The sequence below is a fragment of the Streptomyces sp. NPDC088732 genome (assembly GCF_044751205.1).
GTDB lineage: Bacteria > Actinomycetota > Actinomycetes > Streptomycetales > Streptomycetaceae > Actinacidiphila.
In genome coordinates this window covers 167,870-223,732 of record NZ_JBIVLI010000004.1, presented here as the reverse complement: position 1 = coordinate 223,732, position 55,863 = coordinate 167,870, and the positions used below count along the sequence as shown (strand labels likewise).

General features: G+C 71.9%; 55 protein-coding genes (2 of these 55 only partly in view). 23 read left to right on the top strand and 32 right to left on the bottom strand.

Translation table 11 applies throughout. The annotated features are described in order from the left end of the window. A protein-coding gene (locus ACIP9H_RS08940) for a biotin--[acetyl-CoA-carboxylase] ligase (RefSeq protein WP_360901917.1) crosses the window boundary here: on the bottom strand, positions 1-543 show its 5' portion. The gene continues 300 nt to the left of window position 1, outside the view; the window shows 543 of its 843 coding nt (coding positions 1-543); it begins with the start codon at positions 541-543; its stop codon lies beyond the left edge, outside the window. A 142-nt stretch (positions 544-685) separates the two neighbouring features. Here ACIP9H_RS08940 and ACIP9H_RS08935 point away from each other — a divergent pair, with 142 nt between their 5' ends. The 4 genes from ACIP9H_RS08935 (at position 686) to ACIP9H_RS08920 (ending at position 3,344) form a co-directional block, all read left to right on the top strand. Beyond that, complete coding sequence (locus ACIP9H_RS08935) at positions 686-2,275, top strand: acyl-CoA carboxylase subunit beta (RefSeq protein ID WP_401580920.1); 1,590 nt, start codon at positions 686-688, stop codon at positions 2,273-2,275. 17 nt (positions 2,276-2,292) lie between these two features. After that, positions 2,293-2,496 carry an acyl-CoA carboxylase subunit epsilon gene (locus tag ACIP9H_RS08930; protein WP_360902925.1) on the top strand — a complete coding sequence of 68 codons (204 nt, stop codon included), beginning with the start codon at positions 2,293-2,295 and terminating at the stop codon, positions 2,494-2,496. An 85-nt stretch (positions 2,497-2,581) separates the two neighbouring features. Then, positions 2,582-2,713 (top strand): morphogenic membrane protein MmpB, encoded by a 132-nt coding sequence (gene mmpB / locus ACIP9H_RS08925; RefSeq protein ID WP_401580922.1) that lies wholly within the window; start codon positions 2,582-2,584, stop codon positions 2,711-2,713. 13 nt (positions 2,714-2,726) lie between these two features. Next, a complete protein-coding gene (locus ACIP9H_RS08920) occupies positions 2,727-3,344 on the top strand; it encodes a Maf family protein (protein ID WP_401580923.1) in 618 nt (205 codons plus the stop codon). Positions 3,345-3,894: 550 nt separating this feature from the next. Here the strand turns inward: ACIP9H_RS08920 and ACIP9H_RS08915 are convergent. Further along, entirely contained in the window at positions 3,895-4,362 is a 468-nt protein-coding gene (locus ACIP9H_RS08915) for a hypothetical protein (protein ID WP_401580925.1), read from the bottom strand. 375 nt (positions 4,363-4,737) lie between these two features. Here ACIP9H_RS08915 and ACIP9H_RS08910 point away from each other — a divergent pair, with 375 nt between their 5' ends. Continuing rightward, on the top strand, positions 4,738-6,510 hold the full coding sequence (locus tag ACIP9H_RS08910) for an acetyl/propionyl/methylcrotonyl-CoA carboxylase subunit alpha (protein WP_401580926.1): 1,773 nt from the start codon (positions 4,738-4,740) through the stop codon (positions 6,508-6,510). Between the two features lie 81 nt (positions 6,511-6,591). On the opposite strand, the gene ACIP9H_RS08905 is transcribed toward ACIP9H_RS08910, so the two are convergent. Continuing rightward, positions 6,592-7,590 carry a DeoR/GlpR family DNA-binding transcription regulator gene (locus ACIP9H_RS08905; protein WP_401581165.1) on the bottom strand — a complete coding sequence of 333 codons (999 nt, stop codon included), beginning with the start codon at positions 7,588-7,590 and terminating at the stop codon, positions 6,592-6,594. Positions 7,591-7,745: 155 nt separating this feature from the next. Then, positions 7,746-9,194, bottom strand: coding sequence for an NAD(P)H-quinone dehydrogenase (locus ACIP9H_RS08900; protein ID WP_401580928.1), 1,449 nt, complete (start codon positions 9,192-9,194; stop codon positions 7,746-7,748). A gap of 93 nt (positions 9,195-9,287) precedes the next feature. On the opposite strand from ACIP9H_RS08900, the gene ACIP9H_RS08895 reads away from it, so the two are divergent. The 3 genes from ACIP9H_RS08895 (at position 9,288) to ACIP9H_RS08885 (ending at position 12,718) form a co-directional block, all read left to right on the top strand. Beyond that, entirely contained in the window at positions 9,288-9,725 is a 438-nt protein-coding gene (locus ACIP9H_RS08895; protein ID WP_360901941.1) for a gamma-glutamylcyclotransferase, read from the top strand. 187 nt (positions 9,726-9,912) lie between these two features. Further along, on the top strand, positions 9,913-10,746 hold the full coding sequence (locus ACIP9H_RS08890) for a purine-nucleoside phosphorylase (protein WP_401580930.1): 834 nt from the start codon (positions 9,913-9,915) through the stop codon (positions 10,744-10,746). 262 nt (positions 10,747-11,008) lie between these two features. Beyond that, positions 11,009-12,718: a phospho-sugar mutase gene (locus ACIP9H_RS08885; protein WP_401580931.1), complete on the top strand. Its 1,710-nt coding sequence runs from the start codon at positions 11,009-11,011 to the stop codon at positions 12,716-12,718. A gap of 39 nt (positions 12,719-12,757) precedes the next feature. Here ACIP9H_RS08885 and ACIP9H_RS08880 read toward each other — a convergent pair whose 3' ends face one another. The 3 genes from ACIP9H_RS08880 to ACIP9H_RS08870 all read right to left on the bottom strand — a co-directional run bounded on the left by ACIP9H_RS08880 (position 12,758) and on the right by ACIP9H_RS08870 (position 14,503). After that, positions 12,758-12,973, bottom strand: coding sequence for a hypothetical protein (locus ACIP9H_RS08880; RefSeq protein ID WP_401580933.1), 216 nt, complete (start codon positions 12,971-12,973; stop codon positions 12,758-12,760). A 139-nt stretch (positions 12,974-13,112) separates the two neighbouring features. After that, positions 13,113-13,592 (bottom strand): hypothetical protein, encoded by a 480-nt coding sequence (locus ACIP9H_RS08875; protein WP_401580935.1) that lies wholly within the window; start codon positions 13,590-13,592, stop codon positions 13,113-13,115. 71 nt (positions 13,593-13,663) lie between these two features. Next, a complete protein-coding gene (locus ACIP9H_RS08870; RefSeq protein WP_401580936.1) occupies positions 13,664-14,503 on the bottom strand; it encodes a helix-turn-helix transcriptional regulator in 840 nt (279 codons plus the stop codon). Positions 14,504-14,699: 196 nt separating this feature from the next. Between ACIP9H_RS08870 and ACIP9H_RS08865 the strand changes: the two genes are divergently transcribed. Beyond that, positions 14,700-15,641, top strand: a complete 942-nt coding sequence (locus ACIP9H_RS08865) for an SDR family oxidoreductase (RefSeq protein WP_401580938.1) — start codon at positions 14,700-14,702, stop codon at positions 15,639-15,641. Between the two features lie 160 nt (positions 15,642-15,801). Here the strand turns inward: ACIP9H_RS08865 and ACIP9H_RS08860 are convergent, their stop codons facing one another. The 10 genes from ACIP9H_RS08860 to ACIP9H_RS08815 all read right to left on the bottom strand — a co-directional run bounded on the left by ACIP9H_RS08860 (position 15,802) and on the right by ACIP9H_RS08815 (position 28,481). Then, positions 15,802-16,599, bottom strand: coding sequence for a hypothetical protein (locus tag ACIP9H_RS08860; RefSeq protein ID WP_401958380.1), 798 nt, complete (start codon positions 16,597-16,599; stop codon positions 15,802-15,804). Positions 16,600-16,627: 28 nt separating this feature from the next. After that, positions 16,628-17,485 carry a phosphate ABC transporter ATP-binding protein PstB gene (gene pstB, locus ACIP9H_RS08855; RefSeq protein ID WP_401580942.1) on the bottom strand — a complete coding sequence of 286 codons (858 nt, stop codon included), beginning with the start codon at positions 17,483-17,485 and terminating at the stop codon, positions 16,628-16,630. A 29-nt stretch (positions 17,486-17,514) separates the two neighbouring features. After that, entirely contained in the window at positions 17,515-18,438 is a 924-nt protein-coding gene (locus tag ACIP9H_RS08850) for a sortase (RefSeq protein WP_401958377.1), read from the bottom strand. An 87-nt stretch (positions 18,439-18,525) separates the two neighbouring features. Then, positions 18,526-20,034 (bottom strand): Ig-like domain-containing protein, encoded by a 1,509-nt coding sequence (locus ACIP9H_RS08845; RefSeq protein WP_401958375.1) that lies wholly within the window; start codon positions 20,032-20,034, stop codon positions 18,526-18,528. Between the two features lie 110 nt (positions 20,035-20,144). After that, complete coding sequence (locus ACIP9H_RS08840; protein ID WP_401580947.1) at positions 20,145-21,233, bottom strand: hypothetical protein; 1,089 nt, start codon at positions 21,231-21,233, stop codon at positions 20,145-20,147. Positions 21,234-21,401: 168 nt separating this feature from the next. After that, positions 21,402-23,840, bottom strand: a complete 2,439-nt coding sequence (locus ACIP9H_RS08835) for a hypothetical protein (RefSeq protein ID WP_401958372.1) — start codon at positions 23,838-23,840, stop codon at positions 21,402-21,404. A 41-nt stretch (positions 23,841-23,881) separates the two neighbouring features. Then, entirely contained in the window at positions 23,882-25,669 is a 1,788-nt protein-coding gene (pstS, locus tag ACIP9H_RS08830) for a phosphate ABC transporter substrate-binding protein PstS (protein ID WP_401958369.1), read from the bottom strand. Beyond that, positions 25,666-26,961 carry a phosphate ABC transporter permease PstA gene (gene pstA / locus ACIP9H_RS08825; protein WP_401580950.1) on the bottom strand — a complete coding sequence of 432 codons (1,296 nt, stop codon included), beginning with the start codon at positions 26,959-26,961 and terminating at the stop codon, positions 25,666-25,668. The genes pstS and pstA overlap by 4 nt, the downstream gene beginning before the upstream one ends. A gap of 13 nt (positions 26,962-26,974) precedes the next feature. Further along, the gene (pstC, locus tag ACIP9H_RS08820; RefSeq protein ID WP_401580951.1) at positions 26,975-27,904 is read right to left on the bottom strand and encodes a phosphate ABC transporter permease subunit PstC; all 930 of its coding nucleotides are present in this window, start codon (positions 27,902-27,904) and stop codon (positions 26,975-26,977) included. Between the two features lie 190 nt (positions 27,905-28,094). Further along, complete coding sequence (locus ACIP9H_RS08815; RefSeq protein ID WP_401580953.1) at positions 28,095-28,481, bottom strand: hypothetical protein; 387 nt, start codon at positions 28,479-28,481, stop codon at positions 28,095-28,097. A 489-nt stretch (positions 28,482-28,970) separates the two neighbouring features. Here ACIP9H_RS08815 and ACIP9H_RS08810 point away from each other — a divergent pair, with 489 nt between their 5' ends. Further along, positions 28,971-29,735: a DUF5707 domain-containing protein gene (locus ACIP9H_RS08810; RefSeq protein WP_401580954.1), complete on the top strand. Its 765-nt coding sequence runs from the start codon at positions 28,971-28,973 to the stop codon at positions 29,733-29,735. A 673-nt stretch (positions 29,736-30,408) separates the two neighbouring features. Here the strand turns inward: ACIP9H_RS08810 and ACIP9H_RS08805 are convergent. The 3 genes from ACIP9H_RS08805 to ACIP9H_RS08795 all read right to left on the bottom strand — a co-directional run bounded on the left by ACIP9H_RS08805 (position 30,409) and on the right by ACIP9H_RS08795 (position 32,733). After that, positions 30,409-31,071 (bottom strand): PH domain-containing protein, encoded by a 663-nt coding sequence (locus ACIP9H_RS08805; protein ID WP_401580956.1) that lies wholly within the window; start codon positions 31,069-31,071, stop codon positions 30,409-30,411. A 67-nt stretch (positions 31,072-31,138) separates the two neighbouring features. Then, positions 31,139-32,170, bottom strand: a complete 1,032-nt coding sequence (locus ACIP9H_RS08800) for a hypothetical protein (protein WP_401958363.1) — start codon at positions 32,168-32,170, stop codon at positions 31,139-31,141. Next, complete coding sequence (locus tag ACIP9H_RS08795; RefSeq protein WP_401580960.1) at positions 32,167-32,733, bottom strand: SigE family RNA polymerase sigma factor; 567 nt, start codon at positions 32,731-32,733, stop codon at positions 32,167-32,169. Before ACIP9H_RS08795 ends, ACIP9H_RS08800 begins: the two co-directional genes overlap by 4 nt. A gap of 131 nt (positions 32,734-32,864) precedes the next feature. Between ACIP9H_RS08795 and deoC the strand changes: the two genes are divergently transcribed. From deoC to ACIP9H_RS08780, 3 genes are read left to right on the top strand one after another with little or no spacing between them, the layout of a single operon-like run. Beyond that, a complete protein-coding gene (deoC, locus tag ACIP9H_RS08790; protein ID WP_401958359.1) occupies positions 32,865-33,860 on the top strand; it encodes a deoxyribose-phosphate aldolase in 996 nt (331 codons plus the stop codon). A gap of 8 nt (positions 33,861-33,868) precedes the next feature. Then, on the top strand, positions 33,869-35,356 hold the full coding sequence (locus tag ACIP9H_RS08785) for an aldehyde dehydrogenase family protein (RefSeq protein ID WP_401580962.1): 1,488 nt from the start codon (positions 33,869-33,871) through the stop codon (positions 35,354-35,356). Next, complete coding sequence (locus ACIP9H_RS08780; protein ID WP_401580964.1) at positions 35,349-36,290, top strand: aldehyde dehydrogenase family protein; 942 nt, start codon at positions 35,349-35,351, stop codon at positions 36,288-36,290. Before ACIP9H_RS08785 ends, ACIP9H_RS08780 begins: the two co-directional genes overlap by 8 nt. A 58-nt stretch (positions 36,291-36,348) precedes the next feature. Here the strand turns inward: ACIP9H_RS08780 and ACIP9H_RS08775 are convergent, their stop codons facing one another. Beyond that, on the bottom strand, positions 36,349-36,654 hold the full coding sequence (locus ACIP9H_RS08775) for a hypothetical protein (protein ID WP_401958356.1): 306 nt from the start codon (positions 36,652-36,654) through the stop codon (positions 36,349-36,351). A gap of 333 nt (positions 36,655-36,987) precedes the next feature. After that, complete coding sequence (locus tag ACIP9H_RS08770; protein WP_401580968.1) at positions 36,988-37,341, bottom strand: hypothetical protein; 354 nt, start codon at positions 37,339-37,341, stop codon at positions 36,988-36,990. A gap of 188 nt (positions 37,342-37,529) precedes the next feature. On the opposite strand from ACIP9H_RS08770, the gene ACIP9H_RS08765 reads away from it, so the two are divergent. Next, complete coding sequence (locus ACIP9H_RS08765; protein ID WP_401580970.1) at positions 37,530-38,150, top strand: uridine kinase; 621 nt, start codon at positions 37,530-37,532, stop codon at positions 38,148-38,150. Between the two features lie 138 nt (positions 38,151-38,288). Here ACIP9H_RS08765 and ACIP9H_RS08760 read toward each other — a convergent pair whose 3' ends face one another. Beyond that, positions 38,289-39,131, bottom strand: a complete 843-nt coding sequence (locus ACIP9H_RS08760) for a SigE family RNA polymerase sigma factor (protein ID WP_401580971.1) — start codon at positions 39,129-39,131, stop codon at positions 38,289-38,291. A gap of 187 nt (positions 39,132-39,318) precedes the next feature. Here ACIP9H_RS08760 and ACIP9H_RS08755 point away from each other — a divergent pair, with 187 nt between their 5' ends. From ACIP9H_RS08755 to ACIP9H_RS08735, 5 genes are all read left to right on the top strand, one after another. Further along, on the top strand, positions 39,319-39,996 hold the full coding sequence (locus ACIP9H_RS08755) for a response regulator transcription factor (RefSeq protein ID WP_319658662.1): 678 nt from the start codon (positions 39,319-39,321) through the stop codon (positions 39,994-39,996). Beyond that, on the top strand, positions 39,993-41,546 hold the full coding sequence (locus tag ACIP9H_RS08750) for an ATP-binding protein (protein ID WP_401580973.1): 1,554 nt from the start codon (positions 39,993-39,995) through the stop codon (positions 41,544-41,546). The genes ACIP9H_RS08755 and ACIP9H_RS08750 overlap by 4 nt, the downstream gene beginning before the upstream one ends. Further along, positions 41,543-42,250: a hypothetical protein gene (locus ACIP9H_RS08745; RefSeq protein WP_401958352.1), complete on the top strand. Its 708-nt coding sequence runs from the start codon at positions 41,543-41,545 to the stop codon at positions 42,248-42,250. The genes ACIP9H_RS08750 and ACIP9H_RS08745 overlap by 4 nt, the downstream gene beginning before the upstream one ends. A gap of 53 nt (positions 42,251-42,303) precedes the next feature. Then, positions 42,304-42,795: a VanZ family protein gene (locus ACIP9H_RS08740; protein WP_401958349.1), complete on the top strand. Its 492-nt coding sequence runs from the start codon at positions 42,304-42,306 to the stop codon at positions 42,793-42,795. Positions 42,796-42,880: 85 nt separating this feature from the next. Further along, the gene (locus ACIP9H_RS08735; RefSeq protein WP_360902029.1) at positions 42,881-43,081 is read left to right on the top strand and encodes a PspC domain-containing protein; all 201 of its coding nucleotides are present in this window, start codon (positions 42,881-42,883) and stop codon (positions 43,079-43,081) included. Positions 43,082-43,149: 68 nt separating this feature from the next. Here ACIP9H_RS08735 and ACIP9H_RS08730 read toward each other — a convergent pair whose 3' ends face one another. Then, positions 43,150-43,494: an ATP-binding protein gene (locus ACIP9H_RS08730; protein ID WP_401580978.1), complete on the bottom strand. Its 345-nt coding sequence runs from the start codon at positions 43,492-43,494 to the stop codon at positions 43,150-43,152. Positions 43,495-43,899: 405 nt separating this feature from the next. On the opposite strand from ACIP9H_RS08730, the gene ACIP9H_RS08725 reads away from it, so the two are divergent. Further along, positions 43,900-45,015, top strand: a complete 1,116-nt coding sequence (locus ACIP9H_RS08725; RefSeq protein WP_401580980.1) for an adenosine deaminase — start codon at positions 43,900-43,902, stop codon at positions 45,013-45,015. Between the two features lie 49 nt (positions 45,016-45,064). Here ACIP9H_RS08725 and ACIP9H_RS08720 read toward each other — a convergent pair whose 3' ends face one another. Further along, positions 45,065-45,616, bottom strand: coding sequence for an excalibur calcium-binding domain-containing protein (locus ACIP9H_RS08720; RefSeq protein ID WP_401580982.1), 552 nt, complete (start codon positions 45,614-45,616; stop codon positions 45,065-45,067). A 389-nt stretch (positions 45,617-46,005) separates the two neighbouring features. Here ACIP9H_RS08720 and ACIP9H_RS08715 point away from each other — a divergent pair, with 389 nt between their 5' ends. After that, entirely contained in the window at positions 46,006-46,785 is a 780-nt protein-coding gene (locus ACIP9H_RS08715; RefSeq protein WP_401580984.1) for a dienelactone hydrolase family protein, read from the top strand. 121 nt (positions 46,786-46,906) lie between these two features. Next, positions 46,907-47,107, top strand: a complete 201-nt coding sequence (locus tag ACIP9H_RS08710) for a DUF5999 family protein (protein WP_360902044.1) — start codon at positions 46,907-46,909, stop codon at positions 47,105-47,107. On the opposite strand, the gene ACIP9H_RS08705 is transcribed toward ACIP9H_RS08710, so the two are convergent. After that, the gene (locus ACIP9H_RS08705) at positions 47,094-48,074 is read right to left on the bottom strand and encodes a LysR family transcriptional regulator (RefSeq protein WP_401580985.1); all 981 of its coding nucleotides are present in this window, start codon (positions 48,072-48,074) and stop codon (positions 47,094-47,096) included. The genes ACIP9H_RS08710 and ACIP9H_RS08705 overlap by 14 nt on opposite strands. Positions 48,075-48,138: 64 nt before the next feature. On the opposite strand from ACIP9H_RS08705, the gene ACIP9H_RS08700 reads away from it, so the two are divergent. Then, positions 48,139-49,422, top strand: coding sequence for an MFS transporter (locus ACIP9H_RS08700; protein WP_401580987.1), 1,284 nt, complete (start codon positions 48,139-48,141; stop codon positions 49,420-49,422). Between the two features lie 94 nt (positions 49,423-49,516). On the opposite strand, the gene ACIP9H_RS08695 is transcribed toward ACIP9H_RS08700, so the two are convergent. The 6 genes from ACIP9H_RS08695 to ACIP9H_RS08670 all read right to left on the bottom strand — a co-directional run. Beyond that, positions 49,517-50,794, bottom strand: coding sequence for a thymidine phosphorylase (locus ACIP9H_RS08695; RefSeq protein ID WP_401580989.1), 1,278 nt, complete (start codon positions 50,792-50,794; stop codon positions 49,517-49,519). Positions 50,795-50,809: 15 nt separating this feature from the next. Continuing rightward, the gene (locus ACIP9H_RS08690; RefSeq protein ID WP_401580991.1) at positions 50,810-51,232 is read right to left on the bottom strand and encodes a cytidine deaminase; all 423 of its coding nucleotides are present in this window, start codon (positions 51,230-51,232) and stop codon (positions 50,810-50,812) included. Beyond that, the gene (locus tag ACIP9H_RS08685) at positions 51,229-52,518 is read right to left on the bottom strand and encodes an ABC transporter permease (protein ID WP_401580993.1); all 1,290 of its coding nucleotides are present in this window, start codon (positions 52,516-52,518) and stop codon (positions 51,229-51,231) included. The genes ACIP9H_RS08690 and ACIP9H_RS08685 overlap by 4 nt, the downstream gene beginning before the upstream one ends. After that, positions 52,515-53,630 carry an ABC transporter permease gene (locus tag ACIP9H_RS08680; RefSeq protein WP_401580995.1) on the bottom strand — a complete coding sequence of 372 codons (1,116 nt, stop codon included), beginning with the start codon at positions 53,628-53,630 and terminating at the stop codon, positions 52,515-52,517. The genes ACIP9H_RS08685 and ACIP9H_RS08680 overlap by 4 nt, the downstream gene beginning before the upstream one ends. Continuing rightward, positions 53,627-55,210: an ABC transporter ATP-binding protein gene (locus ACIP9H_RS08675; protein WP_401581171.1), complete on the bottom strand. Its 1,584-nt coding sequence runs from the start codon at positions 55,208-55,210 to the stop codon at positions 53,627-53,629. Before ACIP9H_RS08675 ends, ACIP9H_RS08680 begins: the two co-directional genes overlap by 4 nt. A gap of 224 nt (positions 55,211-55,434) precedes the next feature. Next, on the bottom strand, positions 55,435-55,863 hold the 3' portion of the coding sequence (locus tag ACIP9H_RS08670; protein ID WP_401580996.1) for a BMP family protein. 624 nt of this gene lie beyond the right edge of the window; the window shows 429 of its 1,053 coding nt (coding positions 625-1,053); the start codon falls outside the window, past its right edge; it ends in the stop codon at positions 55,435-55,437.

The following is a 55,863-nucleotide window of genomic DNA, read 5'->3' as shown; positions in this document are numbered from 1 at the left end:
GGCGAGCGCCAGCGACCCGGCGGTGGGCACCGGCAGCTCGTCCTCGCGCAGGGTGACATTGAGCCCGATGCCGAGGACGACGGCGTCGTCGCCCACCCGCTCGGCGAGGATGCCGCCGGTCTTGCGCTCCTCGCCCCCGACGGTCACCAGGACGTCGTTGGGCCACTTCAGGCCCGTGTCGACGCCCGCCGTGCGCGCGACGGCGGTCGCCGTGGCGACCCCGGCGAGCAGCGGCAGCCAGCCCCAGCGGTGGGCGGGGGCGGCGGACGGCCGCAGCAGGACGGAGAAGAACAGTCCGGAGCGGGCCGGCGCCTGCCACTGGCGGTCCAGCCGGCCGCGGCCCGCCGTCTGCTCCTCGGCGACCAGCACCGCGCCCTCGGGCGCGCCCTCGCGGGCGCGGGCGCCCAGGTCGCTGTTGGTGGAGCCGGTGGCCTCGACGAGGTCGAGGGAGGTCCACCGGCTGTCCGGGGTGACGATCGCCTTGCGCAGGGCCGTCACGTTCAGCGGCGGGCGGTCGAGGTCGGACCAGCGGTTCGATGTCATGTGCCCCAGCCTAGGAGCAGGGGTGTGGCCAACGCCGCACTGACCGGGCAGCATCCACGCGGTTACGCTACGGAAACAGAATTACTCGCCAGTCACGTCACACCCTCAGACCGACCCGACGGGAACAGGAGAGCCGCCTCCCATGGCTGAGCCGGAGTACGACATCCACACGACCGCGGGGAAACTCGCGGACCTGCGCCGCCGCACCGAGGAGGCGACCCACGCAGGCTCGGCGCGCGCGGTGGAGAAGCAGCATGCGAAGGGCAAGCTGACGGCCCGTGAGCGCATCGAACTGCTGCTGGACGACAACTCGTTCGTGGAGCTCGACGAACTCGCGCGGCACCGCTCGACCAACTTCGGCCTGGAGAAGAACCGCCCGTACGGGGACGGCGTCGTCACCGGCTACGGCACCGTCGACGGGCGCCCGGTCGCGGTGTTCTCGCAGGACTTCACGGTGTTCGGCGGGGCGCTCGGCGAGGTCTTCGGCGAGAAGATCGTGAAGGTCATGGACTGGGCGCTGAAGACCGGCTGCCCGGTCATCGGCATCAACGACTCCGGCGGCGCCCGTATCCAGGAGGGCGTGACCTCGCTCGGCCTGTACGGCGAGATCTTCCGCCGCAACACCCACGCCTCCGGTGTGATCCCGCAGATCTCGCTGATCATGGGCCCGTGCGCGGGCGGCGCGGTGTACTCCCCCGCCATTACCGACTTCGTGGTGATGGTCGACCAGACCTCGCACATGTTCATCACGGGCCCCGACGTCATCAAGACCGTCACCGGCGAGGACGTCGGCTTCGAGGAGCTCGGCGGCGCCCGCTCGCACAACTCGGTCTCGGGCAACGCGCACCACATGGCGGGCGACGAGAAGGACGCGATCGAGTACGTCAAGGCGCTGCTGTCGTACCTGCCGTCCAACAACCTCCAGGAGGCCCCGGCCTACCCGCAGGAGGCGGACCTGGAGGTCGGCGCCGAGGACCTGGAGCTCGACGCGCTGATCCCGGACTCGGCGAACCAGCCGTACGACATGCACCAGGTCATCGAGCACGTCCTGGACGACGGCGAGTTCCTGGAGACCCAGGCGATGTTCGCCCCGAACATCGTCACCGGCTTCGGCCGCATCGAGGGCAGCCCGGTCGGCGTCGTCGCCAACCAGCCGATGCAGTTCGCCGGCTGCCTGGACATCAACGCCGGCGAGAAGGCGGCGCGCTTCGTCCGCACCTGCGACAGCTTCAACGTCCCGGTCATCACCTTCGTCGACGTCCCCGGCTTCCTGCCGGGCACCGACCAGGAGTGGAACGGCATCATCCGGCGCGGCGCCAAGCTGATCTACGCGTACGCCGAGGCCACCGTGCCGCTGATCACCGTCATCACCCGCAAGGCGTTCGGCGGCGCCTACGACGTCATGGGCTCCAAGCACCTGGGCGCCGACCTCAACCTAGCCTGGCCGACCGCCCAGATCGCCGTCATGGGCGCCCAGGGCGCGGTCAACATCCTGCACCGCCGCACGCTCGCCGAGGCCGGTACGCCGGAGGAGGCGGAGTCGCTGCGCGCGGAACTGATGCGGGAGTACGAGGACACGCTGCTGAACCCGTACGTCGCGGCCGAACGCGGCTACGTCGACGCGGTGATCATGCCCTCGGAGACCCGCGTGCACCTGGTGAAGGGGCTGCGGACGCTGCGCAACAAGCGCGAGAGCCTGCCGCCGAAGAAGCACGGCAACATCCCGCTGTAAGGAGTGTGCCCACGATGATGATCAAGGTCGAACGGGGCAACCCGACCCCGGAGGAACTGGCGGCCGTCGTCGCCCTGGTCCAGGCGCGGGCCGCAGCCGCGCCCGGCGCCGCCGACGGCCCGCGATCCGCCGACGAGTGGGCCGACCCCGCGCGCAACGTGCCGTCCAGGGCGCTCCGCCCGGCTCCCGCCGCCTGGCGCGCCACCTACTGGCCGCACTGAGCCGGGCACCGCGTCCGCGCGTGCCGTCCGCGGCTGAGTATCCGTACTCAGGCGCGGGCGGCCGCACGCGGCGCACCCTGGACGGATGCTGTGGTCCGAACCGTCCGACGAACCCCCCGAGGAGATGCGGCAGGCCCAGGCGATGATGCGCCGGGCGATGCTCGTGATCGCCGTCGCCGTCCCCGTCATCACGGCCCTGGTGGCCTGGCGCTGCTGACTACGATGACGGCATGACCGACAGCCGCAGCGCCCGCACCCGACCGCTCGTCCTCGCCTCGGCCTCCCCGGCCCGGCTCGGACTGCTCAAGGACGCCGGACTCGACCCGCGGGTCGTCGTCAGCGGCGTCGACGAGGAGGCGGTCACCGCCGGCAGCCCCGCCGAACTCGCCCTGGTGCTGGCCGAGGCCAAGGCCGCCGCGGTCGCCGCGGGACTCTCCGGCGACGAGGTCGTCATCGGCTGCGACTCCGTCCTCGACCTGGACGGCCAGGCCCTCGGCAAGCCCTCCGACGCGGAGGACGCCACCGCGCGCTGGAAGGCCATGCGCGGCCGCTCCGGCGTGCTCCGCACCGGACACTGCGTCATCGACCTGTCCCAGGGCGGCCGCCGGGTCTCGGCCACCGGCTCCACCACGGTCCGCTTCGGCACCCCGGACGACGACGAGATCGCCGCCTACGTCGCCTCCGGCGAGCCGCTCAAGGTGGCGGGGGCGTTCACCCTCGACGGGCGCTCGGCACCGTTCGTCGACGGCATCGACGGCGACTCCGGCAATGTCATCGGGCTGTCGCTGCCGCTGCTGCGCCGGCTCTTCGCGGAGCTCGGTCTGCGCATCACCGACTTCTGGGTCTGAGACCCGGCCTCAACGGCCCTCAGATCGCGACCGGTGCCACGGGAGGCGGCGGCGGGGCGCCCCGTCCGGCTTCCCGGCGACCGGGACCGCCGGGGTGTCGCCATCGGCGTGCAGCACCAGGCTGAGCACCTCCAGCCCTCGGGCAGCCCGGTCAGCGCATCCCCGACTTCTGGGTCCGAGCACCAAGGTCAGCTGCCGCCGGCGGCCCTCAGACCGCGGCCAGGACCGTGGGGGCGGCGCCATCGGCGACCGGCAGACCGGCGCCGGCGCCACGGGAGACGCCGGCGGGGCACCCCGTCCGGCTTCCCGGCGGCCGGGACCGCCGGGGCGACGCCATCGGCGTGCAGCACCAGGCTGAGCACCACCAGCCCTCGGGCAGCCCGCTCCGCGCACTGAGCCCAAAGGTCAGCTGCCGCCAGAGGCCCTCAGACCGCGGCCCGTGCCACGGAAGGCCGCGGGGAGGCGCCCGGTCCGGCTTCCCGGCGACCGGGGCGACGCCATCGGCGTGCAGGACCGGGCGAGCCCTGAGGTCGGCTGCCGCCGGCGGCCGTCAGACCGCGGCCGGCGCCACGGGAGGCGACGGGGGCGTGCCCCCGTCCGGCTTCCCGGCGACCGGGACCGCCGGGGTGTCGCCATCGGCGTACAGCACCAGGCTGAGCACCACCAGCCCCATGATCACCACCATCCCCACGAACGCCGCCCAGCCCACCGGCGCGGCCAGGCCGGCGGCGAGCACGCCGTGGGTGACGGCGCAGACGATCAGCAGGACGCGGCCCAGGCGCCGGGGGGCGCGGTCCCGGAGCGCGGCACGGGCGAGGACGACCGCGCAGCCGATGAGGAAGAGCGCCATCACCACGCCGGCCGCCCACGCCCCGGCCGCCATGGCACGGGGCGCCAGGCCGCCGAGCGACATCTGCTGGTGCTCCACGGCGATGCCCATCACCCAGTTGACGACGGCGAAGCCGAACGCCTCCAGGACGAGCACTACGGCCGCTGTCGCGGCGACACTCCTGCGCACTGCGCGCCCCCTGTCCCCGACCGGATTACCGCCGGTATCACGTAGGGCGCACGCTACTAACGGGTAGGTGTCGCGGCAAGGGTTTCGTCACCGCCACCCGTATGGGGCGCCGCTCCGGCAAAGTTTTCCCCGGGCCTTCGTGGAGTTCCCACAAAACCAACACCCCGTCGGCCACGGTGGAGACAGGTGACCCGGCCCACACCCCAGGGCCTCAAGCACCGGGATGAAGAGGGATTTACCGTGGAAAGCCACGGCATACCAGCCCCCCGCGGGGACCCGTGTCACCCTCCGTGTGGGCAAGCTCACCCCCAGGGGCGCCTCGGCACGAAGTGTCGCCAGTACCTAAACTCTGCTTGTTTCAAGGAGGGAGCCATCGTGCGCAAGGTCCTCATCGCCAACCGCGGTGAAATCGCAGTCCGCGTCGCCCGTGCCTGCCGGGATGCCGGGATCGCCAGTGTGGCCGTCTACGCGGAGCCGGACCGGGACGCGCTGCATGTGCGCGTGGCCGATGAGGCGTACGCGCTGGGCGGTGACACTCCGGCCACCAGTTACCTGGACATCTCCAAGGTGCTGGCGGCCGCAGCCGAAGCCGGGGCGGACGCCGTCCACCCGGGGTACGGCTTCCTGTCGGAGAACGCCGACTTCGCGCAGGCCGTGCTCGACGCCGGCCTGACCTGGATCGGCCCGCCGCCGCAGGCCATCCGCGACCTGGGTGACAAGGTCGCCGCCCGGCACATCGCGCAGCGCGCCGGTGCGCCGCTGGTGGCCGGCACTCCCGACCCGGTCTCCGGGTCGGAGGAGGTCGTGGCGTTCGCGCGCGAGAACGGCCTGCCGATCGCCATCAAGGCCGCCTTCGGCGGCGGCGGACGCGGCCTGAAGGTCGCCCGCACGCTGGAGGAGGTCCCGGAGCTCTACGACTCCGCGGTGCGCGAGGCCGTCGCCGCCTTCGGGCGCGGCGAGTGCTTCGTCGAGCGCTACCTGGACAAGCCCCGGCACGTGGAGACCCAGTGCCTGGCCGACCAGCACGGCAACGTGGTCGTGGTCTCCACCCGTGACTGCTCGCTCCAGCGCCGCCACCAGAAGCTCGTGGAGGAGGCGCCCGCGCCCTTCCTGACCCCGGAGCAGAACGAGCAGCTCTACCGCGCCTCCAAGGCCATCCTCAAGGAGGCCGGCTACGTCGGCGCGGGCACCTGCGAGTTCCTGGTCGGCACCGACGGCACGATCTCCTTCCTGGAGGTCAACACCCGCCTCCAGGTCGAGCACCCGGTCACCGAGGAGGTCACCGGCATCGACCTGGTCCGCGAGATGTTCCGGATCGCCGACGGCGAGGAGCTCGGCTACGACGACCCGCCGATGCGCGGTCACTCCTTCGAGTTCCGCATCAACGGCGAGGACCCGGGCCGCAACTTCCTGCCGGCCCCCGGCACGGTCACCCGGTTCGACACCCCGTCCGGCCCGGGTGTGCGCCTGGACGCCGGCGTGGAGGCCGGCAGTGTCATCGGCCCCGCCTGGGACTCACTGCTGGCCAAGCTGATCGTCACCGGTGCCACCCGGCAGCAGGCGCTGCAGCGCGCCGCGCGTGCCCTGGCCGAGTTCCAGGTCGAGGGCATGGCCACCGCCATCCCGTTCCACCGCGCGGTGGTCGCCGACCCGGCGTTCGCACCCGAGGTGCACGGCGGGAAGGGCCCGTTCACGGTCCACACCCGGTGGATCGAGACCGAGTTCGCCAACGAGATCCCGCCCTTCACCGCCGTCGGCGACGGTGAGGAGTCCGACGAGTCGGGCCGCGAGACCGTGGTGGTCGAGGTCGGCGGCAAGCGCCTGGAGGTCTCCCTCCCGGCCTCGCTGGGCATGACCCTGGCCCGTACGGCGGCCGCCGGCGGCGCGCGTCCCAAGCGGCGCACCGCGAAGAAGGCGGGCTCCGCCGCCTCCGGCGACAGCCTGGCCTCGCCGATGCAGGGCACCATCGTGAAGGTGGCCGTGGAGGAGGGCCAGGAGGTCAAGGAGGGCGACCTGGTCGTCGTCCTGGAGGCGATGAAGATGGAGCAGCCGCTCAACGCGCACCGCTCCGGCACCATCAAGGGCCTGACCGCCGAGGTCGGCTCCTCCGTCTCCTCCGGCGCGCTGATCTGCGAGATCAAGGACTGATCCACGTCTGCGGCGGCACAGCGCCGCACGCACGGCACCGCACGCGGGCCCCGGCCGAGGATCGGCCGGGGCCCGCGGTGGTCAGCGGCGGCGCGGTGCCAGGTCCGCGATCCGGGCGGCCTGCTGCTCCCCGGCCAGTTGGGCGGTGCGCAGCGGCGACATGCTGCCCGCCACGCCTCCGGCCGACTGCCCGGCGGCCCGGGCGCGCGGCTCCCCGGGCGGGGCCGCGCTGCCGGCGGAGTAGCCCGGCTGCGGGTGCTGGTGGCGGCGGGGACCCGGCACGGGCGGCATCTCCCGCCGCTGCCGCCCGTGGGGCATCCCGCCGTCCACACCGTCGGTCGACGCCACCGCGACCTGCACACCGCGGTCGGCCAGCGCCTGGAGTTCGGTCGCCGCGCGGTCGTCGCCCGCGGGCGGCGCGTCGGTGACCAGATGGGTGATCAGGTCCGTGGGCACGGTCTGGAACATGGTGTCGGTGCCCAGCTTGGTGTGGTCGGCCAGCACCACGACTTCCGCGGCCGCCTGGACCAGTGCCCGGTCGACGCTCGCGGAGAGCATGTTCGAGGTGGACAGGCCGCGTTCGGCGGTGAGGCCGGCCCCGGACAGGAACGCCCGGGAGACCCGCAGCCCCTGCAGGGACTGCTCGGCGCCGCTGCCGACCAGCGCGTAGTTGGACCCGCGGAGCGTGCCGCCGGTCATGACGACCTCGACCCGGTTGGCATGCGCCAACGCCTGCGCCACGAGCAGGGAGTTGGTCACGACGGTCAGCCCCGGCACCCGGGCGAGCCGGCGTGCCAGCTCCTGGGTGGTGGTACCGGCACCGACGACAATGGCCTCGCCCTCCTCGACGAGACCGGCCGCGAGATCGGCGATCGCCGTCTTCTCCGCGGTCGATAGATGGGATTTCTGCGGGAAGCCGGACTCCCTGGTGAAGCCCCCCGGCAGCACCGCACCGCCGTGCCGGCGGTCGAGCAGTCCTTCTGCCTCCAGCGCCCGCACGTCACGCCGTACGGTCACTTCCGAGGTCTGGACGACGCGGGCGAGCTCACGGAGGGAAACGGCTCCGTTGGCGCGCACCATTTCGAGGATCAGTTGGCGACGTTCTGCTGCGAACACGAAACTGACAGTAACGCCAATGACCGTCTGCTATCAGCAGTTTGCACCGATTAACAGAAGTTGTTCGTGAAGTCGGACGTCGCGTGCTATACGGAAAGCTGCGGCCCCGCGCCCCGCGGTTACAGCTCCCCGGCGGCCTTCCGGGTGGCCAACTGGCGTGCGGCCTCCGCGATCGAGCCCGACAGCGACGGATAGACCGTGAAGGTGTTCGCCATCTGCTCGACGGTCAGATTGTTGTCGACCGCGATCGAGATGGGGTGGATCAGCTCGCTCGCGCGCAGCGACACGACCACGCCGCCGACCACGATCCCGGTGCCCGGACGGCAGAAGAGCTTCACGAAGCCGTCCCGGATGCCCTGCATCTTCGCCCGCGGGTTGCGCAGCAGCGGCAGCTTCAGGACGCGGGCGTCGATGATGCCGGCGTCGACGTCGGACTGCGTGTAGCCGACCGTCGCGATCTCGGGGTCGGTGAAGACGTTCGAGGAGACCGCCTTGAGGTTGAGCGGGCCGACCGTCTCGCCGAGGAAGTGGTACATCGCGATCCGGCCCTGCATGGCGGCGACCGACGCGAGCGCGAAGATGCCCGTGACGTCACCGGCCGCGTACACGCCCGGGGCGGAGGTGCGGGAGACCTTGTCGGTCCAGATGTGGCCGGACTCCTTCAGCTTGACCCCGGCGCCCTCCAGGCCCATGTCGGAGCTGTTGGGTATGGCGCCGACCGCCATGAGGCAGTGGCTGCCGGTGATGACCCGGCCGTCGGAGAGCGTGACCTCGACGCGGTCGCCCACCCGCTTGGCGGACTCGGCGCGGGAGCGGGCCATGACGTTCATGCCGCGGCGGCGGAAGACGTCCTCCAGGACGGCGGCGGCGTCCGGGTCCTCGCCGGGCAGGACGCGGTCGCGGGAGGAGACGAGCGTCACCTTGGAGCCGAGCGCCTGGTACGCGCCGGCGAACTCGGCGCCGGTCACGCCGGAGCCGACCACGATGAGCTCCTCGGGGAGCTCGTCCAGGTCGTACACCTGCGTCCAGTTGAGGATGCGCTCGCCGTCCGGCAGCGCGTCGGGGAGCTCGCGGGGGCGACCGCCGGTGGCGATCAGCACGGCGTCGGCGGTGAGGGTCTCGGTCGTGCCGTCGGCGGCCGCCACGACGACCTTGCGGGAGCCGTCGATGGCCTGCATGCCCTCGAGCCGCCCTCGGCCGCGCATGACCCGGGCGCCGGCGCGGGTGACGGAGGCGGCGATGTCGTGCGACTGGGCGAGCGCGAGGCGCTTCACCCGCCGGTTGACCTTGCCGAGGTCGACGCCGACGACGCGGGCCGCCTGCTCGACGTGCGGCGTGTCGTCCGCCACGATGATGCCCAGTTCCTCGTACGAGGAGTCGAAGGTGGTCATCACCTCGGCCGTCGCGATCAGGGTCTTCGACGGCACGCAGTCGGTGAGCACCGACGCCCCGCCCAGGCCGTCGCAGTCGACGACGGTCACCTCCGCGCCCAGCTGGCTGGCCACGAGGGCCGCTTCGTATCCGCCGGGTCCGCCACCAATGATCACGATCCGAGTCACGTACCCCATTGTCCCGCACGCGCCAAGTGATCACCTACGGGGCCCCGCGGCCCGGCCGTCGTGGGCGGGTGGGCGGGGTCCCTCTGTCGTACTCTCGTCACCATGTCGCTCTACGCCGCGTACGCCGGCAACCTCGACGCGCGGCTGATGACCCGCCGCGCCCCGCACTCGCCGCTGCGCGGAACCGGCTGGCTCGACGGCTGGCGCCTGACCTTCGGCGGCGAGCAGATGGGCTGGGAGGGGGCGATCGCCACTCTGGTGGAGGACCCGCTGCACCAGGTCTTCGTCGGGCTGTACGACATCGCCCCGGTCGACGACGAGTCGCTGGACCGCTGGGAGGGCGTCCCGCTCGGCATCTACCGCCGCCACCAGGTCCGGGCGCACACCCTCGACGGCGACGTGACGGCGTGGATCTACGTCCTCAACGACTACGAGGGCGGCCTCCCCTCCGCCCGCTACCTGGGCGAGATGGCCGACGCGGCCGAGTCCGCGGGCGCCCCGCACGACTACGTCATGGAACTGCGCAAGCGCCCCTGCTGACCGCGGGGCACGCCCCGGACCGGGCGGCGGGCGGAGATGAACACTGGGTGATGCGCGGGGAAAGCGCTCACCACCGGACTCCCCGGACGGCACAATGGGACCGTCAATCGTCGGATCCTCCGAAGTTTCGCAGACCGTGACCTGAGACGTCTACGCGCGTAGGAGATAACCGGCTACCCTCATCGGCGTGAACTCTTCCGCACATCCCAACGCAGCCCGCACTCCGCAGGGCGACCCGTACGCCGCCGCCACGGAGGCCGCCGCTCGCCTGCGCGAGCTCACCGGCGACGAGACCCACGACGTCGCCCTGGTGATGGGCTCCGGCTGGGTGCCGGCCGCCGACCGGCTCGGAGAGGCCGAGTACGAGTTCGCGATCACCGAGCTGCCGGGCTTCCCGCCGCCCGCCGTCGCCGGGCACTCCGGCAAGGTGCGCTCGGTGCGGATGGGCGACCGGCGCGCGCTGGTGTTCCTGGGCCGCAACCACTACTACGAGGGCCACGGCGTGGCCACCGTGGTGCACGGTGTGCGCACCGCCGTCGCCGCCGGCTGCAAGACCGTCGTGCTCACCAACGGCTGCGGCGGGCTGCGCCCCGACTACCGGCCCGGCCAGGCCGTGCTGATCAGCGACCACATCAACATGACGGCCACCTCGCCGATCGTGGGCGCCAACTTCGTGGACCTCACCGACCTGTACTCGCCGCGGCTGCGCGCGCTGTGCAAGGAGGTCGACCCCTCCCTGGAGGAGGGCGTCTACGTCCAGCTCCCCGGCCCGCACTACGAGACGCCCGCCGAGATCAACATGGTCCGCACCATCGGCGGCGACCTGGTCGGCATGTCCACCACGCTGGAGGCCATCGCGGCCCGCGAGGCGGGGGCCGAGGTGCTCGGCATCTCCCTGGTCACCAACCTGGCCGCGGGCATGACCGGCGAACCCCTCAACCACGAGGAGGTCCTGGAGGCCGGCCGCGACTCCGCCGCCCGCATGGGCGCCCTCCTCGCCCAGGTGCTGGAGCGGATCTGACCGTCCGGCGGGACCCCGACCGGCACAGGGCGGAACCCGGGCACCGCCGCCCCGCCCGCCCGTGCGCGCCGTGGGCGCCCGGTTCACCTGGTTAGGGAACCGGCGGGCGCGGGGAGGTTACCCCGGTAACTCACTGGTCCCCCGGCACGCGCCGCCCCCACCCGGCCCCCGGCCCCCGGTCGGCCCCGGCACGCCGGTCCCGGGACCGGCCGCCGCGGCGGCGGAGGCGGCACCGACGACCGAGACATCGCAGGAGCATGACGTGGCAAGCGCAAGCAACAGCGCAGAGCAGCTGATCCGGCAGGCCCGTACCTGGCTGGCCGAGGACCCCGACCCGGACACCCGGGACGAACTGGAGGTGCTGCTCGCCTCCGCCGAGGCCGGTGACCGGGCCGCGGCGGACGACCTGGCGGACCGGTTCGCGGGCACCTTGCAGTTCGGCACCGCCGGTCTGCGCGGCGAGATCGGCGCGGGTCCGATGCGGATGAACCGCTCGGTCGTCATCCGCGCGGCCGCGGGCCTGGCCGCGTACCTCAAGGCGCACGGCCAGGGCGACGGACTGGTCGTCGTCGGCTACGACGCCCGCCACAAGTCGTACGACTTCGCGCGCGACACGGCCGCCGTCATGGTCGGCGCCGGGCTGCGCGCCGCCTTGCTGTCCCGGCCGCTGCCCACGCCCGTGCTCGCCTTCGCCGTACGCCATCTCGGCGCGGCCGCGGGCGTCATGGTGACCGCGAGCCACAACCCGCCCCAGGACAACGGCTACAAGGTCTACCTCGGCGACGGCTCGCAGATCGTGCCGCCCGCCGACTCCGGCATCGCCGCCGAGATCGCCGCGATCGGCCCGCTCGCGGACGTGCCGCCGGCCGGTGACGGCTGGCAGGTCTACGGCGACGAGGTCGTCGAGGCCTATCTGGAGCGCGTCGCCTCGGTGGTGGACCGGCACTCCCCGCGGGACCTGTCCGTGGTCTACACCCCCCTGCACGGCGTCGGCCGCTCCACGCTGACCGCCGCCTTCGCGCGGGCCGGTTTCGCCGCCCCCCACGTCGTCGCGGAACAGGCCGAGCCCGACCCGGACTTCCCGACGGTCGCCTTCCCCAACCCCGAGGAGCCGGGGGCGATGGACCTGGCCTTCGCCGCCGCCCGCGCGCTCGCGCCGGGCGTCGACACCGACATCGTCATCGCCAACGACCCCGACGCGGACCGCTGCGCCGTCGCCGTCCCGGACCGCGGCACGGAGGCCGGCTGGCGGATGCTGCGCGGCGACGAGGTGGGCGCCCTGCTCGCCACGCATCTGGTGCACCAGCGCGCCACCGGGACCTTCGCGGCGAGCATCGTCTCCTCCTCGCTGCTGTCCCGCATCGCCGCCCGGGCGGGCCTGGACTACGCCGACACCCTGACCGGCTTCAAGTGGATCTCCCGCGTGGAGGGCCTGCGTTACGGCTACGAGGAGGCCCTCGGCTACTGCGTGGACCCCGGGGGCGTCCGTGACAAGGACGGCATCAGCGCGGCCCTGGCCGTCGCCGAACTCGCCGCCGAGCTCAAGGCCAAGGGCCGCACCCTCTCCGACCTCCTGGACGACATCGCCCTGGAGTACGGCCTGCACGCCACCGACCAGCTCTCGGTGCGGGTCGCCGACCTCGGCCTCATCGGCGAGGCCATGACGCGGCTGCGGGAGCGGCCGCCGACCTCGCTGGCGGGGCTGGCCGTGACGACCGCCGAGGACCTCACCCGGGGCACCGAGGACCTGCCCCCGACGGACGGCCTGCGCTACCACCTGGCCGGCGCCGGTCCCGTCGAGGCGGCCCGGGTCATCGTCCGCCCGAGCGGCACGGAACCCAAGCTCAAGTGCTACCTGGAGGTCGTCCTCCCGGTCCCCGGCGGCGCCGAGACCCTCGCGGCCACCCGCACGCGGGCGGCGGAGGTCCTGGCCGCGCTCAAGTCCGACCTCGCGGCGGCCGCGGGCATCTGACCCACCCGTCCGCTGACGGAGCGACACGGCCGCGCTCCGTCAGCGGCGCTCGGTGGCCCGCGGGTGTCCCGCACCCGCGAAGGTGATCCAGCACGTGTCGTGCGCCGTGTCCACCAGGTACCAGACGCGACCGCCGCCGGTGACTTCGATCTGCCATTGCTCGCAGGTCCGCCCTCTGTGGGTGCCGTGCGCCAGGCTGCCCTTGAGCCGATGGTGCCGGGATGTCTCCACGACCGGGCGGGGGTTCGTGCGCATCGTCAGCCACGCACGGTACGTGTTTCCAGGGGCCTGCCCGGCAAGGTTCTCCCATCCCTTGGCCGAGGCCGCGTCCGCGAAGCGGACCTCCCACTGACCCTCCGGCGCCGGAGGCGCCGTTCGGTCGCCCGGCCGGCCGTCACACCGTGTCCCGCGGATCGGGTACCGCGCCGTAGTCCTCGTCGTGGTCCCTGGTGAGCGCGGCCAGCAGTTCGGGATCGGAGTGGGCCTCGGCCGTGTGCTGCCAGGCGACGAGCACCTGGGCGACGGATGCACTGTTCCCCAGGGCATCCGCGGCACGCATGGTGTCGACCAGTTCGACGGCGAAGGCGTGGACATCGGGCTCGGGCAGGAAGCGCACCCAGGGAAACGCGTCAGGAAGCAGGTCGAGCAGGAGTTCCATGCTGCCGGGCTCCCGCCGCGCGATCGCGGCGAGCATGCGTGTGGCGGCGGACACCACGGTCTGGTCCTGCTCCGCCCGGGCCGCGGTGGTGAGGACCAGGTCCTCTCCATCCCTGCGGTGCAAGAGCAACCGGGGCGATTCCTTCAGCCGGGCGAGAGTCTGCTTGTTCTTGTTCACCAGCTCGGAGAAATTCACGGCGCCGGTCTCGGTAGGCATGTTTTTGAAAGTACTTCGAAAGTGACGATGCCGCCATCCCCCGAACGGGCGACGCACGCCGTCCCGGCGCGTCAGCGGAGCGGCTGGGCCCCTATAACGGAGAGCAGACGCAACTTCTCGTGGCTCTCGGTGCCGGGGATGGCCGTGTAGACGAGCAGTGAGTGGGCCTGTTCGGGATCGACCAGGCGCTGGCACGTGAGATCGAGGGGGCCGACCTCGGGGTGCACGAAGCGTTTCACCTCGTGGGCGCGTACGCCGATCTCGTGTTTGTCCCACGCCCGGCGGAACTCCTCGCTGCTGCCCAGGAGCAGGTCGGCCAGTTGCGCCGCGCGCGAGCCGGGCCCGCGGAGGGTGACGACCTCGCGCAGTCCCGAGGCGTACATGCGCGTGAGGAAGGCGTGTTCCTCCGGCGCGTAGCGCTGGCGTGCCGAGGGATCGGTGAACCACCGGAACCCGGAGCTGCGGGCCGGTCCGGTGTAGCGGGTCATGTCCCCGGACAGCGCGACGCTCATCGGGGTCTGCCGCAAGGTCTCGCCGAGCTCCGTGGCGATCTCCGCGGGGGTGTCGCTGAGGCGGTCGAGGATGCGCAGCAGGCCCGGGCTGATGTGCTCGCTGATCCCGCTGGGGTCCGGCGGCCGCTGTCCCGCGAGGCGGAAGAGGTGGTCGCGCTCGGCGAGCGAGAGATGCAGCCCCAGGGCCATCGAGGCGAGCATCTGGCTCGACGGCTGGGGCCCGCGCTCGCGTTCGAGACGGGAGTAGTAGTCGGTCGACATGTGGCAGAGCGCCGCGACCTCCTCCCGCCGCAGACCGCTCGTACGGCGCCGGGAGCCGCGTGGAAGGCCGACGTCCTCGGGTTGCAGCGACTCCCGGCGCTTGCGGAGGAACGCGGCCAGCCCGACGCGATCGATCATGGTCTCCCTCTCCCCGGTCCTGTGCCGTCCTTTCTACCGGCCGCGTCCGGCTGGAGCCACGGACCGGCGATCCCCCTCTCCCGCAGAAACGGAAGGGTGCATTCCCTTTTTCCGTATCCATGGATGGGCAGTCCCTGGAACGAGGTCGCGGTGTCCCCGAGTGTTGTTCCGGAAACAACGACCCAAGGAGTGCATCGTGGCTCGTCGCGAGATCGACATCACCATTCCGGACCTTTCCGGAAAGCGCGCCCTCGTCACCGGCGCCAGCGACGGAATGGGCCGGGAAATAGCCGCGCGGCTCGCCGCCGCGGGAGCGGAGGTCCTCATGCCGGTCCGCAATCCCGCCAAGGGCGAGAAAGCGATCCGGGAGATCCGGCACAGCGTTCCCGGGGCGAAGGTCTCCCTGCGCGTCCTCGACCTGGCCTCGCTCGATTCCGTCGCGGCCCTCGGCGACACCCTCCGGCAAGAGGGCCGGCCCCTCCACATCCTCGTCAACAACGCCGGCGTGATGGTCCCCCCGGCCCGGCAGGCCACGGCCGAGGGCCACGAGCTGCAGTTCGGCACCAACCACCTGGGCCACTTCGCGCTCGTGGGCCACCTCCTCCCGCTGCTGCGGGCCGGCCGCGCCCGCGTCACCTCGCAGGTCAGCATCGCCGCGCGCAGCGGCTCCATCAACTGGGACGACCTCAACTGGGAGCGCGGGTACGACAAGCAGCGCGCCTACGTCCAGTCCAAGATCGCCTTCGGGCTCTTCGGCATCGAACTGCAACGCCGCAGCGAGGCGAACGGCTGGGGCATCACCAGCAACCTCTCCCACCCCGGTGTCGCCCCCACGAGCCTGCTCGCCGCCCGCCCGGAACTGGGCCGCCCCAAGGACACACCCGCGGTCCGCCTCATCCGGGCGCTCTCGGCGAGCGGCATCCTCGTCGGCACCGTCGCCACGGCGAAACTGCCCGCATTGATGGCGGCGACCGATCCGGCCGCGAAGGCCGGCGCACTCTACGGGCCCAGCGGCCCCGGCAACCTGGGCGGGCCGCCCGCCGAGCAGCGGATGTACTCCCCGCTGAGCGGCGCGACCGACGCCGAACGCCAGCGGCTGTGGGACGTCTCCGAGCGGCTCACAGGGACCACCGTCTGATCCCCGCGCCCACGCGCATCACTTTCCCGTGAAATGGCGGACCCTGCGAAAGTCCGGATTCCACTTGGACGTCCTGTCTTCGAAATCCAGCGACAAGGAGTTCAGAGGTGAACGTCGTATCTCGCGCGGTCCTGGGACTGGGCGTACAGACGGAGCCGGCTCATTCGCGCCTGAGGTAGCTGAAGCCCGTATTCGGGCCGACGCAGGACTGGAGGGTCAGGTCGCCCCAGTAGAGGCCGTGGGAGGGGGTGCCGCGGCCGGGCTCGGTGTGGTGGGCGTAGACGCGGTACGTGAAGGTGCCGCGCGGGGTCGTGGCGGTGACGGCCGTGCCGATCGGCAGGGTGGCGAACCGCTGGAAGCCGCAGTAGTCGTGGCCCACGACGACGGCGGTGCGCAGGGCGTATCCGTCCTCGCTGCCGAGTTCGGGACCGTCCCACTGGACGGCGTCACGGCAGGCGTCCACGGTCTCCTGGTCGCCGCGGACGACCTGGGCCGACCAGTCGCCGATGTGGAGGGCGGTGACCGCGTCCGGTACCGGCGAGGAGGGCACCGGGGAGGCGGCCCGTGACGACGGCGGCGGCGAGGACGCCGGGGCGGTGGGCGTGGCCCGCGGGGTCGGCGGCGCGGACGGGGAGGGGGGCGCCGTGCGCGACAGATCCGGGAGTCCGGGCCGCGGCGACGCGGTGGTCGCGCCCGCGGACGGCGGGACCGGCGGGTGGGTCCGCGGCGGTGCCGACGGGGGGCGCCGGGGGGCCGCGGCGCGCGACGCCGTGCTGGTGACGGCCGGCGTGACCGGGGCAGCGGACGCCGACGGCGTCCGCGATCGGGTGGGGCTCGCGACGGGGACCGGCTCCGGCCCCGCGAGCGGTTCACCGGCCGGGGCCGGGGCGCCGCAGCCCGCGAGGGCCGCGCACGCCACCAGGCCCGCAACGGTCGCGGCCGCCCGGATGCCTCTCATCGCGCACCTCCGTTCGGACACCGATCGACTACCCGAAACGGCCGTTGACGTAATCCGTGGTGCGCTGGTCCTGCGGGTTGTTGAACATCGCGTCCGTGGCGCCGTGTTCGACGATGACACCCGGGGTGCCCTGCTCGGCGAGGAAGAACGCGCACTGGTCGGAGACGCGCGCGGCCTGCTGCATGTTGTGGGTGACGATGACGATGGTGACCTCGTGGGAGAGCTCGTGGATCGTCTCCTCGATGCGCCGGGTGGAGGTCGGGTCCAGGGCGGAGCACGGCTCGTCCATCAGCAGCACCCGGGGCCGCACCGCCAGCGAGCGGGCGATGCACAGGCGCTGCTGCTGGCCGCCGGAGAGGGCGCCGCCGGGCTGCCGGAGGCGATCCCGGACCTCCTTCCACAGGCCGGCCTTGGTCAGGCACTCCTCGACCAGGGCGTCCTTGTCCTGGCGGGCGGCCTTGATGCCGCCCATCTTGAGGCCGGCGACCACGTTGTCGTAGATCGACATCGCCGGGAAGGGGTTCGGCTTCTGGAAGACCATGCCGATCTGGCGGCGGGCCTGGGTGATGCGGCGCCCGCGGTCGTAGATGTCGTCGCCGTCGAGCAGCACCCGGCCGGCCAGCGACGCGGAGCCGACCAGCTCGTGCATGCGGTTGAGGATCCGCAGGAAGGTGGACTTGCCGCAACCGGAGGGGCCGATGAGCGCGGTGACCTGGTGGGCGGGCATGGTGAGCGACACCTCGTCCAGGACCTTGTGGTCGCCGAACCACGCGGAGATCGCGTCGGCCTCCAGGGTGGCCGGGCTGCCGCTCGCCACGGCGGCCGGGGCGGCGACCGGGGGGATGCGCAGGGTTTCGCCGACAAGCGTGTCGGTGGGATCGGACATGACGTGGCTCCCAGTGGTTCAGGGGTCGGTCAGAGCAGGTTGGGCAGCAGACGGGCGGCGGCGCCCGAGACGGCGAGGCCGAGCGCGACCAGGACGGGTACACCGGCGATCCAGGTCTGCCAGCGTCCCCACACGCGATGGGCCCAGGTGGTGAGCAGCGCCGCGCCGAGCAGCGCCAGCGACCACAGGAAGACCGGGAGCCAGACCGAGTTCTCGCGGCCCAGGGCCTGCTCGGAGCCCTCGATCCAGCCGGCGGCCTGCGGACGCGGCGGGTTGGGCTGGACATCGCTCACCAGGTCGGCGTCGACGCGCAGGACGCCGGAGGGGGTGTAGGCGGGGCCCTCGGCGGTGATGAGGGTGAGCCGGCCCCGGCCCTGTTCGAGGACGGACGGCAGCGGGTCGCCCGCGCGGCGGAGGCCGGTCACCTCGTAGCGGGCCGTGCCCTGCCCGGTGGTCAGCTCGATCGCGGTGCCGGGGGCCAGCCGGTGCAGATCGTTGAACGGGCCGCCGTACCCCCACTGGCGGCCCATGATCACGCTGGTGCCCGCCTGCCCCGGCAGCGGGGTGTCACGGCGGTGCCCGGGACCCGCCATCAGCACGCCGGAGGTGGTGCCCTCCTCTACGACCTCGTCCAGACCGAGTTCCGGGATGCGCAGCAACGCGACGGGGGCGCCGGGTTCGAGCGGCTTGCCGTCGAAGGTCCGCTGGCCCACCGGGGCGGTGCCCAGGGCAAGTTGCCGGCGCAGCTCGTCGTACGCCGTCCGCTGGTCGCGGGCGTGCTGGAGATTGCCCACGAGGGTGAGGTCGGCGGCGAAGCCGAGCAGCAGCGCGGCGAGGACGCACAGGGCCGCCCCGGCGAACGCGAGGCCGGGGCGGGTGAGCGGTGGCCCGGCATCCGGCGGGCGCGCGGGCGCGGGCGCCACGACGGGCGGGGGCGGGGACAGCGTGGTCACGGGGTGCGCTCCCTGTGGAGTGGTGTGGGTGGAGAAACGGAAGCGCGGGCGGCGGGGTGGGGCCCGCCGCCCGTGCTCCGCGGGCCGTTACGAGCGGGGCGGGCCGAAGGTCAGCAGCTTCCTGCGGCCGCCGAGCCGTACGAAGGCGAAGCCGGCCGCGGCCAGGACGACGGCGCCCACGCCGGAGAACAGCGCGATCTGGCTTCCGGTGGAGGCGAGGCCGCCCTGAGGCGAGTTCCCGCCGGAGCCGCCGGAGCCGGAGCCGCCGCTGCTGCCGGTGCCTCCGGTGTCACCGCTGCCGCCGGAGTCACCCGCGGTGTCGCCGCCGCTGGTCCCGGACGTCGTGCCGGACGTGTCCGTCGCGGAGTCCGTGGGCGACGGGGAGTCGGTGGGGTCGTCGGTCGGATCGTCGGTGGGCGTCGTGGAGTCGGTGGGGCTCGGGGACCCGGACGGCGGCTCGGGGACCTTGAACGCCATCGTCGGGAACGTCGGGTCGCAGTTCGGGGTCCACACCCAGTTGTAGTTGGGGCTGGCGACCGCGTCCTCGGGAACCGTGAGCGCCTCCCAGGTCACCACGCCGCCGGCGTCCGCCGTCCTGTCGGGGAACGTGGCATCCGTGGGACCGGCGCCCAGATTCATGGTCAGTCCGTACGAGTCGCCGGCTGCGCATCCCCGGAGGATCAGCTTGACCGTCTGGCCGCGCTGGAGCTCCGAGCCCGGGGCGATCCGCTGACCGGCGTTGTCGAGCATCTCGGCCCGCGGCAACTGCACCGTCACGGTCCGGGCCTCGGACTCGGACGCCCCGAACTCGGCGGGGTTGTCCGGGGTGAACCGGGCGATGATCGAGTGGCCTCCGTCGGACAGCGTCGACGTCTTGAACTCGGCCTTCCCGGCGGCGACCTGGACCGGCGTCTGGTTCAGCGGTGTCCCACCGTCCAGGAAAGTCACCGTGCCGACTGCCTCCGCCGGCGTGACCGTTGCCGTGAGCGTCACCTCCTGGCCCGGCTCGGGCTGGCTGGGGCTGTACTCCGGCAACGCGACAGTGACGGCCGTGGCACCCTCTCCGACCACCCAGTCGTCGCCGGTGACGGTGATTTGCTGGGTCCAGTACGGAGAGTCCGGGTGGGTGCCCGAGAAATCGTCCATGCATTGCAGACGCAGCTCGTAGGTGCCGTCACCGCTGAAGATCTGCGACAGGTCGTGGACCGCCAGATCGGGGTTGTCCGCCGCGGCCAGCGAAATCGTCTTCGCCGAGTCGTAGGGCCGGTCCGCGTCGTTGTAGATGCCGTCTATCGCGCGGACCTCTGTGCCGTCCTTGACCACATTGAGAAAAAGGCCCCAGTTGAAGGGGAAGGTGATCACGCCACCGTTTCCGTCGTCGATGACGAAGTCGGGGCACGCGGCAGGTATGCCGATGGTGCTGCCGAGCGGCTCCGGATCGCTCAACTTGCCGCTGGGCGCCATGGTGAAAGTCCCGATGGACGCCGCCCGGGCGGGCTGGGACTGGGATGCGACCAGGGTCACGAGGCCCAGGGCGAGCAGGGCGCAGGCGGCCGCGATCGATGCCGCTCTTCGGAAGGGATGGAGCACTGTCATGGCGATTGCCCCCCGGGGGACGGTTGGTGGACGGATAGGGCGACAGCACGTGGGGCCGGGCACCTGGAGGGTGCCCGGCCGTCACGCGGGGATCAGAGGACGATCACGGGTCAGCTCTTGCCCGTGAGGGTGGTCGCACCGCAGTTGGGGATGGCGGCGAAGCCGTAGGTCGTGATGGTGGTGGTGTCCTGGCAGACATCCGCCGTGTCGCCCGGGACGCTCGACTTCACCACGAACGCCTCGTCGATCGCGGCCTCGTTGAGCCGGGAGGTCTGGACGACGTTGTAGACGTCACGGGTGAAGACGAAGCTCGGGTTGAGCGCGAGCGCGCTGCCGGAGCCGGTGGTGGGTGCCACACCCCCGATGTTGCGCAGACGCGACTCGCCGCGGCGGTTCGGGACGCCCGGGAGGCTCTTGCCCTGGGCGATCCACTGGGCGACGGAGTACGGCATGATCTGGTTGAGGTTGGTGATCGCCGTACCGTCGTGCTCCTGGATGGTGTCGACCAGGCCGCAGCTCGCCTTGGCCGCGGTGATCTGCGCCTCGGAGACACTGATGGACGACAGCCAGTACGACCGGGTGCCGGAGCCGGCCTGCGGCAGCAGCGGCTGCACCGTGTGCACGGCGCCCGCGGCATCCGTGTACTTGCAGGTGGTGTAGATGTCGTGCAGCTGCGTCGTCGTCAGAGACGGGTTGCTCGAGGTGCCGGGCGCCTGGGACCCGATGGTGCTGCCCAGGTCGGTGGCGTACGTGACCGCGTCCTTGGCGAACGGGATCCAGGTGAGGTCCGCGCTGCTGGTGTCGTTCGGCTGACGCGAGGAGCGGGCGAAGTCGAGGCAGACGCTCCCCCCGTTCGCGATGTCGGCGTTGAGCAGCTTGATGCCGTTCGAGGAGCCGTTCGCCTCCGCGCGGGTGAACGTGCATCCGGGGGTCGTCGCCGGGTTCTTGGTGGTGAACGGGTCGGCGGCGCCCGACTGGGCGACGGCGTCCCACGACGTGACGTAGTTCGCGCCGCCGGCGTTCACGACGACGCTGCCGTTGGCCAGACCGTTCATGACGTACTGCGTGGTGTCCGAACCGACACCCGCCAGCTGACGGATCGGGGCGTCCGCGGACGCGGGGGCGGCCAGGATGCCGACGCCGAGCGCCGCGGCGCCGAGGATCGCGGCGCCGACCTTGGCGCGAGACTTGACGTTCACTTCAGAACTCCTTGTTTCGGGATTTCGAAGACTGGACGTTCAAGCTGAATCCGGATTTCCGTGCTGCCGACCCGTCGGCCGGCCACCGCATACGCTTCCAAGTTTTTAATGCGGTGGCCACCAATTCCCATGGAGGAAAAGGTTACGGGCAAGCCTCCTAGGTGTCTCCTAGGGGGTCCGCCGTTGCGCAAAACGAAGAAACACCGGGCCTGTCAGAGCCGCCGCCCCACCGAGAACAAGAACGGCGAGAAGGACCCAGCGGATCACTCCGAGGGCTTCGCCGGGGGTAATACCGGATTTCGCGACATTCTGCTGCGGCACGGCGGAAGGAGGCGCGGATCCGGGCGCGGCGGCCGATGAATTCGACGGCACCGCGCCGGGGCCGCCGCCGGCGCCACCGGTGTCGCCCCCCGTTCCGCCCGAGGACGCTCCGCCGGCGCCCGTGCCGGAGGACGTTCCGCCTGTTCCGGCCCCGGATGCGGGACCGCCGGAGCCACCGCCGGAGTCACCGCCCCCGGGATCGCCCGGTGCCGGCCCACCGGTCGAAGGGCCGTCCGCGGGCGCTCCTCGTTCCAGGGCGTCGGCGGCAGCCTCGGCCTGCTGGCGGAGCTTCGTCGGCAACGGCGCGTAGCCGGGCGGAAGTTCGCCTGCCGACCGGCCCGGCGTCTGGCCCGGCCCCGCGGCGAACCTGATGAAATTCGCGTACGCCTTGCGGGCCTGCGCGTCCTGGTTCACCGAAGCGGCGGCGTAGGTCACCGCGGTCAACGGGTACGCCTGGCCCTTGGCCCGTGCCGGATCGGGCTTGAGCACGGCGGAGTTGTCCGGCCACGGTCGCATGGCATCGACGCCTGCCTGCAGCGTGCCGGCCGAGGGCCTGACGAAGTTTCCGTCCGCATTGCGCAGGGCCGCTGTCGGCAGTCCGTAACGCTCCGCGGACGCGGCATCGACGATCGCCATCACGGCATGGTGGCCCGGGAAGATCTCGTCGGCCTTGAGACCCCTGGCGTTGGTGGTGGAGCCCACATCCTGCTGGATGGTTCGGCCGTTGTGGCCCCGGCGGGTACGCAGGGCGCCGTCGTGCAGATCGGCCACGTACGGGGCGAGGTCGATGATTCCGTAGTCGGGCGGGTCCGGCGGGAGTCCGGCCAGGGCCGGGGCGCGCGTCTCGTCCACCTTGGGGAAGTTGTTCAGGGCCGTGTCCAGGCCCAGGTCCTTGAAATAGGGGTTCAATTTCATTCCCCAGGGGTCTTTCTTTCCGGCAAGGAAGTCCCGGGCGTCCTTGTCCGCCTGGAGCCAGTTCCAGATCATGCGCGCGGTGTCAGAATTCCCCTGCGGAACAATGAGGCTCATGGGCGTAATCTGACCAGGGAATTCCGGGTTCAGTTCCTTGAATTCCGGGTCCTGGGTCCAGTAATCAGGATTGCCTTTCACATGCCCCGGAACAGGGATGGCCCACGGCACGTCTCTCACATAGGAATGGGTGAGCATTTTGGCCACGAGCCGCGGTGTCAGATTCATGTCGCGCACCACGCCGGAAGGGCCTTCTATGAAGAAGGCGAACCCCAGACCGGACAACGCCACCGGAGCGTGCACGACGGATGGTCCGCCTGCCGGCTGAACCACCGGGTCGACGGTGACCCCCAGCCCGGGCGTCTGGGGCGTGGTGCTCAGTACCTCGCCCCTGGCGCTCTCCTCGTCCTCCCGGTTGAAGACGAACGTGCTCCCCGTGGACGAGCACAGCGTCGGCCCCCACGACGCGACCGCGTCGTCGGCCAGTTCGGAACCCGATACGGTTCGCTCCGCCTGGCCCACCTGGCAGAACGAGCCGATCGGCTGGAAGTCCAGGCGGAAGACGATCCGCTGGGCCCAGTTCGTCGCGGACAGCGGCGAGGTGTCGAGCTTGTTGCCCGCGCCCCTGTCACTGCCGTCCGCGTCGTAAGTGCCGCGCGGCACGACGACCAGCCAGCAGGAACGCGGAGTGACGGCAGCGCCGGGCGGCGCCGTGTTCGCACCGCAGCCGAGATGGTCGGCCTGGCTCCCGTCCTGTACTTCGAATCCCACTTCACCCGTGCCGTTGCCGAAGATCCGGCCGGCTATCTGCTCGTTGGTGTCCAACGGCCCGAAGTACGTGTAGTCCGTGGAGGACGTGGTGGGCGCCCCGTGGACGGGACGGAAGGGCACGAAGTTGTTGGTGCCGGGGTACTGCGTCTCCCCGGGATCGCCGACGCCGGACCCGGTGCTGGCGACCCGCCGGCTACTGGTCATGATGCCGGGAAGCGGAACTCCTGTGGCGCCGAATTCGCACTGCTCTCGCGCGGGCCCGGCCGGATCGTCGCCCCAGCACTGCATGATCTGCAGGAAGTTGGTGTTGAACTGGGTGTCCGACTCCGTCGGCGTCCCGCCTTCCCAGCTGACCCGCACGCTCTGGGAGCGCAGGTCCTTGGTCTGGTGGACGGTCACCTTCAGGTGGGAGAAGTCGTTGTACGTGCCCTTGGTCCCCGTCTTCGTCACCGCGGAGGACTCCGCGCCGGCGTCCGCGGCGGCGGCGGTGCCGGTGGGCGGCAGCGGGACCAGGGCCACCACGAGGGCGGCCAGCAGCGAGCCCACGGCCAGGAGGATGCGCGGCCGGGGCCGGTTCAGTGCGGTCCTCATGCCGAGCCGCCGTTCCGGCGGGCCCGGTTGGCCATCACGCGGGCGACGAGTGGTGGTCCGACGACGACACCGAGCAGCAGCACGGCCGACAGTGCCATCAGTGCGGTGCGCAGTCCGAGGGCGTCGTCCGTGCCGAGGGAGACCGGACTGGCGACGACGGAGGTGTCGCCGGTCTGTTCGGTGCTGACGAGCTGACCGGTGTCGGGGTCGAGCACGGTCCCACCGCTCGTCCCGCCCGCCGCGGTGCCGGGGTCACCGGTGGTACCGCCGCTGCCGCCCGTCGATCCCGTCGCCCCCGTGGAGCCGCTGCCTCCCGCGGAACCCGTGGAGCCGCTGCCGCCGGTCGATCCCGTGGAACCGCTGCCTCCCGTGGAACCCGTGGAACCGCTGCCGCCGGTCGATCCCGTCGCCCCCGTGGAGCCGCTGCCCCCCGTGCTGGACGTGCCGCCGGAGGTGCCGCTCGGCACGGTGGGCTGCTGGGCGCCGGCGGTGCCGTCGGCGCACTGGTCGGGGCCCTTCTTGTCGCACGCCTTCGGCTGCGGGGCGTTGAGGATCAGGGTGTTCCTGCCGCCGGAGAAGGTCGGGTTGTTGCACGTGTTGATGTCGATGGTGTTCCCCACGGCCCCGGGGATCTTCCGGGTCTGCGCCATGGCCGCCTCCACCAGGTTGCGCGGCAGCGGCGAGTAGCCGAGCCGGTCCGCCAGCTGCTGGCCCTCGCACAGGAAGTAGTTGTTGAAGGCGCTCAGCGTCCTGCCCTTGGCCTGGGTGAAGCCCATCTCCTCCTTGGTCGGGATGATCATGTAGCTGTAGCTGGACAGCGGGTAGGTCCGGTCGTCGCCGTACCGGTAGACGTTGTCCAGCTGCTGCGTCAGGTAGTTCGCGGAGCGCGGGTCGTTGTTGATCTCGGCCTTCGTCAGGGCGACGGCCACGCTGGACGCGGTCGGCTCGACGTAGTAGCCGGCCCTGTTGAGCACCTTGACCACCGGGAAGCCCGCGTTCCTGGCGTACGAGTACTCGACGTAGGTGATGGCGCCTTCGGCCTGGGGCTGCCGGGTGTAGCCGGCCACGCCGAGGGAGCCCGACTGGGAGACGAAGCCGGAGCCGGGGATGTTCGGGAAGTACGACGTCAGTCCGCAGGGCGGTGTCTTGCCGGCCCGGCGGCAGTAGTCGTTCCAGAGCCCGGAGTGCTCCTTGGACATCCAGAGGGTGAACTGCGCGGTGGTACCGGAGCCGTCGGAGCGGACGACCGGGACGATGCGCCGGGCCGGAAGGGTCAGCCTGGGATTGTCGGCCTTGATCTCCGGCGAGTTCCACATGGTGAGCTTGCCGGTGAAGATCTTGCTGAGCACATCCCCGGACAGCCGGAGGTTGGTGACCTGCCGACCGCCGATCTTCAGGTTGTACATGAACGAGGTACCGCCGGCCACGATCGGCATGTAGGCGTACTTGCGCGTGGGCGGGGGGTCCTGCTGACCCAGGTCGGTGAGGCCGTACGGAATCTCGGACACACCGAAGTCGGACGTCCCGGACGCGAACTGGCTGCGGCCGACCGTGGAGCCGACCGACGCGTAGTTCACGGTCATGCCCTGCTGGCGGACGTTGCGCCGCCACTGCTCGATGGCGTTGGCGCTCCAGGTGGAGCCGGATCCGCTGATCTTCGTGTAGGAGGCCGCGGCGGCGCCCGGCGGCCGGACCGCCAGCAGCGCGCAGACCACGGCGACGAACAGCGCCAGTGCCTGGTACGCGCGCAGGGGGCGCGTACGGCGGACGGGTGCGGGTATCACGGGGTGCTCCTCGTCGGTGCGGGACGGACTGGCGACTGGTCTGCTGTTGCGGACGGCGCGAAGCGCCGGGCGTCACGCTGCGAGGCCCTGACCGCGCGATGCTCCTGACGATGCGTCAACTTGCCCGGACCGCGGCCGCCGAAGATGCGGGCCATGACGAACAGGACGAGCACCAGCACCAGCAGCACCGCCGCGGTGCCGAATCCGCGGGCGATGTAGGTGGGCTCGGGGGACTTGACGAGTTCGAAGGCGGCGAGCGGCAGCGACACCATCGGGTCGTGGAGCGGATTGGTGTTGAGCTCCGCGGTGAAACCGGCGGTCAGCAGCACCGGTGAGGTCTCGCCCACGCCGCGCGCGGTACCCAGGATGACCGCCGTGGTCAGCCCGGACCGCGAGGTGGGCAGCACCACGTGCCAGACGGTGCGCCACCGCGAGGTGCCGAGCGCGTAGGACGCCTCGCGCAGCGTGCCGGGAGTCAGCCGGATCACCACGTCCGAGGCGCGGATGATGATCGGCAGCATCATCACGGAGATGGCGAGCGCGGCAGCGAGACCGGACTGGTCGAAGCCCAGCCCCAGGATGAACATGGCGTAGATGAACAGACCGGCGACGATGGACGGCAGCGCGGTCATCGCCTCGACGATGGTGCGGACGAACCGGCTGAAGGCACCGGGGATCTCGTTGAGGAAGACCGCGCACACCAGCCCGGCCGGGATGCAGATCACCAGCGCGATGCCGATCTGCCACAGCGTGCCGACGATCGCGTGCAGGATGCCACCGACGTCGAGCGGTTCGAGCGGACCGGCATCGGCCATCGACTGGGTGTAGAAGTTCAGGTGCGGCAGTGCCTTGCGGCCCTCGAACAGGGTGAAGACGACCACGAACGCCAGCGCGGTCAGCATCACCAGACCGAGACTCTGGACGACCGCGGCGGCCACCCGGTCCCGGACCGCGGGACCGTCCTCGTCGAAGGAGACCGTCAGCGCGTAGATGCCGATGAAAAGCGCGTAGGCGATGACGACGAAGCCCAGCGCGCCGTTGAACGGCAGCAATCGGTCGTAGAGCAGCCAGGTGACGGCGACGGACGCGGCGCCGGCGCCCACCATCGCGTACATGTCGGTGGCACGCAGGGTGGACAGGTTGCGGCGCGCCTCACCGCGCGCCGTACCGTCGCCGGTCCGGCGTCCGGGCAGGTTGGTGCCCGCGCCGGATCCTTTCTGCGGACCACCGGGGTTCGGCCCGGGACGCAGGCCCTGCCCGGTCTTCTGGCTCTGTGAAGCGGTGACGGTCATCGGACTCGGTCTCCTAGGAGTCGCTCGCCGCGCCGGAACGGCTGCGGGCGACGATCGACGACGCGGCGAAATTGACGACGAGGGTCATCAGGAAGAGCGCGAGGCCGGCGGCCATCAGCGCCGACATGCCGAACGGGGTGGCCTCGCCGTACCGCAGGGCGATCAGGGAGGAGACCGAGTTGGCGCCGTTCTGCAGGATGTGCGGCTGGATCGCGAAGACCGGCGAGATGATCATGTAGACGGCGATGGTCTCGCCCAGTGCCCGGCCCAGGCCCAGCATGGTGCCGCCGATCATGCCGCCCTTGCCGAAGGGCAGGACGACGCTGCGGATCATGCCCCAGCGGTTCGCACCGAGCGCGTACGCCCCCTCCCGCTCGCCGACCGGCGCCTGCGAGAAGACCTCCCGCATCACCGAGCAGGTGATCGGCGCCACCATCAGGGCCACGACCATGCCCGCGATGAAGGTGGAGGAGGTGTACACCGTCGCGGTGGCGAGCGGGTCGTTCGGATCCGAGCCGTCCACCTTGAAGGCCGGTATCCAGCCGAAGTAGGTGGAGATCCAGCGCGAGACGGTGACCACGTGCCCCTGGTAGTAGAAGAGGCCCCACAGGCCGTAGACCACCGACGGCACCGCGGCCATCAGGTCGACGACGCTGATGAGGGTCTGACGGATCCGCGGCGGGGCGAACTCGGAGATGTAGAGCGCGGTACCGAGAGCGAGCGGCACCGCGAACACGATGGCGACAGCGGCGATGAGCACCGTACCGACGAGCACCGCCGCGATGCCGAAGTTGTGCGCCTCCGGCTCCCACGCCTGCGTGGTGATGAAGGACCACTTCGCGACCGACAACGCCTGCCAGGCCCGGTAGGTCAGGAAGCCGCCGACAAGCAGCATGATCGCGAGGACCAGGGCGCCGCCGCCGCGCAGAATGGCCCGGAACACGCGGTCGGACAGGCCTGGGTCCGGGTACAGGCGTCTCGGCGGTCGAGGGGCCGGAGCCACTGGCTGTTCGGATGTTCGCGTCGTCACGTGCTACGACACTTCTGGGACGCGGTGGACACCCGCGCACACGAATGTGAACGAGACGCCCCCTAGGGGCAACTTCCGGCAACAGCCGTGTGTGGATTTCATTTCAGTCGGCGTCGTCCCACAACGCCGCCCGCCCCGAACCGAGTTCGGTCAGGACCGCACGGAAACGGTCGTATGCCGTCCGGCACGTCGAGTGCCGCTCATAGGCGCGCGAGGCCACGGCGACGGACCGGCCGCTGCGGTCGCGCACCCGCCAGACCCAGCCGTTGCCCTCGGCGGAATGGTGCAGTTCGCCGGGTAAGCCCTCGGCCTCCGCACACAGGTACTCGAACGCGGCACGGCACTCGCCGTAATCCCTGTACACGGTCGCGGCCACGGCGATCACCCGGCCGTTCGACGCGGTGAGCCGCCACGAGTAGGAGCCGTCCGCCTCGATGTCTATCTGGCAGCGCGTGCCCGGTACGGCCGCGCCCCCCCTAAGTGCCGCCATCCCCGCCCCTGTTGTCTGATGTCAGGAAACGTTGCATGTGCTGTTCGTGGTTGAGCGCTCATGCAGCACACGCAGGGTAATCAGACAAGAGTGCACTGTGGTCGTGCCGGTTGGCTGCACGAGCCACGCTTCGCGGCGATGTTGCCCCTCGTTCATCCGGCGGACTCACAGGAACCCCACAGCCACGGGGCCCGCGCCGCCGGCCGATCGCGGGCCGGCCGCCCCCCTCCGGGCGGCGGGCCAGGACCGCGACGGTGCGTCCGTGGCCGCCGGGTCGACTGAAATTCGGATTGTGTTTCTCCTTCGGTTTCCCGGGAAATCGACGCGAACGATATTCCGCATTGTTTCCCCTGACGGAAATCGACGACCGGCTTCTCTCTTTTGGAGAAAACGTTCCGAACTCTCCACAGGATGAGTACGCTGCACACGTCAATTCGAGTCTGCCAGGGGGAGATTGGCAGGCTGTGGCACTCACCTTGGGGAATTCGCATGCGTATTAGCTCAGTCGTCGCCGCCACGTCCGGCGTCCTGGCCCTGTCCGCTCTCGCCCTGCCGGCCGCCCAGGCGGACCAGAAGTACGGCGACACCGAGATCACCAGCGTGGTCGTCAACGACGGCCGGCCCGTCGTCGTCGGCACGACCGAGAGAGACTTCACCGTCAAGGTCACCGCGACGGACCCGTCCGGCCTGGACCAGATCAACGCGTTCCTGTACCACGGCACGTTCGAGAACCAGGATGTCACCGTGCCCTCGGCGGCGGCCTGCGAACCGACCACTGCCACCACCAGCACCTGCACCCTGACGTTCACCCTCACGCCCGGCACCGTTCCGGCCGACGGCTCGCTGGCCGGCGCCTGGAGCCTCTCCGCCTACGCGATCGCTCCCGACAGCGACGCCGTCTTCCTGGACGCCGCCGCCACCTTCAACGTGCAGCGCGACACCCGTGTGACCGCCGACGCCACCCCCGAGCCGGTGAAGTTCGGCAAGAACCTCACCGTCAAGGGCAGCGTGCAGCACGCCGACTGGGCGGCGGGCGCCTACGCCCCGGCCGCGGCCGGCCGCCCCGTCGCGCTGCAGTTCCGCCTGGCCGACTGCGACTCCTGGATCACCGTCAAGACCGTCAGGACCGCCGCCGACGGCACTGTCTCCACCACCGTCCCGGCGCTCCTCGACGGTTCCTACCGCTGGTCCTGGGCCGGCACGGCCGACACCGCGGCCGCGGTCTCCGATGCCGACTACGTCGACGTCCGCTGAGCCCTGAGCAGCCGCCGGCGCCGGGCCCCCACGGGGTCCGGCGCCGCACTCTTTCCCCCATCGGTGAATGCGGCGAGCAAGGGGGTCCTGCGGGGCAAATTCAAGATGAATCCGCCGGACCGGCAATAACTTCCGCACGGAAGCAAAGCGCGCGCCCGCCCTACGGAATTCGGTCCTGACGTGCCGTTCTTGTTTTCCGGGATCTCTTTTCGCGGGTGGATCATGCGGGAGCGGCCTATTGACGGAGAGGGCGTCCACGGGGTTGGGTCATTCGCTCTTCACGCCGTCCCCGGACGCGCGACGGCCAGGCGCGGCACTACATCTGAAATATCACCGGGCCAGGCTGGTGCCCGGTCGCCGTAATCCATGACCGCACGGACCGTCTGCCGTGTCCGGCGGACAGCGGAACGACCGGGCGTCGGGACGTCGGGACGCCGGACGACCGGACGTCGGGACGACCTGCCGTGCGGGGGCTCCACAGAGCGCCCCTCACCGGCGGCAGTCCGGCCGCACGGCTGCTCGCGACCCGGGCGGCGGGCACGATCGCCCTCCTGCCTTCCCGGGCGAAGCCGTCACGCGCCGGCCCCGGGGTCCCGGCCCCGAGCGGGACCGCCCGCGGTACTCGGGCGGCCCGACGCCACGGGTGCCACCCGGCCCCGAGCGCCACGACGGTTCACCCCAGGGCGAGCAGCACCACCAGGGCGATCGCCCCGGCCACGGCGGGGGCGATCACCTCGTACGCCCAGCGCACCGTGACCTCGCCCTGGGCGGTGTCCCGGCCCGCGTTCTTCTCGGCGAGCTCCCGCAAGTCGGCGACGACCTGGTCGGACCAGGCCCGGGTGGGGGCGGCGGCGTCCGGCGCGCCGAAGCGCCCCTTCGCCGTCGCGCCCGAAGCGTTCCCGGACGCCGCCCGGGACTGGGCCCGCACCGCGCGCTTGCGGGCGCGCATCGACACCGGGACCGCCCACAGCTGGTACTTCTTCGCCCCGGCGAACAGCTCGGTGGAGTACCCGGCACGCAGTCCCTCCACCTCCGCCCAGGGCGCGACGATGGTCCGGAAGGGATTGCGCACCCGCAGCCGGTCCTCCCCCGCGAACACCACCGGGCGCAGGCTGAAGGCGATGATCAACGGCACGACCAGCACCAGCAGTGCCAGAGCGACCCAGGGAGTGCGGCCGTCGCCCCGGACCATCGCGTCGATGCCGAGCCACAGCGCGATGGCGAGCATGACCACACCGCCGGCGATACCGGCCGACGAGCGGTAGGACCGGTCGGCGTACTTCGGCTGCCCCGGATCGGGCTGCGGGTCGGGGGCGGGGGTCTGCGAGCTCGTCATGAGATCAGATTGTGCCCGACGGGCCGCCGCTGCCTCGCGGGGCGGAGGTTGCGTTAGTGCATCGGCGTCAGCCACTCACCTTCTGCTGGTACGCGGTGTCCTGCCGCGAGTCGTAGACCAGCGTGCCCGCCGCGTTGTAACCCTTGACGCGCGGCGCCGAGGTCACGGACTCGGTGAGTATGCCGGTGGCCGTGTAGTAGCCGTGGTCGAGCGCGGCCTCCTCGGTGACGCCTCCGTAGGAGACGGTGACCCGGGCGACCTGGGGCTCGACCGTGCCGATGCTGCCCCAGCGGTAGGGGAGCCTCCATGCGTGGCCGGGGAGCACCGTCTGCTGGTAGAGCTTCGTGGCGTTGATGTCGGGTGCGACCGCGCCCCGGCCCGGGTCGTCGTCGGCCCCGGAGTTGATGCCGGAGGCCTGGCCGTCCCTGATGTCGCAGATCAGGCGCTGGGACGTCGAGTGCAGCCTGTCGACTGCGACGACGCTGAACCCGTCCCCCGGCGAGTTGTCGTCACCGGTGGCCCTCAGGGCGAGGATCACGCGGTAGTCCTCGGCCGCCCAGGAGAGGGAGTCCCCCGGGAACGCATGCTTCCGGTCGAAGCGCAGGCACTTGTCGAGCCCTTCGGCTGCCTGCCGCATCGTGATCCCGTCCACGAGCTGCCCCGGCGTGGCCGGTCCCGCGGGCCCGGACGGTGTGCGGGAGGCACGCACCGCCGGCGCGGAGGACTGCGGACGTACCGTGCCGGCGCTCTTCGCGGGCACGGTTCCGGCGGCCGGCTGCCCGGTCGCCCCGCCCCCTTCCAGCTGGAAGTGCACGGCCACCGCCGTCGACGGCACCGCCACCAGTGCCGCCAGGCCCGCTCCGGCCACGGCCAGACGCCGGCGGCGGTCGTTCCTGCCCTGCCGCACGATCGAGGCGTAGGGCGCCTCACCGGGACGGAATCCGTCCGTCTCCCGCTCCAGCAGATCGCGCAGCCTCGCCTCGAACGGGGTGTCCTCCGGCTCCCCCGCCGCCCCGCTCCCGCTGTCCGTGCCGCCCGGACGGTCCTGCCGGTCCTGCCGGTCCCGTCCGTCCGGTCCGTCCTGCTCCATGCCGCTCATCGGCCCCTCCTCCTGCCTGTGCCTACCTCGCCGTGTCGCGCCGGCCCCTCTTCCGGGCCGGCGCCCGCCATCACCGCTTCCGCCCCCAGGTGGCCGCGGAGTTTGGCCAGGCCCCTGGCGGCCTGGCTCTTGACCGTCCCCACCGAGCAGCCCAGCACCTGGGCGACCTCGGTCTCCGACAGGTCGTCCCAGTACCGCAGGACCACCACCGCCCGCTGCCGGGCGGGGAGTTCGCCGAGCGCGTCCAGCAGCACCTCGCGCTGGGCGATCCGCGCCGTCGGATCGGCCCCCGCGCCGTCCGGCGGTGCGTCGACCAGCCGCTCCGGCACCCGTTTCTTGCGGAACCGGTCGTTGTTGCAGGTGATCAGGATCCGGCGCACATAGGCGTCGGGGTTGTCCCTGCGCTGGAGCCTGCGCCAGGACCGGTAGGCCTTGGCGAGCGCCGTCTGGGCCAGGTCCTCGGCGTGATGCCTGTCACCTGTGAGGAGATAGGCGGTCCGCACCAGATGGGCCCATCTGGCACGGACGTAGCCTTGGAACTGCGCCTCGTCGTCCGGATTCATCGATGACCCCCTTCACCTCCCAGACCACCGGTCGCGTGAAATCGGTTGCTCGGCCCGGCCCCCGGTCCTCACGAATCCCCCACTCGGGTGGTGACATGTGCTACGCGCGTAGATATGCTCATGTGGTGACCATGCCCACCACAGTTCCCGCTCACGGCCCGGACGCCGCGGCGAGGCTGGCGTCGATGTCCGACGTCACGTCCTCCGACGCCGCGCTGCGCCGCTTCCTGCACGGGCTGCCCGGCGTCGACGCGGTCGGCCTCGAGGCCCGCGCCGCCAGCCTCGGCACCCGCTCGATCAAGACCACGGCGAAGGCGTACGCCATCGACCTGGCGATCTCCATGATCGACCTGACCACGCTCGAAGGCGCGGACACCCCGGGCAAGGTCCGGGCGCTGTGCGCCAAGGGCGTCACGCCGGACCCCACCGACCGCACGGCCCCCCAGGTCGCCGCGATCTGCGTGTACCCCGACATGGCCGCGATCGCCAAGGAGTCCCTCGGCGCCTCCGGCGTCCGGGTCGCCTCCGTCGCCACCGCCTTCCCGGCCGGCCGCGCCGCGCTGCCCGTCAAGCTCGCCGACACCGCCGACGCGGTGGCCGCCGGGGCCGACGAGGTCGACATGGTCATCGACCGGGGCGCCTTCCTCTCCGGCCGCTACCTGAAGGTCTTCGAGGAGATCAAGGCGGTCAAGGAGGCCTGCCTCCGCCCCGGGGGCGGCGCCGCCCGGCTCAAGGTGATCTTCGAGACCGGTGAGCTGGCGACGTACGACAACATCCGCCGCGCCTCCTGGCTCGGCATGCTCGCCGGCGCCGACTTCATCAAGACCTCGACCGGCAAGGTCGCGGTCAACGCGACCCCCGCCAACACCCTGCTGATGCTGGAGGCCGTGCGCGACTTCCGCGCCGCCACCGGCGTCCAGATCGGCGTGAAGCCCGCCGGCGGCATCCGCAGCTCCAAGGACGCCATCAAGTTCCTGGTGCTGGTGAACGAGACCGTGGGCGACGAGTGGCTGAGCAACGAGTGGTTCCGCTTCGGCGCCTCCAGCCTGCTGAACGACCTGCTCATGCAGCGCCAGAAGCTGAGCACCGGCCGCTACTCCGGTCCCGACTACGTGACGGTGGACTGAGACCTCCCATGACCAAGAACACGCAGAACCCGCGGACGAGCACGGCCCCGCAGCCCGGGCCCGGCTCCGCCTTCGCGTACGCGCCCGCGCCGGAGTCCCGTTCCGTCGTCGACATCGCGCCCTCCTACGGCCTGTTCATCGACGGCGAGTTCACCGAGGCCGCCGACGGCCGGGTCTTCAAGACCGTCAGCCCGTCCACCGAGGAGGTGCTCTCCGAGGTCGCCCGGGCCGGTGAGGCGGACGTGGACCGCGCCGTGCGGGCCGCCCGCCGCGCCTTCGGCACGTGGTCGGCGCTGCCCGGCTCCGAGCGCGCCAAGTACCTGTTCCGCATCGCCCGGATCGTCCAGGAGCGCTCGCGCGAACTGGCCGTGCTGGAGACGCTGGACAACGGCAAGCCGATCAAGGAGACGCGCGACGCCGACCTCCCCCTGGTCGCCGCGCACTTCTTCTACTACGCCGGCTGGGCGGACAAGCTCTCGCACGCCGGCTACGGCCCGAACCCGCGCCCGCTCGGTGTGGCCGGCCAGGTCATCCCGTGGAACTTCCCGCTGCTGATGCTGGCGTGGAAGATCGCCCCGGCGCTGGCCGCGGGCAACACCGTGGTCCTCAAGCCCGCCGAGACCACACCGCTGTCGGCGCTGTTCTTCGCCGACATCTGCCGCCAGGCGGGACTGCCCAAGGGCGTCGTCAACATCCTCCCCGGCTACGGTGACGCCGGTGCCGCGCTCGTCGCGCACGAGGACGTGGACAAGGTCGCGTTCACCGGCTCCACCGGGGTCGGCAAGCAGATCGCCCGCGCCGTGGCCGGCACGAAGAAGAAGGTCACCCTCGAGCTGGGCGGCAAGGGCGCCAACATCGTCTTCGACGACGCCCCGGTCGACCAGGCCGTCGAGGGCATCGTCAACGGCATCTTCTTCAACCAGGGCCAGGTCTGCTGCGCCGGCTCCCGGCTGCTGCTCCAGGAGTCGGTGGCCGACGAGATGCTGGACGCGCTCAAGCGCCGGCTGTCGACGCTGCGCGTCGGCGACCCGCTGGACAAGAACACCGACGTCGGCGCCATCAACTCCGCCGAGCAGCTGGCGCGGATCACCGCGCTCGCCGACGCCGGCGAGGCCGAGGGCGCCGAGCGCTGGTCGCCCGCGTGCGAACTTCCCTCGTCCGGCTACTGGTTCGCGCCGACGCTGTTCACCGGTGTCACCCAGGCGCACCGCATCGCTCGCGAGGAGATCTTCGGCCCGGTGCTGTCGGTGCTGACCTTCCGCACCCCGGCCGAGGCCGTGGAGAAGGCCAACAACACCCCGTACGGCCTGTCGGCCGGCATCTGGACGGAGAAGGGCTCGCGCATCCTGTCGGTCGCGAACCAGCTCCGCGCGGGTGTGGTGTGGGCCAACACGTTCAACAAGTTCGACCCGACCTCGCCCTTCGGCGGCTACAAGGAGTCGGGCTTCGGCCGCGAGGGCGGCCGCCACGGTCTGGAGGGGTACCTCGATGTCTGAGAAGGCAGAGAAGTCGGACAAGGCGGACAAGGCGGAGAAGGCAGAGTCGGCACGGCTGTCCGTCTTCAAGACCTACAAGCTGTTCGTCGGGGGCAAGTTCCCCCGCAGCGAGAGCGGGCGGGTGTACGAGGTGACCGACTCCAAGGGCGATTGGCTCGCCAATGCCCCGCAGTCCTCGCGCAAGGACGCCCGTGACGCGGTCTCCGCCGCCCGCAAGGCCGTCGCCGGCTGGTCCGGCGCGACCGCGTACAACCGGGGCCAGGTCCTCTACCGCGTCGCGGAGATGCTGGAGGGCCGCCGGGACCAGTTCGTGCGCGAGGTCGCCGAGGCCGAGGGGCTGTCGAAGTCCAAGGCGGCCGCCGTGGTGGACGCCGCGATCGACCGCTGGGTCTGGTACGCGGGGTGGACGGACAAGATCGCCCAGGTCGTCGGCGGCGCCAACCCCGTGGCGGGGCCGTACTTCAACCTCTCCAGCCCCGAGCCCACCGGTGTCGTGGCGGTCCTCGCGCCGCAGGAGTCGTCCTTCCTCGGCCTGGTGTCGGTGATCGCCCCGGTGATCGCCACCGGCAACACGGCGGTCGTCGTCACGAGCGAGAAGGCCCCGCTGCCCGCGCTGTCGCTGGGCGAGGTGCTGGCCACCTCGGACGTGCCCGGCGGAGTGGTCAACCTGCTGTCCGGCCGGACGTCCGAGGTCGCGCCGACGCTCGCCTCGCACCAGGACGTCAACGCCATCGACCTCGCGGGCGCGGCGCACGACGCGGAACTGGCCCGGGAGCTGGAGGTGGCCGCCGCCGACAACCTGAAGCGGGTGCTGCGTCCACAGCCTGTGGACTGGTCGGCCGAACCCGGCACGGAGCGCATGACCGCGTTCCTGGAGACGAAGACCGTGTGGCACCCGGCGGGTGCGGGCGCGGGCTCCGGCTCCGCCTACTGAACCGGACTCCCCGGCGGCCCCTCCCGCCGCCGGGGAGCCCGTCGCACCACGGCCGCGCTCACCCGGCGCCCTCCGCCGCGCCGGCATCGCCCGTCGTCGTGCCGGCGAGTAACGAGACGAAGCGCTCGTACGCCGTCTGGCAGGTCGAGTACCGCTCGTAGGCGCGGGGCGAGACGGCCAGCGTGCGGCCCTGCGCGTCGCGCGCGGACCAGCACCAGCCGCTGCCGTCCCCGGGGGCGTGCAGCATCACACAGGTGAGGTTGTCGATCCCGCTCTTGAGGAGCGTGAAGTCCGCGAGACAGGCGACGGGATCCGGCCTGCTTTCGGCCGCCACCGCCACCACCCGGCCGTTGTATGCCTTCATGCGCCAGTGATGGCCCCCGTCCGGGGACCGCTCGACGCTCCACCGTGCCCCCGGCGCAGGTCCGCGGTCCCTGCGTGCCGCCATCACCTGTACCCCACCCCATCTCCCCGTCGGACCCGAGCCGCCGACCTGGCTGATCTCGGTTCGCGGAATGTAGTGGTCGGTGCGGCGCCGGACGCCCCATCGGTCCGAATACAGAAAGGGCTTCACACCGAAGTTGTCCCTCATTCACGCGGGACAGTTCGCCCCGCCTGACCGAAAATCGCTGGTCGGAGCGGGGCGAAGCGGAAACCCCAGTCGGTGGGGCCAGTGGGGCCAGTGGGGCCAGTGCGGTCAGTGCCCCTGGAGCTTGCGCACCAGGCCGCCGACGAGCGGCAGATCGGCGACCGAGCGGCTGTCGGCGACCGGCTTGGTGAGCATGGCGGTGGAGACCGGCTTGAAGTCGCTGACCTGCGAACCCACCGCGTTGTCCAGCGGGTTGACGCTGGTGCGCGCCAGCGGGTTGACCGGCAGGTAGTTGATGGTGCCGACGAGGGCCGACGCGGTCTCCTTGCCGGCCTTGTCGGAGCTTCCCTGCCCGTCGGGCTGCGCCGCGCCCGCCTGCGCCGTCCCGGCCACCGCGAGGGCGGCGACGGACGACACGGCGAGGGCTGCGGCGCGGAGAAGGGTACGGGGGAGCTGCGGCATCGAGAGTCCACCTGCCTGGTCGCTGAACCGGTGCCGGGCCGGGGACGCCGAAAGAGGCTCGCTCGCGGGCCGTCGGCCGTCTCCGTGCGCGACGATGTCGCCACGTACGGTATGCGGTTGAACATCACGCGTCCAAAACATGTCCCCGCGGGTCACTCCAAAGGCCGAATGCCTCACACTGGTGTTCCGTGAGCTCCCACCCCGCCGCCCGCGTGATCCTGCTGACCGGTCCCTCCGGGTCCGGCAAGTCCTCCCTCGCCGCCCGCACCGGACTGCCGATCCTCCGCCTGGACGACTTCTACAAGGAGGGCGACGACCCGACCCTGCCGCGGCTCGCGAGCGGCGCCGGCACCGACTGGGACTCGCCCGTCTCCTGGAACGCGGACGCCGCCCTCACCGCCGTCGCCGAACTGTGCGCGACCGGCCGGACCGAGGTCCCCGACTACGACATCTCCTCCAGCTCCGTCGTCGGCCGCACGGCGGTGGAGCTCGGCGGGGCACCGGTGTTCATCGCCGAGGGCATCTTCGCCGCCGACATCGTGGGGCGCTGCGCCGGTCTTGGGCTGCTCGCCGACGCCCTGTGCCTGAGCCGGGGAGCGGTCACCACCGCCCGCCGCCGCTTCGTGCGGGACCTGCGCGAGGGCCGCAAGTCGGTGCCCTTCCTGCTGCGCCGCGGCTGGAACCTGATGCGGGCCGAACGGCGCATCGTGGCACGGCACTCGGCGCTCGGGGCCTATGTGTGCGACCGGGACGAGGCGCTGGATCGGATCGCCGGTGCGCGATTCGCGCCGGTTCCCGTTCAGGTCTGAACGGATCGGCGCGCACGCCCGTACACATGCACGAGGGAGCGGTGCGCACGGACCCCCCGCCGTACGCAACCGCTCCCTCTCCCCCGTCCCCCCGCGGTGGAGCCCCCGCTCCCCCGATCCCCCCGGGGCTCCGCGGCGTCAGGCCACCAGCTCGCCGAACGCCCCTTCCTCGTCGACGCCCGCGCTGAGCGTCTGGTCCTCGCGCAGCCGGCGCAGGGAGCGCCAGATGCTGCTCTTCACCGTGCCGACGCTGATGCCGAGGATGTCGGCGATCTCCGGGTCGGTCCGGCCCTCGTAGTAGCGGAGCACCAGCATCGTGCGCTGGGTCTCCGGCAGCTTGGCGAGCGCCTGCCAGAGCACCGCGCGCAGCTCGGTGCCGCGCATCTCGTCGGAGTCGCCCACCGTCTCCGGCAGTTCCTCGGTCGGGTACTCGTTGAGCTTGCGGCGCCGCCAGGCGCTGATGTGCAGATTGGTCATGGTGCGGCGGAGGTAGCCCCCGACCGCCGCCTTGTCGCTGATCCGGTCCCAGGCCCGGTAGGTGGAGAACAGCGCGCTCTGCAGCAGGTCCTCCGCCTCGAACCGGTCACCGGTCAGGTGGTACGCGGTCGCGTACAGAGAGGCCCGGCGCTCCTGGACGTAGGCGGTGAAGTCCGCCTCCGCCGAGAGCCGCCGCTCCCCCTCGCCGCCCGTGGCCGGGCCGGCGAGATCCCCCGAGGCCCCCGTGGCCTCTCCGTACGCGACACCCCCGTGTCCCCCGTGACCGCCCTCGATCGCCGTGAAGTACGGCGGCCGGTTGCGGATCACCCCACGCCCGGCGCCACGCGCGCACCCCCGCCCGCCCGTGGCACCGGACTTCTCCACGCCCCGCCCCGCGGTGTGCACCGCGGCGGCCGGGCGAAGCTCCTCCCCACGGACCTGCTGGTGGGAGACGAGCGGGAGCGGCTGAAGTACTGCCGTCGTCGTGCTGTGCAGTGCGTTCATTTCGCGCCCCCGTGGGTGGAGCCTGCCTGGTGTCTGTCTCGGTCCGGCAGGGGCTCCCCCCAGGGATGCCCTCGCCGTGACCAATAGACTGCCGGGCCAGTTTCATGACGCTGTCCGCCGAGTGTCACAGGCCCGTCACAGACGCCACAGGTACCTTCCGCGGCCATCCTTGGTGGAGAATGCGGGCGTGCCTTTCCTGTTGCTGATCGAGGACGACGACGCCATCCGAGCGAGCCTCGAACTCGCCCTGTCGCGCCAAGGCCACCGAGTGGTGGCCGCGGCGACGGGCGAGGACGGGCTGAAGCTGCTGCGCGAACAGCGGCCGGACCTGATCGTGCTGGACGTCATGCTGCCCGGGATCGACGGTTTCGAGGTGTGCCGGCGCATCCGGCGGACCGACCAGCTGCCGATCATCCTGCTGACCGCCCGCAGCGACGACATCGACGTCGTCGTGGGCCTGGAGTCCGGTGCGGACGACTACGTCCTCAAACCGATCCAGCCGCGGGTGCTCGACGCCCGCATCCGCGCGGTGCTGCGCCGCGGCGAGCGCGACAGTTCCGACTCGGCGGCCTTCGGCAGCATCGTGATCGACCGGTCCGCGATGACCGTCACGAAGAACGGCGAGGACCTGCAACTGACCCCCACCGAACTGCGCCTGCTGCTGGAGCTCAGCCGCCGGCCCGGGCAGGCGCTGTCCCGGCAGCAGTTGCTGCGCCTGGTGTGGGAGCACGACTACCTCGGTGACTCGCGCCTGGTCGACGCCTGCGTGCAGCGGCTGCGCGCGAAGATCGAGGACGTGCCGTCGTCGCCCACCTTGATCCGTACCGTCAGAGGCGTCGGATACCGCCTGGACGCCCCGGCGTGAATCCAGGGCATCACGAGTACGCCGCCGAGGACGACGCCGCGGAGCAGCGGCTGAACGGCTGGCGATCACGACTGCTGCGGCTCACGAGCCTGCGGCTGCGCCTGGTGGTGGTCTTCGCCGCCGTGGCGCTGGCCGCCGCCGTGTCCGCCTCCGGCATCGCGTACTGGCTCAACCGCGACGCCGTGCTGACCCGCGCCCAGAACGCGGCGCTGAACGACTTCCGCGCCTCGATGACCCGCAACGCGGGGTCGCTGCCGCGCCATCCGTCCTGCGACAAGCTGGCCGAGGCGACCCGCAGCATCGGGTCGAGCACCCAGAACTACCAGGTCATCCTCATCGGCACCGGGCCGGACGGCGAGCGCTGCGCGACCAAGTCGAGCAGCGACGGCCTCTCCCTGGACGCGGTGCCGCCGTCGCTGCGCAAGGCCGTCGAGAAGCGCAACCCCAAGCAGGGCGACCCCGCCGAGTACCACCTGTACTGGCAGCGGATCACCCGCGGCGGCCAGCCCTACCTGGTGGGCGGCGCCAAGGTGATCGGGGGCGGCCCGACCGGCTACATGTTCAAGTCGCTGGAGGCCGAGCGCAAGGACCTCAACTCGCTGGCCTGGTCGCTCGGCATCGCGACCGCGCTCGCCCTGATCGGCGCCGCGCTGCTGGCGCAGGCCGCCGCCTCCACCGTGCTGCGGCCGGTGGCACGGCTCGGCGAGGCCGCCCGACGGCTCGGCGAGGGCAAGCTCGACACCCGGCTGCGCGTCACCGGCACCGACGAACTCGCCGAGCTGTCGCGGACGTTCAACCGCACCGCCGAGCGCCTGGAACGGCGCGTGGACGAGCTCAGCCAGCGCGAGGCGGCCAGCCGCCGCTTCGTCGCCGACATGTCGCACGAGCTGCGCACCCCGCTGACCGCGATCACCGCCGTCACCGAGGTGCTGGAGGACGAGGCGGACTCCCTCGACCCGATGATCGCCCCCGCGGTGCGGCTGGTGGTGAGCGAGACCAAGCGGCTGGGCGAGCTGGTGGAGAACCTCATGGAGGTCACCCGTTTCGACGCGGGCACCGCCCGGCTCGTCGAGGACGCGGTGGACGTCTCCGACATGGTCACCGCCTGCATCGACACCCGCGCCTGGCTCGACGCGGTCGAACTCGACGCCCCGCGCGGCATCATCGCCCGGCTCGACCCGCGCCGCCTGGACGTCATCCTGGCCAACCTGATCGGCAACGCCCTCAAGCACGGCGGCTCCCCGGTCCGGGTCAAGGTGCGGCAGGACGGCGACGAGCTGGTCGTGGAGGTCGCCGACAACGGCCCCGGCATCCCCGAGGACGTCCTGCCGCACGTCTTCGACCGGTTCTTCAAGGCCGACGCCTCCCGCGCCCGTTCCGAGGGCAGCGGCCTGGGCCTGTCGATCGCGCTGGAGAACGCGCACATCCACGGCGGCGGCATCACCGCGGCCAACGCCCCCGGCGGGGGCGCGGTCTTCACGCTGCGGCTGCCGATGGGCGGCGGGGACGACCTCGCCCCGGAGCCCGAGGAAGGGAACGTGAACACATGACGCAGCCGTTCCGGGGCACCGCCCCGTCGCCTGCGGCTCCGGGCGCCGCCCGCAGGTGGCGCGCCCCGCTCCTCGCCGTGGTGTGCGCGGCACTGGCGGCCGGCTGCGGCATCCGCACCACCTCCGTGCCGGTGGACGCGGGACCGGCGCCCTCGCGGGTGTCGTGCGCGGTCCCGGACAGCCCCCGGGCGACGACGGCGTCCGCCTCCGCCACGGTGTCGGCCTCCGCCTCGGCCTCGGTCTCCGCCTCCACCCCGGCGCCGGCGCCGTCCGCCGCGGAGTCCGTCGTCACCGTGTACCTGGTGTGCAGCTCGCAGGTCGCCGACGTGCACCGCGCGGTCGCCCTCGCCGGGCTGACCCGGCTCGGCACCGCCGTGGCGCTGCTGCGCGAACTCCAGCAACGCCTCGGGATGACCGAGGCGACCGCCGGCTTCGGCACCGCCGTGCAGGGCGACCTGGCCGTGGAGGGACCGCATCCCGGCGATCCGCGGGACGCGCTGCGGCTGAGCGCGCCGCTGTCGGAGCTGCCGCCGTTCGCGCTGGCGCAGGTGGTGTGCACCTATGCGGCCGATCCGTCGCTGTCCTCCGGCGGCTCGGTGGTGCTGGGGGGTTCCGACAACACCCAGGTGCGTCGTTACACCTGTACCAGCGACCTGCGCACGGACCCCGGCGCGGCCGAAACCGCTGGAACCGCCGTGAAGTGACGGACGTCCTTCCATTCGTGCGGCGCGACGGCTCTTCCCCGAAAGTGCGCGCGGTGGGCCTGGTACTCGCCGCGGTTCATCTGACTCTGGTGGGATGGATGCTGCTGCGACCGCAGTACGTCGCCTGGGTCGACGCGCCCAACCTGCGCCCCCTGGCGACGATCCGCACCGACCTCGCCCTGCCGCCCCTGGAGGCGTTCCGCGAACTGGGCGCGGGACTGGTGCTGCTCGCGCCGCTGGGGGTGCTGCTGCCCATGGCCGGGGGGCGGGTACGGGTCTCCGGGCCGGGTTCGTTCGCACGGACGGTCTTCGCCGGGCTGATGATCTCGCTGACCCTGGAGTTCATGCAGACCGGCGTGCCGGGTCAGATCTTCGACGTCGACGCCCTGCTGCTCAACACGGTGGGCGTCGCCCTGGCCCACCTCGCGGTCGTACCGGCCGCGCGCGCCTGGCTGCGGCGGCGCGGCGCGCGGGTCACGGCCCCCGGCGCGGCCGGTTCTCAGGGCCGGACCCCGAGGATTTCCAGGGTCGGAGTCGCCCCGTAGAGCGACGATTCGAGGTGGTATGCGCTTCTACGGTGGTGTCATCGGCCGGAGGGACCGGCCTGGAACTCCCGAAGGAGCACCCGCCATGTCCGCTCTGGTCCGCCCGCGTCACGGCCGGATGATCGCCGGGGTCTGCGCCGGGCTCGCCGACCGGTTCGGCACCTCGCACACCACGATGCGCGTGATCTTCCTGCTGTCCTGCCTCCTGCCCGGCCCGCAGTTCCTGCTCTACCTGGCGCTGTGGATCGTGCTGCCCGCCGAGGGGCGTCCCTCGGCCGCCCTGTAGCCGCCGGCGCCGCAATGCGTGAGGGCTGCACCCCCGGTCGGGGGTGCGGCCCTCACGTGCGGGCGGGGTCAGCCGCCGATGGGCAGGCCCTGCAGCGGGAGCTGCCCGATGGGGAGCTGCCCGATCGGCAGCTTGCCCAGCGGCAGACCGCCGAGCAGCGTGTTCACCGCCACGGGGGTGTTCTGCGCGCCCGGGACGACGCTGCCCGTCTTGGGCAGGTTGCCGGCGAGCGAGTCGAGCGGGACCGCCTGCGCGACCTGGTTGACCGGCAGGGAAGTGGCCGGCAGGTTCGGCACCTGGGGCAGGCCCATGTCGGTCGTCGACGGGGCGGCGGATGCGGCGCCCGCGGCGGCACCGACGAAGGCCACGCCCAGCGCGGCGGCACCGAGAGTCTTGACGGTTCCGGTCTTCATGGTTGCGATCCTCGTGATGGGGGAGATGGAGCGCCCGCCGCGTCGACACACGGGCCGTAACCGCGGGAATCCGGAACGTAGCGAGGCGGGGCACCCGGGCGCAAGCGGAGGCGCGCCGTCGCGCGGCGCGCCGTCGCCGCGCGGCGGGCCCGCGCCCGCCCCGCCGGCCACCGCCCGCCGGACGCGGAACCGCTGGCCGAGGGGGGTGCGGCGGACGCCGGACGGAACGGCCGCGCGGCCCTCGGCCTCCGCACACCCGGGCCGGCGGACGTCATCGATCATGGCCGGTCGTTCAGCGAAAGGGATGAACGCCGACTTCGTCGCGTTGACGGTCCGCATCGGAACTGCGGGGCACCGAGGCCGGATCGGAGTCCGTTCTATGCGCGTAGGAGTTAGAGTGCGGAAATGACGAGCCAGAGCGTGATCCCGAGTTCTGAGCAGATCCGGCGCGCGCCGAAGGTGCTGCTCCACGACCATCTGGACGGCGGCCTGCGGCCGGGGACGGTCGTCGACCTGGCCCGCGCCTCGGGCTACGAGGGGCTGCCGGAGGAGGACCCCGGCAAGCTCGGGGTGTGGTTCCGCGAGGCGGCCGATTCGGGGTCGCTGGAGCGGTACTTGGAGACGTTCTCGCACACGGTCGGCGTGATGCAGACGCGTGAGGCCCTGGTGCGGGTCGCCGCGGAGTGCGCCGAGGACCTCGCGGCCGACGGTGTGGTGTACGCGGAGGTGCGGTTCGCTCCGGAGCTGCACGTGGAGCGCGGCCTGGGCCTGGAGGAGGTCGTCGAGGCCGTCAACGAGGGCTTCCGGGAGGGGGAGCGGCGGGCCCGCGAGGACGGCCGCCGTATCCGGGTGGGGGCGCTGCTGACGGCGATGCGGCATGCGGCGCGTTCACAGGAGATCGCGGAACTGGCGATCCGGTACCGGGACGCGGGCGTGGTCGGCTTCGACATCGCGGGCGCCGAGGCGGGCTTCCCGCCCACCCGCCACCTGGACGCCTTCGAGTACCTGCAGCGGGAGAACTTCCACTTCACCATCCACGCGGGCGAGGGGTTCGGGCTGCCGTCGATCTGGCAGGCGCTCCAGTGGTGCGGCGCGGACCGGCTCGGCCACGGCGTCCGCATCATCGACGACATCGAGGTCGCCGACGACGGCTCGGTGCGACTGGGCCGGCTGGCGTCGTACGTGCGGGACAAGCGCATCCCGCTGGAGATGTGCCCGACCTCGAACCTCCAGACGGGCGCGGCGTCCTCGTACGAGGAGCACCCCATCGGGCTGCTGCGCCGGCTGCGGTTCCGGGTGACGGTGAACACCGACAACCGGCTGATGAGCGGGACGAGCATGAGCCGGGAGTTCGAGCACCTGGCGGCCGCGTTCGGGTACACGCTGCGGGACTTCGAGTGGTTCTCGATCAACGCGCTCAAGTCGGCCTTCATCCCGTTCGACGAGCGGCTGGCGCTGATCGACGAGGTGATCAAGCCGGGCTACTCGGCGCTGCGCAGCGAGTGGCTGTTCCAGGGGTGACGTGCCGGCCCGGGGCCGGGACGCGGACCGTCCCGGCCCCCGCGGGCGGCTACTCGCAGGCGACTCCGTCGCTGTCGCGGTCGAGCCCGCTGCGGTAGCCCGGGTCGCCCACGTGGAGCGGGGCGGCCCCGGCGGCGCGGGCCGCGGTGCAGTTCGCGTAGTAGGCGCTGCCGCCGCCTCCCCCGCTGTCGCTGCCACCACCGCCGGACCCGGAGGCGGCCTCGACGGTCCTGGTCACCGTCACCCGGGGCAGCGGCTTCGCCGTGACGGTCCTGGTCACCGTCGGGCCGGGCTCGGGGGACGCGGTGACGGTGGCCGTGGCCGTCGCGGTGACGGTGACCCTCGCCGTGACCGTCGGGGCGGCCTTCGCCGTCGCATTGGCCTGGCCGGCCTCGTTCCCCGTGGCCGCGGCGGTGATCACCACGGCGAACACGAACACCCCGATCCCCGCGAACCAGACGCGCTTGCGCCGGTGCAGCGGCCGGGAGTCCGGTACGCGCGGCGCCCCGGACGTGTCGTACGGATGCGTGGGCGGCCGGCCCCATCCCTGCTGCTGCGGCCCCTGTCCCCACCCCTGCGGCTGCTGCGGGCTGTTGCTCATTCGGTTGTCCCTCCCCATACCCCTGCGGACAGCGCTGTCCGCATGGCACCCGGCCGGGGCGTCGAACCCCAGCTCACGCTCCCGAAGGGACCGGGCGGCACGCGTGCCGGGGAACAACCGGGCGACACAAGGCCGCCACTCCCCCTTCACAGGAAGCACACAGTAGCGAGAGGCTACGACAACGGAAGGCGCCACCACCGGGTTTCGCGCGAACAAGGCGGCCGCGTCCGGGTTCCACCGGTACGTGACGCAATGCCGCGCCGGGCGGCCGTCCTCTCCGGAGGGCGGCGGACCCGGCACAGCCGTACGCGCGTAGAACTTGTGGATGATGCTGAATATTGACCTCCCGGCCAGGTCGTGCACACCTTCCCGTCTGCCATGGTTACGCCATGGCTTCGCAAGCTTTACCGGTGCGTGGTGCGCGGTTGGGAAAGAGAGTCACACCGGGGCTGACCCCGGCGGCACGGCGGGAATCGGACGACACGGTCCGGGCCGCCGTACTCGTGCTGCCCGGGGGCAGCGCGCTGAGCACGCGCCGGCGCTCGCCGGTGGCGGCCGCCGCCATGGTGCCCCTGGCCCGGCGGCTGGTACGGGCGGCAGGGCGCGGCGAGGGACTGGCCGTGCACGTCGTGCACTACCGCTTCCGCGGCTGGAACGGCGGTCACGCCCACCCCGCGCAGGACGCCGAGTGGGCCGTGGACGAGGTAGTGCAGCGCTACGGCGACGTGCCGGTGGCCCTGGTCGGCATGGACATGGGCGGCCGCGCGGCGCTGCGCGCGGCCGGGCACACGGCCGTCGACTCCGTGGTCGCGATAGCGCCCTGGCTGCCCGACGCGCTGGAGCCCGACCCCGTCAAGCAGTTGATCGGCCGTCACGTGATGATCGTGCACGGCACGAACGACCACTCCACCCACCCCGACCTGTCCTACCGGCTCGCCGAACGCGCCAAGAAGGTCAACCGGGACGTGTGCCGCTTCGAGGTCCACTCCGACGGCCACCTGCTGACCGAGCACCGCTCCGAAGTCTCCGCCCTGGCCGCCGACTTCGTCCTCGGGACGCTGCTGGGGCGGTCCTTCGCGCGTCCCGTCGCCGACGCGCTCGCCGCCCCTCCCCCGCTCGGCCTGCGCATGCCGCTGGCGGCGGGGTTCGGCCGCGCCCCGCTGCACTGAACAGGCCTCTCCCCGGCACCAAGAGCTGTCCCGGCGTTCGCCTGCGCGCCGTACGGACGTACGGCCGGTGTCAGGGGGGCGGGGGAGCATCGCGGCAGCCGGTGGAAAAGCGAGGTCCGTCATGTGTCTGCACCAGCCGCAATGCCCGTCCGCCGACGCTCCCGACCGCGAGGCGGCGCTGGCCACGGCGTCCCACAGCGAGCAGGGCTGGAGTCTGCTGTGCAACGGCGTCCTGCTCTTCGAGGACACCGGCGAGATCCTGCCCGACGGCCGGGTGGTCGATCCGCGCCGCCCGACGGACACGCTGCTCACCCCGGGATGAGCCTGCCGCGCCGCCCGATCAGGAACTTCTTGAAGGCCGCCACCGGCGCCGTGTCCGGGTGACCGCCGAGCCAGGCCACCCCGATCTCGCGCACCGCGCGCGGCGCCGTCACCGTCAGCTCCACCACACCGGGACGCGGCACCAGCGGCGGCGGCAGCAGTGCCACCCCCAGGCCCGCGGCGACCAGGCCGCGCAGCGTCTCGGTCTCCTCGCCCTCGAAGGCCACCCGCGGGGTGAACCCGGCCTCGGCGCACAGTGTGTCGGCGATCCGGCGCAGCCCGTAGCCCGGTTCGAGCGTGACGAAGAGTTCACCGGCGGCCTCCGCAAGCCGGATCCTGCGCCGTCCCGCGAGCCGGTGGCCGTCGGGGACGACCAGCCGCAGCCGCTGCTCGTCCAGCCGCCGGGTGACCAGATCGGGCGCGTCCGGCACCGGTGAGGTCAGGCACAGGTCCAGCTGACCCGCGCGCAGCCCGGCCAGCATCGCCTCGCTGTAGTTCTGCACGAGCTGGAAGCGCACCCGCGGGTGGTCGACGCGGAACTCGCGCAGCAGGGCCGGTACGGTCTCCGAGCCGAGGGTGTGCAGGAATCCGAAGGCGACGCGCCCGGTGGCCGGGTCGGCGCCGGCGCGTGCCGACTCCGCCGACCGCTCCACTTCCGCCAGCGCGCGCTCCACGGAGGCGAGGAAGCCCCGGCCGGCGGGGGTGAGCGACACGGTGCGCCCCTGGCGGGCGAAGAGCGTGACGCCCAGATCGATCTCCAGCCGGACCATGGCCCGGCTCAGTGTCGACTGGGGCATGCCCAGCTCACGCGCCGCCCGTGTCACGTGCTCGTGCCGCGCGACCGCCGCGAACTGCGCGAGCCGGGGCGCGAGTACGGCCGCCCAGGAGGCGCTGTCCAGCTCCGCGCGCATGTCGCTCGCGTCACTCGGCGACGGAACCGGAGCCGTTGACCTCGCTTCATGCGTCATGGGAACGATTATGGCCAGTCCGTGCATTGGACGCATGAAACGGGCCGGTCCTAGCGTGGGGGACATGCCTCCTGCCGATACAGGGGCGTCCGCCGTGACACGGCCGGACGCCGCCTCCGCCACCGCCTCCGCCACCGCTCTCCGTCCGGGCGGACCCGGCTACCGCCGCGCCAATGCGGCGCTGTTCGCCGCCGGTCTCGCGACGTTCGCCCTGCTCTACTCGACGCAGGCCCTGCTCCCCGCGCTCTCCGCCGGCCTCTCCCTCACCCCGGCGCAGTCCAGCCTCACCGTCTCCGCCACGACCGCGGCACTCGCGCTGGCCCTGCTGCCGGTGAGCGCGCTCAGCGAGAAGTACGGCCGTACGGCGGTGATGACGGCCTCGGTGTTCAGCGCCTCCGCACTCGCCCTGGTCATCCCCTTCGCCCCGGACCTCACCACGCTCGTCGTGCTGCGCGCCGTGCAGGGCGTGGCGCTGGCCGGACTGCCCGCGACGGCGATGGCGTACCTCGCCGAGGAGATCCACCCCAAGGCGGTGGCCTCCGCGATCGGCCTGTACGTGGCGGGCAACAGCATCGGCGGGATGAGCTCCCGGGTCCTGACCGGCGCCGTCGCCCAGGCCTTCGGGTGGCGCACCGCGCTGTTCGCCGCCGGAGCCATGGCGCTGCTGTGCGCCGCCGCCTTCCGCGTGCTGATCCCGCCCGCCCGCAACTTCCGTCCCGGGCCGGTCAATCCGGCGGCCCTCCTGCGTACCGTCGGGCACCATCTGCGCACGCCGCTGCTGCGCCGTCTGTACGTCATCGGGCTGCTCTTCATGGCGGTCTTCGGCGCCGTCTACAACGTCCTGGGCTACCGGCTCGGGGAGGCGCCGTTCGGCCTCTCCCAGACCGCCATCGGCCTCATCTTCCTGGTGTACCTGGTCGGTACCGCCGCCTCCGCGGCCTCGGGTGTGCTGCACGGCCGCATCGGCCGCCGCGGCGCCCTGTACGTCGCCGCGGGCCTGGTGACCACAGGCCTGCTGCTGAGCCTCGCGGGCTCCCTCGCCGCCGTGCTCACCGGCCTCGTGCTGATCACCGCCGGCTTCTTCACCGGCCACGCGATCGCCTCGGGCGCCGTCAGCCGCACGGCCACCACCGGCCGCGCCCAGGCCTCCGCCCTCTATCTGACGGCGTACTACATCGGCAACAGCCTCGGCGGCACCCTGGGCGCCTCCGCCTTCCACTCCGCCGGCTGGGACGGCACGGTGGTCCTCTGCCTCGCCGCGGTCCTGGGCGTCGCCGCGATCACCCTCCATGCCACGCGGCGTGCCGTGGCCGAGCACCGCGGCCGGGCGCTGCGCACCGCCGGCTGAGCGGCGCACCCCACGCGGAGGGGAGCGGAGGGGAAGAGAGCGGGACCGGTGGACGTCCACCGGTCCCGCTCCCTGCGCCGCACGGGCGTGACCGTCAGGCGATGCGGTCCAGCACGATCGGGCGCGGCGTGAACGCCGTGCCCTCGGGGGAGATCTCGACGCCGCCGGCCAGGGCCGCCAGGGCGTAGTCGAACTTCTCCGGGGTGTCGGTGTGCAGGGTCAGCAGCGGCTGGCCCTGCGTGACCGCGGCACCCGGCTTGGCGTGGATCTCCACGCCCGCCCCGGCCTGCACGGGGTCCTCCTTGCGCGCGCGGCCGGCGCCCAGGCGCCAGGCGGCGACGCCGACGGCGTAGGCGTCCAGGCCGGTGAGCACGCCGGAGCGCTCGGCGGTGACCACGTGCCGCTCGCGCGCGACGGGCAGTGCCGCGTCCGGGTCGCCGCCCTGGGCGGCGACCATGCGGCGCCACACGTCCATGGCGGAGCCGTCGGCCAGCGCCTTGACCGGGTCGGCGTCCGTCAGGCCGGCCGCGTCGAGCATCTCGCGGGCCAGGGCGAGGGTCAGCTCGACCACGTCGGCCGGGCCGCCGCCCGCCAGGACCTCGACGGACTCGCGGACCTCCAGGGCGTTGCCCGCGGTGAGGCCCAGCGGGGTCGCCATGTCGGTGAGCAGGGCGACGGTGCGCACACCGTGGTCGGTGCCCAGGCCCACCATCGTGGAGGCCAGCTCGCGGGCGTCCTCCAGGTTCTTCATGAAGGCGCCGGAGCCGACCTTGACGTCCAGGACGAGCGAACCCGTGCCCTCGGCGATCTTCTTCGACATGATCGAGGAGGCGATCAGCGGGATCGCCTCGACGGTGCCGGTCACGTCGCGCAGCGCGTACAGCTTCTTGTCGGCCGGGGCGAGGCCGTCGCCGGCCGCGCAGATGACCGCGCCGGTGTCGCCCAGGACCCGCAGCATCTCCTCGTTGGACAGCAGCGCCCGCCAGCCGGGGATGGACTCCAGCTTGTCCAGGGTGCCGCCGGTGTGACCCAGGCCCCGGCCGGACAGCTGGGGCACGGCGGCACCGCAGGCGGCCACGAGGGGCGCGAGCGGCAGCGTGATCTTGTCGCCGACGCCGCCGGTGGAGTGCTTGTCCGCGGTGGGGCGCGGCAGCGAGGAGAAGTCCATGCGCTCGCCGCTGTTGATCATCGCCGCGGTCCAGCGGGCGATCTCGGCCCGGTCCATGCCGTTGAGCAGGATCGCCATGGCGAGCGCGGACATCTGCTCGTCGGCGACCTCACCCTTGGTGTAGGCGTCGATGACCCAGTCGATCTGCTCGTCGTCGAGGCGGCCGCCGTCGCGCTTGGTGCGGATGACGGAAATGGCGTCCATGATTCACGTACCTTCTTAACGGTTGGTCAGATCGTCCGGGCCGAACGCGTCGGGCAGGACGTCCCGCATGGTGCGGATGCCGTCCGACATCTCGACCAGCAGATCGGGGCCGCCGTGCTCCCACAGCAACTGGCGGCAGCGGCCGCACGGCATCAGCTGGTCGCCGTTGCGGTCGACGCAGGTGAACGCGGTGAGCCGGCCGCCTCCCGTCGCGTGCAGCAGCGAGACCAGCCCGCACTCGGCGCACAGGCCGAGGCCGTAGCTGGCGTTCTCCACATTGCACGCGGCGATGACACGGCCGTCGTCGACCAGGGCGGCCGCACCCACCGGGAAGTGGGAGTAGGGCACATAGGCCCGGGACATGGCGTCCCGGGCCTGTGCCCGCAGGTGCTCCCAGTCGACCCCCGCGGGGTCGACCGGGCCCGCGGTGGCGGTCACTTTCCTTGACCCTTTCGGTAGCGCATACCGTCAGCCTTGGGCATGCGCAGGCGTTGCGCCGACAGGGAGAGCACCAGCAGGGTGACGACGTACGGGGTCGCGCCGACGAACTCGGCCGGGACCTCGTCGGTGACCAGGTACCAGACCAGCACCAGCGCGCCGACGGCCAGGCTGGCCACGCCCTGCCACACGTGCCGCTTCCACAGCTTCCAGGCGCCGAGCAGCACGACCAGGATCACCAGGAGCAGCAGCAGCGCGTGGACGGTGGGACCGCCGTTGCGCAGCTGGAGCGCGTCGGAGTAGCCGAACAGCCCGGCGCCGGCGGCGAGTCCGCCCACCCGCCAGTTGCCGAAGATCATAGCGGCGAGACCGATGTAGCCGCGGCCGCCGGTCTGGCCCTCCAGGTAGATGTGCGTGGGCACCATCGCCAGGAAGGCGCCGCCGAGGCCGGCCAGGGCACCGGAGACGATCACGGCGACGTACTTGTACAGGTACACGTTCACGCCGAGCGACTCGGCGGCCACCGGGTTCTCACCGGCCGACCGCAGCCGCAGCCCGAAGGCCGTGCGCCACAGCAGGTAGAAGCTGCCGACGAACAGCACGGCGGCGATGATCGTCAGCGCCGAGACATCGGTGACCAGGCCGCCGATGACACCCGCGAGGTCGGAGACGAAGAACCAGCCGTGCTTCTCGATGCCGGCCAGCCAGTCGGACAGCCCGGGGATGTCGAACGACGGCAGGGAGTCGACCGGCGGGGACTGCTTGGGGTTGCCGCCCTTGGCCGCCGCCTCGCCGTTGGTGAACCACAGCTTGGCGAGGTACTGCGTCGCGCCCAGTGCCAGGATGTTGATCGCGACACCGGAGATGATGTGGTCGACGCCGAAGGTGACCGTGGCGACGGCGTGGACCAGACCGCCGACCGCACCGCCGACGACACCGGCGAGGACGCCGATCCAGGGGTTGGTCTGCCAGCCGGCCCAGGCACCGAAGAAGGTGCCGAGGATCATCATGCCCTCGAGGCCGATGTTGACCACGCCGGAGCGCTCGGACCACAGACCGGCCAGACCGGCCAGGCCGATCGGCACGGCGAGCCCGAGGGCCGCGGTGATCTGGCCCTGCGCGGTGAGCTGGTCCTGGCCCGTGACGATCCGCACGACCGACACCAGCGCGAGCGCGCCGGCGATGACCAGCAGGATCATCGGGAAGGAGAGGCGGACCTTGCGGCCCTTGGTGCCGGCCGCCTTGGGAGCCGCGGGCGGCGGGGTGTGGGTCGTCGTGGCGGTCACGCCGTCACCTCCGTCTTGGTGCGGGCCTGGGCGGCGAGCTGCTCGCCGACCTTCTGCTGCTGCCGCTTGAGGCCGTAGCGGCGCACGAGCTCGTAGGCGATGACGACGCACAGGACGATGACGCCCTGCATGACGCCGACGATCTCCTTGTCGTAGCCGTCGAACTCCAGGCGGCCGGAGCCGCGCTCCAGGAAGCCCCACAGCAGCGCGGCCAGCGCGACACCGACCGGGTTGTTGCGGCCCAGCAGCGCCACCGAGATGCCGGTGAAGCCGATGCCGGCCGGGAAGAGGTCGGCGCCGTAGGCGTGCACGTCGTTCAGCAGCAGCGGCAGACCGGTCAGGCCGGCCAGGCCGCCCGAGATCAGCATGCTGATGACCACCATGCGCTTGACGCTGACACCGCTCGCGGTGGCCGCGCTCTCGGACATCCCGACGCTGCGCAGGTCGAAGCCGAAGCGGGTGCGGCCCAGCACGAACCAGTAGCCGACTCCGATGATCACGGCGAGGACGACGAAGCCGTAGATCTGGCCGATGTCCTCGCCCATGTCGAAGTTGAACAGGTGGCCGGAGGAGGGCAGCGGCGTGGTCGACACCGAGGTCTGCGCCTTGTCGAGATGGCCGAGCCGGCCGGCCTTGAGGAAGTAGCCGACGATGGACAGCGCGATCGCGTTCAGCATGATGGTCGCGATGACCTCGCTGACCCCGCGGGTGGTCTTCAGGACACCCGCGATGCCGGCCCACACGCCGCCGACCACCATGGCCACCACGATGATCAGCGGGATCTGCAGGAAGCTCGGCAGGGTCACCGCGCCGCCGATCGCGGCGGCGAAGAAGACGCCCAGCCGGTACTGGCCCTCGACGCCGATGTTGAACAGGTTCATGCGGAAGCCGACGGCGACCGCGATACCCGCGATGTAGTAGGTGGTCGCCTTGTTGATGATCTCGACCTGGCTGTCGCTCTTGAAGCCGTAGTCGATCATCGTGCCGAAGGCCCCGAAGGGCTCCTTGCCGGTGGCCAGCAGCACGAGCGCGGTGATCACGAACGAGGCGACGATCGCCAGCACGGGGGCGGCGACACCGAGGAGCAGCCGCTCCTTGTCGATCTTCTTCATCGGTCCTCTCCCCCGTGCGCGGCGTCGCCGTTCTCGTGCTCGAGATGGCCGGCGGCGGCGCCGGTCATCGCGGAGCCCAGCTCCTCCGGGGTGATGGTGGCGGGGTCGGCGTCGGCGACCAGGCGGCCGCGGTACATGACGCGCAGGGTGTCGGACAGGCCGATCAGCTCGTCCAGGTCCGCGGAGATCAGCAGCACGGCCAGGCCCTCGCGGCGGGCCTCGCGGATCTGGTCCCAGATCTGGGCCTGGGCACCGACGTCCACACCCCGGGTGGGGTGCGCGGCGATCAGCAGCCGCGGCTGGTGGCTCATCTCCCGGCCGACGATCAGCTTCTGCTGATTGCCGCCGGACAGCGACGCGGCGGTGACCTCGATACCGGGGGTGCGGACGTCGTACTCGCGCACGATCCGCTCGGTGTCGCGGCGCGCCGCGGCCGGGTCCAGCAGGCCGCCCTTGCTGTTGGGGCGCTCGGTGACGTGGCCGAGGATGCGGTTCTCCCAGAGCGGGGCCTCCAGCAGCAGCGCGTGCCGGTGGCGGTCCTCGGGGATGTAGCCGATGCCGTCCTCGCGGCGCTTGCGCGTCGGGAGGCCGGTGATGTCGGTGGTGCCGAGGGTGATCCGGCCCGCGTCGGGCGGGAGGATGCCCATGATCGCCTCGACCAGTTCCGCCTGGCCGTTGCCCTCGACACCGGCGATGCCCAGGACCTCGCCCTTGTGGATGGTCAGGGAGATCCGGTCCAGGACGACACGCTCGACGCCCTCCAGGTCGGTCTCCGACAGGTGCAGACCGTCCAGGGTCAGCATCGGGACGTCCGTGACCGTGGACTCGCGGGTCTCCGGCGACGGCAGCTCGCTGCCCACCATGAGCTCCGCGAGCTGCTTGGGCGTGGTGCTCTTCGGGTCGGCCGAACCGACCGTGGTGCCGCGCCGGATGACCGTGATCTCGTCCGCGACGGAGAGCACCTCGCCGAGCTTGTGCGAGATGAAGATGACGGTGAGGCCCTCGGCCTTCAGACCGCGCAGGTTGTCGAAGAGCGCGTCGACCTCCTGCGGGACCAGGACCGCCGTCGGCTCGTCGAGGATGAGCGTACGGGCGCCTCGGAAGAGGACCTTGAGGATCTCGACACGCTGACGGTCGGCGACACCGAGGTCCTCCACCAGGACGTCCGGCCGCACTCCGAGGCCGTAGGCGTCCGAGATCTCCTTGATCCTGGCACGGGCGCGGCCGCCGATGCCGTGGAGCTTCTCGCTGCCGAGCACGACGTTCTCGAGGACCGTCAGGTTGTCGGCGAGCATGAAGTGCTGGTGCACCATGCCGATGCCGCGGGCGATGGCGTCGCCCGGGTCGTGGAAGGTGACGTTCTCGCCGTCGACGGTGATGGTGCCCTCGTCCGGCTTCTGCATGCCGTAGAGGATCTTCATCAGGGTCGACTTGCCGGCGCCGTTCTCACCCACGAGGGCGTGCACGGTGCCTCGGCGGACGGTGATGTCGATGTCGTGGTTGGCCACGACACCCGGAAATCGCTTGGTGATGCCGCGCAGTTCGACGGCATGGGGACTGGGGGGGCTGGACGCGTTGATGACGCACTCTCCTCGCGGAAAAGAGCGGGGCGGGGCGGGTGTGGCGAACGTACCGCGAGGAAAAAGCTCTATGCGCGTAGCGTTGCCAGATCCATAGTGGTGCGAGTCAGAACAGAAACCACAGGGACCGAAATCGGGCGGAACGCAGGCGAGAGGCCCGGTGAGGGAGAGCCTGGGCTATCCCCCACCGAGCCTCGCGACCGTGACTCAGAGGAGACCGGGCGTCACTTCTTGACGGTCGTGTCGACCTTGATGTCGCCGCTCACGATCTTCTGCTTGGCCGCGTCCAGCTGCGACTTGATGTCGTCGATGAAGCCGCCGCTGGTGGCCAGGCCCACGCCGTCCTTGGCGAGGTCGTAGGTCTGGGTGCCGGTGAGCGGGGAGCCGTCCTTGACGGACTTGACCGCGTCGTAGACCGCGACGTCCACGTTCTTGAGCGCGGAGGTCAGGATCGACTTCTGGTACTTGACCAGGCCGGTCTGCGCGTACTGGTCGGAGTCGACACCGATCGCCCAGGCGCCGGTCTTGCCGGCGACGGCCTCGATCGCGCCGTTGCCGGAGGAGCCGGCCGCGGCGTAGACGACGTCGATGCCCTTGTCGAGCATGCCCTGCGCGGCCGCCTTGCCCTTGGCCGGGTCGGAGAAGCCGGACAG

Coding starts and splice junctions, on each gene's coding strand:
- ACIP9H_RS08935 (WP_401580920.1), top strand. CDS start 686: ATGGCTGAGCCGGAGTACGACATCCACACGACCGCGGGGAAACTCGCG.
- ACIP9H_RS08930 (WP_360902925.1), top strand. CDS start 2,293: ATGATCAAGGTCGAACGGGGCAACCCGACCCCGGAGGAACTGGCGGCC.
- mmpB (WP_401580922.1), top strand. CDS start 2,582: ATGCTGTGGTCCGAACCGTCCGACGAACCCCCCGAGGAGATGCGGCAG.
- ACIP9H_RS08920 (WP_401580923.1), top strand. CDS start 2,727: ATGACCGACAGCCGCAGCGCCCGCACCCGACCGCTCGTCCTCGCCTCG.
- ACIP9H_RS08905 (WP_401581165.1), bottom strand. CDS start 7,590: ATGGTGCGCGCCAACGGAGCCGTTTCCCTCCGTGAGCTCGCCCGCGTC.
- ACIP9H_RS08900 (WP_401580928.1), bottom strand. CDS start 9,194: ATGGGGTACGTGACTCGGATCGTGATCATTGGTGGCGGACCCGGCGGA.
- ACIP9H_RS08895 (WP_360901941.1), top strand. CDS start 9,288: ATGTCGCTCTACGCCGCGTACGCCGGCAACCTCGACGCGCGGCTGATG.
- ACIP9H_RS08880 (WP_401580933.1), bottom strand. CDS start 12,973: ATGCGCACGAACCCCCGCCCGGTCGTGGAGACATCCCGGCACCATCGG.
- ACIP9H_RS08875 (WP_401580935.1), bottom strand. CDS start 13,592: ATGCCTACCGAGACCGGCGCCGTGAATTTCTCCGAGCTGGTGAACAAG.
- ACIP9H_RS08870 (WP_401580936.1), bottom strand. CDS start 14,503: ATGATCGATCGCGTCGGGCTGGCCGCGTTCCTCCGCAAGCGCCGGGAG.
- ACIP9H_RS08860 (WP_401958380.1), bottom strand. CDS start 16,599: ATGAGAGGCATCCGGGCGGCCGCGACCGTTGCGGGCCTGGTGGCGTGC.
- pstB (WP_401580942.1), bottom strand. CDS start 17,485: ATGTCCGATCCCACCGACACGCTTGTCGGCGAAACCCTGCGCATCCCC.
- ACIP9H_RS08845 (WP_401958375.1), bottom strand. CDS start 20,034: ATGACAGTGCTCCATCCCTTCCGAAGAGCGGCATCGATCGCGGCCGCC.
- pstA (WP_401580950.1), bottom strand. CDS start 26,961: ATGACCGTCACCGCTTCACAGAGCCAGAAGACCGGGCAGGGCCTGCGT.
- ACIP9H_RS08815 (WP_401580953.1), bottom strand. CDS start 28,481: ATGGCGGCACTTAGGGGGGGCGCGGCCGTACCGGGCACGCGCTGCCAG.
- ACIP9H_RS08810 (WP_401580954.1), top strand. CDS start 28,971: ATGCGTATTAGCTCAGTCGTCGCCGCCACGTCCGGCGTCCTGGCCCTG.
- ACIP9H_RS08805 (WP_401580956.1), bottom strand. CDS start 31,071: ATGACGAGCTCGCAGACCCCCGCCCCCGACCCGCAGCCCGATCCGGGG.
- ACIP9H_RS08800 (WP_401958363.1), bottom strand. CDS start 32,170: ATGAGCGGCATGGAGCAGGACGGACCGGACGGACGGGACCGGCAGGAC.
- ACIP9H_RS08795 (WP_401580960.1), bottom strand. CDS start 32,733: ATGAATCCGGACGACGAGGCGCAGTTCCAAGGCTACGTCCGTGCCAGA.
- deoC (WP_401958359.1), top strand. CDS start 32,865: ATGCCCACCACAGTTCCCGCTCACGGCCCGGACGCCGCGGCGAGGCTG.
- ACIP9H_RS08785 (WP_401580962.1), top strand. CDS start 33,869: ATGACCAAGAACACGCAGAACCCGCGGACGAGCACGGCCCCGCAGCCC.
- ACIP9H_RS08780 (WP_401580964.1), top strand. CDS start 35,349: ATGTCTGAGAAGGCAGAGAAGTCGGACAAGGCGGACAAGGCGGAGAAG.
- ACIP9H_RS08775 (WP_401958356.1), bottom strand. CDS start 36,654: ATGAAGGCATACAACGGCCGGGTGGTGGCGGTGGCGGCCGAAAGCAGG.
- ACIP9H_RS08770 (WP_401580968.1), bottom strand. CDS start 37,341: ATGCCGCAGCTCCCCCGTACCCTTCTCCGCGCCGCAGCCCTCGCCGTG.
- ACIP9H_RS08760 (WP_401580971.1), bottom strand. CDS start 39,131: ATGAACGCACTGCACAGCACGACGACGGCAGTACTTCAGCCGCTCCCG.
- ACIP9H_RS08745 (WP_401958352.1), top strand. CDS start 41,543: ATGACGCAGCCGTTCCGGGGCACCGCCCCGTCGCCTGCGGCTCCGGGC.
- ACIP9H_RS08735 (WP_360902029.1), top strand. CDS start 42,881: ATGTCCGCTCTGGTCCGCCCGCGTCACGGCCGGATGATCGCCGGGGTC.
- ACIP9H_RS08730 (WP_401580978.1), bottom strand. CDS start 43,494: ATGAAGACCGGAACCGTCAAGACTCTCGGTGCCGCCGCGCTGGGCGTG.
- ACIP9H_RS08725 (WP_401580980.1), top strand. CDS start 43,900: ATGACGAGCCAGAGCGTGATCCCGAGTTCTGAGCAGATCCGGCGCGCG.
- ACIP9H_RS08720 (WP_401580982.1), bottom strand. CDS start 45,616: ATGAGCAACAGCCCGCAGCAGCCGCAGGGGTGGGGACAGGGGCCGCAG.
- ACIP9H_RS08715 (WP_401580984.1), top strand. CDS start 46,006: ATGGCTTCGCAAGCTTTACCGGTGCGTGGTGCGCGGTTGGGAAAGAGA.
- ACIP9H_RS08710 (WP_360902044.1), top strand. CDS start 46,907: ATGTGTCTGCACCAGCCGCAATGCCCGTCCGCCGACGCTCCCGACCGC.
- ACIP9H_RS08705 (WP_401580985.1), bottom strand. CDS start 48,074: ATGACGCATGAAGCGAGGTCAACGGCTCCGGTTCCGTCGCCGAGTGAC.
- ACIP9H_RS08700 (WP_401580987.1), top strand. CDS start 48,139: ATGCCTCCTGCCGATACAGGGGCGTCCGCCGTGACACGGCCGGACGCC.
- ACIP9H_RS08695 (WP_401580989.1), bottom strand. CDS start 50,794: ATGGACGCCATTTCCGTCATCCGCACCAAGCGCGACGGCGGCCGCCTC.
- ACIP9H_RS08680 (WP_401580995.1), bottom strand. CDS start 53,630: ATGAAGAAGATCGACAAGGAGCGGCTGCTCCTCGGTGTCGCCGCCCCC.